We start from the raw sequence: 57,671 nt of genomic DNA on the forward strand, positions 1-57,671 counted from the left end.
TGATCATGCACTTGCGCACGCGCGCAAGTGCATGATCACGCCGGGGGATTTCCGCCGTACATCGGAGGGGAGGGCGTGTCACGCTCTGGATCCGCATGGCGCCAGGTCCGGGGACACGCATGGCGCCAGGTCCCGACGCATGGCGGCGGGTTTCCGGATATGCCTGGCGGCGGGTCTCGTGCCGCTGACGCGACCTCGTGACGATCAAGGATCTGTGTCGCTCCGGGTGCCCGGATGCTTGATCCACTCGTGCGCGGATGCCGGCCGCCTCGTGCAACCACAGGACCCTCAGGTTCAGTCGTCGCCGTCCGGAAGGCCGGCCGGAAGGCCGTGTGATCGAGCGATCCCGTCGAGCAGCCACTCCAGGCCCTGGTCGAAGGTCTCCCCCACCTGGGGCATGCCCGCGTCGAGCAGCGGGGCGAGGCGCGGGAACTCTCCGCTGCGGGCCATCCGCTGAAGGTACGGAAGCGTCGACGAACGAGCGGCCTCCGCGGCCCCTCGATCCGCGCCGCCGCCCGTCATGACCTCGCGGATCACGTGACCGAGCAGGTAGTCGTCCACCGCGGCGCAGATCAGAGCCCCCGCCGGGGGGTCGAGCCGCAGGGGGTCGAGGGCGGCAAGTGACTGTTCGACGTGCCGCAGCCCGTTGGGCCCGACCTGGGGGCGGCGGCCGGCCACCTCGACCATCCACGGGTGGCGCAGCAGGACGGCGCGCGTCCGCTGGGCGATCAAAATGATCGCCGCGCGCCAGTCCCCCGGGAGGCCGTCCTCGATCAGAACCTCGCGGTTGGCCTCGTCGAACATGAGGTCGAGGAGGTCCTCCTTGCTCTCGATGTACGAGTAGAGGCTCATCGTCCGCGCGCCGAGTTCGGCCGCCACCCGGCGGATGGACACCGCGGCGAGTCCCTCGCGGTCGGCGAGGGTGATGGCCGCCGCGACGACGGCCTCCTGAGTCAACGCGCTGCGGCGCCGATCCCCCGTCGGTCTCGCCCACACCGGACCGCGCTCCCGCGCGCCGGACGAGTCCTGATCGGGCCGCTCGGGCCCGGAAGTACGTGGCACCCGTCGAGTCTATCCGTACGCCGTATCGCATTGCCGATACAGCGTACGGACTAGTGTTACGGTGTACGAGAAAGCGCTACGGTGTACGGAATCGTGCGTGAAGGGACCCATACCATGACGAGAACCCATGCCGACGCGCCTCCCACGGAGGATGCCTTCGACCCGGCGCTGCTCCGGCTGGCGGTCGCGGTGCTCATGGGAGCGATCATGACCATCCTCGACAGCACCATCGTGAACGTCGCGATCAACACCCTCGGGCGCGACTTCAACACATCGCTGTCGACGATCCAGTGGGTGCTGACCGGTTACCTGCTGGCACTGTCGATGACCATCCCGCTGACCGGATGGGTGATCGAGCGCTTCGGCGCCAAGAGGATGTGGATCACGTCGCTGGCCCTGTTCATCATCGGTTCCGCTCTGTGCGGCGCGGCCTGGAACACCACCAGCCTGATCGTGTTCCGGGTCCTGCAGGGCGTGGGCGGCGGGCTGCTCATGCCCATCGGGCAGACCATGCTGGCGAGCGCCGCCGGGCCACGGCGCCTGGGCCGGGTGATGAGCCTGATCAGCATTCCGGCGATGCTCGCGCCGGTGCTGGGCCCGGTCTTCGGCGGGCTGATCGTCGACCACCTCTCCTGGCGGTGGATGTTCTACGTCAACGTCCCCTTCTGCGCCGCCGCCCTGCTGCTCGCGCTGCGCTGGATCCCCGCCGACCCGGAGCGGCGTGCCGGCGGCCGCCTCGACGCGATCGGGCTGACCCTGCTCTCCCCCGGCCTGGCCGCCCTGGTGTACGGGCTGTCCGAGGCCGGCAACGGATCCCCGCTGACGGGCGCGAAGGTGCTCGGTACCGTCGGCGCGGGGGTCGTGCTGCTCGGCCTGTTCTGCGCGCACGCCCTCCGCAAGGCCAAGGGTCCGCTGCTCGATCTGCGGATGTTCCGGAACCGGGGCTTCACCACGGCCGTGACCGCGCTCTTCGTCTACTCCGGCGCGATCTTCGGCCTCACCGTGCTGCTCCCGCTGTACGTCCAGATCGCCCAGGGCGAGAGCCCGCTGCGCGCCGGACTGCTGGTCGCCCCGTTCGGCCTCGGCGCGATCGTCACGATGGCGTTCGCCGGCCGCCTGGCCGACCGCCGAGGTTCACGAGGCCTCGGCATCATCGGCATCGCCGTGGCGGCGGCGGCCTGCCTCGCCTACACCCGGATCGACGTCACGACGCCACAGCCGTTCCTCGTGGCCGTGACGTTCGTCGCCGGGCTGGGACACGGGCTCATCGTGGCGCCGCTCATGGCGACCCTCTACCGCACCCTGCCCCGGGCGGCCGTGCCGGCGGCGACCACGACGGCCAACATCCTGGTCCGGGTCGGCAGTTCCCTCGGCACCGCCGTGCTCGCGGTTGTTCTGCAGATCTACATCAGGGCCGAGATCCCGGGTGCGAGCGGCAGCCTCGCCGACGCAGCGGCCGACCGCGGCCCGGGCGCCGTCGACGCCCTCGTCCGGGCGTTCGCCCACAGCTTCTGGTGGACCGCCGGACTCGCCGCGCTCGCGCTCGTCCCCGCCCTGATGCTCCCGCGCCCCGCGCCCGACGCCGAGGAGCGGCCCACAAGCAAGTGAGACGGACCGGCGCTGGTGACGTACTCAACAGGCGAGGTCTTCGTTGCGCTCAATTAGGGTCGACGCCATGACCGACTACCTTCAGGTGTCGACTACGGCGGACAGCCGAGACGTCGCGATGAACCTGCTCAAAACCGCTGTGCAAGCTCGGCTGGCAGCTTCAGGACAGGTCTTCGGTCCGGCCGCTTCGGTGTTCTGGCACGAGGGTCAACTCGGGGAGGGAGAGGAATGGCAGGTCTTCCTGCGAACCACTGCGGATCGGTATCCGGAGTTGGAGAAGCACCTCAAATCCCGGCACCCGTGGGACAACCCCGAGGTCTCCTTCACCGTGATCGACGGGGGAGCGCTTTCCTACCTTGAATGGCTGGCCCGGGCAACAAGGTAGCCGCACGCTCCAGGAGCCCGTTCACCGCGGGAAGCGCCGCGTCACGTCTCATTCTGTGCAGAACCTCGTGGATGCGCCGATGCGGACGGACCGAAGCCACGTCTGCTGACAGAGCGATGGCGCCACTCAGGGTGTCGGCGCCCTGTTCGACCTCTCCGGCGTCGAGGTAAGCCTCTGCGAGCCAGGTCAGGTACAGGGCCTTGTCCCTGGCGTGCGTGTCGTCATAGTTCGCGAGCGCACCTTCAAGCGCCGGAATAGCCCGCAGCGGCCGACCCAATGCGGTCCAACAGCGGCCGGTCATGATGTCGAGTTCGGTTCGATCTACCCAGGTCGCCCAATGAGGATCAGGACGTTCCCCTCCATCCACGAGCGCCTCGGCGCCGCTCGTCAGGGCAGCCTGCACCACATTCTCGTCAGAACGCGAAAGGGCGTGCGCCCAGGCGGCACGTTCGAACAGGAGTGCCCGCACAGCCGAAGGAGTCTCGCGTCCTGCCACTCGACAGGAGGCTTCGGCTTCCTCGGCCCCTGGATTCCCCATGCTGACCTTCTGGTAGGCAAGGAATGCCAAGGCATTCCCCATGAGAGAGGTATCCGAGGCGTCCGTGGCGGCGGAAAGACTGGTCTTGAACAACCGCCGCGCATCGTCATGCCAGCCCGCGTCGAACGCCGCCCAGCCGGCCTGCTGCTTGCTCCGCGATGAGCCCCAGCAGCGCGCGGCCTGTGGGCTCCGTGTAACTGGCCTCGCTTACCAGCTTGCTCGTCGACGCCAGCTCGGCCGCGTAGATCCGATAGGTGTCAGCACCTCCAAGAAAGTCGTCGAGGCGACGCAGCCGGGCTGTGCGTTGGCGTAGCCGCTCCACGACCTCCTTTCCGACTTGCCGTCCGGCGACCTCACAGTTCGGAACGGATGTCAGGGCCAGCCCAGTGGCTAGCGAAGCGCCGAGGAACTCCCTGCGGAGCACGTCTTCCTCCCGTGAGGTGATCGACGGCGAACTGAAAAGTTCGCCCTCGTCCACACCGAACGCTGCGGCATACGCGGTTCGCCAGTCGCGGGGATAGTGGTCGCCATTCTCCCAGCCGCGGATCTGCCGGACCAGCGACTTCAGAGGCGGGTATTCCTGCCCCATCGCCTTGTGGAGCCGGCGGGCCATTTCATGCTTGTTCCAGCCTCGCCGTTCACGCTCAGCGCGTAGGTGTACAGCCCACCACGGAGGAGCTTCCTCGGTCATCGCGCGCCTTCGCCTTGACCGGACAACTTCCCGGTCGCCTGAGTGTCCGCGTCCTTGTCCGCCCATTGTCCGCCTACCACTGCAGAGTGCGCAGGGTTTCACTGGCTGTGACCAAAAGCCACACCCTGGAGGAGTCAGTCACGGTGCACGCACAACGATCTAGTGATCCACCACGGATGTATTCGTGGTCGATCGTCGGTGAAGACGGCGCCGGCGCCTGCGGCGTGACCGACCATTACGAGCTCGCCTTGGACGAGGTCATGGATGCGCTCGCGGGCGCTCTGAGCGGTTCGCGTGGCCTCGTGCACCGAGTCTGCCTGAGTTTCATCCGCACCGCGTACGTGTACGAAGGGTTGATAGCGCGCTGCCGGCTCGACCCGACCGGCGATCCTGTGTGGGACGACATACCCCCACCGTCCACTTGGACCAGCCTCCGGCCGGCCTTCACCGATCCCGGCGAGGCCCTCGGTGACGCGATCCCGCCCGAGGCCATCACAACGGGCCTCGTCGACATCCAGGCCCACAGGCAACGCATCGAGGAGACCACGGCCTCCACCTCCACGGATCGGCGGTGACCCGTGGGGATCTCGTGGATCTGAAGACGTGGACGAGCCGGTGCGCGCCCGGCTAGTCCGCACAAACCCGGGCGGAGCGCACCCGGGAAGGTGCAGGAACGGCCGAGCCCCCGCGGCCGTCCTGCGCACGTGCGGCCCGGCGCCGCCTGGGACCTCCTCGGCGTCGGGCCGTACGACCGACCTCACCGTCCGCCGCTATCCGCTGGTGGGACGCGCTTCCTTGCTGGGCTGCACCCGCTTGGGCTCGCCGGGCATCTTGGGGTAGTTCGGCGGGTACGGCATGTCGCCGAGGCCCCGGTCGGCCTCGTCGCGTTCGACCATCTCGAGCAGCGGCTCGAGCGAGAACGCCCGGTCATCGATCGTGGCGTGCACGTCGCCGAGCGCGGCGAACCGCGCGGGCATGGTCTCGACGGTGAAGTCCTCGGGGTCGACGTCGGGCAGTTCCTCCCACGTCACCGGGGCCGACACCGGGGCGTGCGGCCGGGGCCGGATGCTGTAGGCCGAGGCGATGGTGCGGTCGCGGGCGTTCTGGTTGAAATCGATGAAGATCTCCTCGCCGCGCTCTTCCTTCCACCACTTCGTGGTGACCAGGTCGGGCATCCGGCGTTCGACCTCGCGGGCGAAGGCCAGGGCGGCGGCGCGTACCTCCGTGAAGGTCCACCGGGGCTCGATCCGCACGTAGATGTGGACACCGCGGCTGCCGGAGGTCTTGGGGTAGCCGACATAGCCGAGGTCGTCGAGCAGCTCGCGCACGGCGCTCAGCGCGACCTTCTTCGCGTCGTCGAAGTCGGTGCCCGGTTGCGGGTCGAGGTCGATTCTGAGCTCGTCCGGGTGGTCGACGTCATCGCTCCGGACCGGCCACGGGTGGAAGGTCAGCGTGCCGAGGTTGGCGGCCCAGGCCACCGTGGCCAACTCGACCGGGCAGACCTCGTCGGCGGACCGGCCGCTCGGGAAGTCGATGCGCGCCGTCGTGATCCAGTCGGGCGCGTTCTTGGGCACCCGCTTCTGGTAGAAGGCGTCGCCCTTGTTGTCGACGCGGGTGGACAGCTTGGCCCCCTCGAAGACCCCACCCGGCCAGCGCTCCAGCGTGGTCGGCCGGGACCGCAGCGCCCGCAGGATGCCGTCGCCCACGGCGAGGTAGTACTCCACCACCTGCCGCTTGGTCAGCCCGCGTTCTGGGAAGTAGACCTTGTCCGGGTTCGTGATCTTGACGATTCGCTCGCCGACCTGGATCTCGATGAAGGGCGATGCCATACCGGCACCGTAACCCACCCCACCGACAGCCGCCCGGGCCGCCCACGAGGACACCGCGATCAGCGGGTACGGTCGGGGACATGGAGAAGGTGCGCAAGAGCGAGGCCGAGTGGCGTGCCGAGCTGTCCCCCGAGGAGTACCACGTGCTCCGCGAGGCGGGTACGGAACGGCCGTTCACCGGTGAGTACAACGACACCAAGACGGTCGGGGTCTACCGTTGCCGCGCGTGCGGCACGGAGCTGTTCCGGTCGGAGACCAAGTTCGAGTCGCACTGCGGATGGCCCAGCTTCTATGCGCCGTCCGATTCCGACGCGGTCACGCTGATCGAGGACCGCTCCCTCGGGGTGACGCGCACGGAGGTCCGCTGCGCGACCTGCGACTCCCACCTCGGCCATGTGTTCCACGGCGAGGGTTACGGGACGCCGACCGACGACCGGTTCTGCATCAACAGCGTGTCGCTCACCCTCGAGCCCGCGGAGTAGCCGCGGGACCGGGGACCACGGGTCAGCGGGTCACGCCGACCTCGCAGTCGTCCTTCTCCCCCTGCTTGTTGGCGAGGACGACGTTGCCGTTGCCGCTGGTCTTGGCGTGGACGAAGACGACGGGGGCCCGCTCACCGCGCTTGTCCTTCAGATACTCGGTGGTCCACTCGCACAGCGAGATGGCCGGCTCGGAGTTCTCGTCACCCTCCGACAGGTCGGTGTAGACCCGGAGGAAGTCGCCGCTCTGGACGACCTCCCTGACATGTCCGGTGATCTTCTCGTCCGGGTCCTTCTCCTTCAGGAACGACAGCGCCTGGGGCGCCACATCGGAGCTCGTCTCGGTGCCGGTGCCCACGGGTTCCACCGGACCGTGCGCGGCCGGGGTGACGCCGCCCGCCGCGGCGGGCGGCGTGGCCGGCGGCGCGGACCGGGCCGGGGGTCGCGCGGAGGCCGCCGCGCCCGCGGTGGCGGCCGTCGGCGACTCGGCCGAACCCGCCATGGACATCCCCACGACCGCGGCCACCCCGAGCGCCACCGAGGCGGTGCCGCTCCACGCCACGACGATCTTGCGGCGGTTCCGCTCGGCCATGACGGTGCGCAGCGTCCGGTCGCACGCCCGGCTGAACTCGGACGGGGGCTTGGCATGCCGACCCCGGGCATGCCGTGGCGCGTCAGTCACGATCCCTCCCCTTCGGGTTCCCCGGGTCCCGGGCGAACCACCAACGGGCACACCGCCTCATGTGGGCGCGTCCCGACAGCGCACTCTACTTTGGTCGGCACCGTGACTTACCGGATACCGGCCGAAATGGTCTCTGTGAGTTAGTGCTCCGTTACGGAAGCCCGGCGACGAGCTCGGCGACCGGCTTACGCGCGCCCGTGTAGAAGGGGATCTCCTCACGAACGTGCAGCCGGGCCCTGGAGCCGCGCAGGTGGCGCATCAGGTCCACGATGCGGTGCATCTCGTCGGCCTCGAAGGCGAGCATCCACTCGTAGTCGCTCAGGGCGAAGGAGGCGACCGTGTTGGCCCGGACGTCGGGGTAGTCGCGCGCCATCATGCCGTGCTCGGCCAGCAGCGCCCGCCGCTCCTCGTCCGGCAGCAGATACCACTCGTACGACCGGACGAACGGATAGACGCAGACGTAGGGCCGGGGCTCCTCGTCGGCGAGGAACGCGGGGATGTGGCTCCGGTTGAACTCGGCCGGGCGGTGCAGCGCCATCGCCGACCAGACCGGCTCGGAGGCGCGACCCAGCGCCGTACGGCGGAACCGGCCGTAGATCTCCTGCAGGTCGTCGGAACTCGGCGCGTGCCACCAGAACATGTAGTCGGCGTCGGCGCGGAACCCCGCGACGTCGTACAGGCCCCGGGTCGTCACGTCCTTCTCGGCGGCCTGCCCCAGCAGGTCGCTGACCTCACCGGCGACCGTGTCGCCGACCAGATCCCCCAGAGTCCTCACCCGGAACACCGACCACATCGTGTACCGGATCGTCTGGTTGAGGTCGCGTGCCTTGGGCCTGTCCGTCGCTGCCATGTCTCGATTCTCCACGACTGTTCAGATGTTCGAGCACCCGCCCCGCCGCCGCCCGCGCGGTGGCGACGCAGGCCGGGATGCCCAGCCCGTCATAGGCCGCGCCCGCCACCGCCAGCCCGGGCACCTCCGCGACGGCGGAGCGGATCCGGGCCACCCGGTCGGCGTGACCCACCGTGTACTGCGGCAGGGCGCCGCCCCAGCGGGTGACGCGGCTGTCGATGGGCAGCTCGCCGACCCCGCAGGTCACCGCCAGTTCGGTCATGGCGGCGGCCTTCAGATCCTCGTCCGGGCGCTGGAGCGTGTGTTCCTCACCGTGCCGCCCGATGGAACACCGTACGACCACGAGGTTCGGATCCCGCTCGCGCAGGTGGGGCCACTTGACCGTGCTGAACGTCACGGCCTTGACCGTCCTGCCCTCCACGGCCGGCACCAGGTAGCCGCTGCCGCTCGGGAGCTGCGGGAACGCCGTCGACGCGTAGCCCAGGGTGACGATGGCCATGCTCGCGTACTCGAATCGAGCGAGCTCCCGGGCCGCCATCGGAGCGACATCGGCCAGCAGGCGCGCCGCCGGGGCCGCGGGCACCGCGACCACGACGCCGTCGGCCGTCAGGGCCTCCGGCGCCCGCGTCGGCCCGATCGTCAGCCGCCAGCCGCCGTCGGCCGTGGGGGCGAGCTCACGTACCACCGCCCCGGTCCGGACCGTGCCGCCCTCGGCCTCGACCAGGTCGGCAAGGATGCGCGGAAGCGAACCGAGCCCGCCGGGCAGCGTGGTGAACACCGGGCCCGCGTCCTTCGGGGCGGCGTCCCGTACGGCCCGGGCCGCGGCGATGAGCGACCGGTGCGCGCGAGCGGCGTCCGCGAGGCCCCCCAGCGTCGCGTCGAACGACAGTTCCTCGGTCCGCCCGGCGTAGACGCCGCCGAGCAGCGGTTCGACGATGCGGTCCACGACCTCGGCACCGACCCGGGCACCCACGTAGTCGGCGACCGACACGTCCGCTCCGAGCGGGCTCCTCGGCAGCATCAGGTCGAGCGGCGCGCGGGCGAGCCCCGCGGGCGACAGGATGCCCGAGGCGGCGAGCGCCCGCAGATCGCCCGGCACACCCATGACATGGCCGGCCGGCAGGGGCCGGAGCTCGCCGCGGCTGAGAATCGCCGCCGAGGTCGTCCCCGGATAGACGAGTTCCTCGGACCGGCCGAGGTCGCGGACGAGGTCGAGCCCCTCGGGCCGGCGGGCCAGCATCGCCTCGGCGCCCTCGTCGACCGGCACCCCGGCGATCTCGCTCACCCTCAGCTTGCCGCCGACCTCGGGCGACCCTTCCAGCACGGTCACCCGCGCACCGCCGCGCAAGAGGAACCGCGCGGCCGCCAGGCCCGCGATGCCACCGCCGATCACTACGACATGGGACATAGATTCCACGATCGCAGATAATCGGCGGTGTCCTGACCAGGGCACGACGGGTGAGCCGGAGGACCCCGGCCAGATCGGGCCCTAAATCTCACGGAATTCGCGAATCTCGCCGAACGGCGGAACTATGGCGTGGATCACATCGTCGAATCTCCGTGCATACAGTCAGAGCGGGGTTCGCGCTCGTCCCGGTGGTGGTGGCAGTGCTGCTGACCGGCTGCGCGGGCGGCGGGTCGAACAGCTCTTCCGGGGTGTCCAACGCGGCGGGCTCCGCGGCAGACGCGAAGCGGGAGGGGACCGCGCCGAAGGCGATGGAGCCGGGCGCCCCAGGCTCAGCGCCGCAGCAGATCAAGCTCTCCGCGCCGGCCGCACGTGCCGTCGTCTACACCGCGAGCATGGAAGTGGAGACCTCGGACGTCGAGGCCGCCGTGACCCGGGCCAAGGCACTGGTGACGCAGGCGGGCGGGCACGTCGCGAACGAGAACGCCACCACCGATCCGGTGGGGGCGAGCATCACCTTCAAGATTCCCGCTGAGCGGTACGGCACCGTCCTCGACGGGCTCTCCCACCGGCTCGGGACCCGTCGCGCGCTGCGGCAAGAGGCCGAGGACGTCACCGAGGCGGTCGCCGACGTCGAGAGCAGGGTGCGGTCGGCCGAGGCGGCGCTGAAGTCGTTCCGCAAGCTGCTCGACCGGGCCGGCACGGTCGCCGAGGTCATCAACGTCGAGCGCGAGATCTCACAGCGCCAGGCCGACCTGGAGGCGCTCCAGGCCAAACGGAGGGCGCTCGCCGAGCAGACCGGCTTCGCCACCGTGACCGTGCGCATCGAGCCCACGCCCAAGGCCGCGGCCAGGCCCGGCGGCGGCTTCACCGGCGGGCTGAGATCCGGTTGGGCGGCGTTCGTCGGCGCCCTCTCCGCACTCGCCGTCGCCCTCGGCTGGCTGCTGCCGTTCCTCGGAGCGCTCGCGCTCATCGGTGTCCCGGTCTGGCGGCTGAGCCGTCTTCGGAGGTGGCCGCGCCGGCCGCGCACCGAGACGCGAGACCTCAGCGACCGAGAACCCGCCGGTCAAGACCCCCGGTAGCCACCGGCAGTCGAGACCACCAGTAGTCGATACCACAGGAAGCCGACGTCCCGGCCGTCAGCCGCGCCCCCGCGTGACCGCCCCTGGCCGGGTGCCGAAGGCGGCCGGGTCAGGACTTCGCCGGCGCGCGCTCGCGGTCGGCGCCGACGGCCCGCGCCCTGGCCGGGCGGAGGAACAGGTACATGACTGGAACGACGTAGGCCACCCACATGGTGAGCTGCAGCCAGGTGATCTTCGGAGTGACGTTCAGCACACCTTGGAAGATCGTCTGAGCCCACTGGCCGGCCCTGCCGAACTCGGCGAAGAACGTGGCGGGCTCCAGCACCACCGCGTTCAGGCCGGGCAGCACGCCGGCCTCCTGCAGGTCGTGGAACCCGTAGCCGAAGACGCCCGCCGCGACCACGATCAGCGCTCCCCCGGTCCAGGTGAAGAACGCCTTGAGGTTCAGCTTCAGCCCGCCGCGGTAGAGGAGGTAGCCGAGCACGATCGCGGTGACCAGGCCGAGGACGGCGCCGATGATCGGCTGTGTGGAGTCCTCCGTGGAGTTGCTGATGTTCGTCCACAGGAACAGGGCCGTCTCGAGGCCCTCGCGGCCGACCGCCATGAACGCCACCACGGCCAGCGCGAACGGGCCCACGTCGAGGGCCCCCTCCAGCCTGCCCTCGAGCTCGGCCTTGATGCCACGGGCCGCCTTGCGCATCCAGAAGACCATCCAGGTGACCAGGCCCACGGCAACGATCGACAGGGTCCCGCCGAACAGCTCCTGGGTCTTGAACTGCATGTCCGAGGAGGCTGCGCTCAGCGCGATGCCGAACCCTGCGCTGAGAGCGACCGCCAGACCGATCCCCGCCCAGACCGGAGCGAGCGCGCCCCGGTTGCCCGTCCTGACGAGATAGGCGATGAGAATGCTCACCACCAGAGCGGCTTCCAGCCCCTCGCGCAGACCGATGAGGTAATTGCCGAGCAGCACCGTTGCGCTCCTCACGATCAAGCCGCGATCCATCCGGCGGCGGGGATTCTTACTTAGGAGAAGCTAACCTAAGCCTGGCCCGCCGGTAAACATCGCCCCCGGGTGAGCGGGGCCCAGGGCGTGCGCGCCTACAGGTCGCCCTTGGACTCCAGCCGCTGGAGCGCCTTCGCCAGCGGCACCGAGGCCAGCCCGATCTGCCAGCTCCTGGCCCCGAGGGCGAGTAGCACCGCGCTGAGCGCCTCCGCGCTGATCTCGTCGGGCGGTGACCACGCGAGCCGGCGAACGGCGTCGGGCTGAAGCAGGTTCTCGGTGGGCATGTGGTGCTCGTCGGCCAGGGCGGCGATCACGGCACGGGTCGCGGTGAGCCGCTTGGCCGCCTCGGGGTCGCGCTCCGCCCAGCGGTGGGCGGGCGGCGGGCCGTCGCCGCCCTGCCCCTGCTCGGGGTACTCGCTCTCCGGCAATGCGCGGGCCTTCGACACCGCACGCAGCCATACCGACAGGTGGCGGCGCGCGTTGCGCGTCCGCAGTGCCGGCATCGCCTGCAGATCGGCGAGCGTGTGCGGCACGGTCAGGGCGAGCTCGACGATCGCGGCGTCCGGCAGCACCCGCCCCGGTGACAGGTCACGGTCGCGCGCGATCCGGTCCCGGGCCTCCCATACCGCCCGTACGACCGCGAGGCCGCGCCGGTTGCGCACGCGATGGATCCCGGACGTACGCCGCCACGGCTCGGCGCGCGGCGGCTTGGGCGGGGCGGCCAGGATCGCCTCGAACTCCTCGGCGGCCCACTCCAGCTTGCCGGTGTCGGTGAGCTCGGCGTGCAGCGCCTCGCGAAGCTCCACGAGCAGCTCGACGTCGAGCGCCGCGTAGCGCAGCCATTCCTCCGGCAGCGGCCGGGTGGACCAGTCGGCCGCCGAGTGGCCCTTCTCGAGCGAGTAACCGAGCACGTTCTCGATCATCGAGCCGAGCCCGACCCTGGGATGCCCGAGCAGCCGTCCGGCGAGCTCGGTGTCGAACAGCCTGCGCGGGACCAGTCCGAGCTCGGCGAGGCACGGCAGGTCCTGGTTGGCGGCGTGCAGCACCATCTCGGCGTCGGCGAGGGCGCTGTCGAGTGCCGACAGGTCCGGGCAGCCGATCGGGTCGATGAGCGTGGTGCCCGCGCCCTCCCGGCGCAGCTGGACGAGGTAGGCCCGCTGCCCGTAGCGATAGCCCGAGGCCCGTTCGGCGTCCACCGCCACGGGCCCGGTGCCCGCCGCGAACGCCGCGACGACCTGGTTCAGCGCTTCGGCGGTCTGCACCACCGGGGGGATTCCCTCGCTCGGCTCGAGGAGAGGCGTGACGATCCCGCCGGAGTCCTGCGGAGCGGTCTCCCCCGATTGGGCCGATTGACTGGTTTCCGACACTCCCACGCGCCTACCGTACGCCGCTCAGGTGCCCGAACCGGTCAGCGAGGTGATTCCGGCCGGGGGCAACCCGGCCGCCATGCACATCACCTCGCACCACGCCGCCACGTGACCGGCCAGATCCTCGCCCGCCGGCGACCACGACGCGCGCATCTCCAGCTCGGTCGTGGAGGGATCGTCCTGTTTGTCGCCGAAGCTCTCCGAGACCGCTCGGGTGATGGTGCCGGACACGCCGGCGTAGCCGACGATGTCGAGCGCCTCGGTCAGCCAGCTCCAGGCGACCGAGCCGATGAGCGGATCGGCGGCGATCTCGGGCTCGAGATCGGCCCGGATATAGGCGACGATCCGGAAGCTCCCCACCCAGCCGCTGTGCCCGTCCGGGTCGTACAGCACGATCAGCCGGCCCATGGCGATCTCGGTGTCGTCACGGTAGACCGACGCCGAGAGGGCCGCCGCATAGGGCGCCAGCCGCTGCGGCGCGGGCATGCTCTCGAGTTCGAGCTCGGAACGGATCTCATCGCCCTCGACCGCGAGGCGCAGCGTGTCCAGGGCCCGCTGGAAGGGCGCCGGTACCTCACTTGCCTGGGTCGGGGGCGGCGTCATGCGCGGGGCGCCCATGGGCTGAGCGTAGATCGTTTTGCTTGAAGAACCCGGGACTGCCACGCCGGGCGAGGCGCCGGAAGCCGGATTCGCGGGGAATCCGGGCTGGTCATGGTCACGAAGAGTCTGGGCACTTTGCACGGTCTCGGGGGTGTCGGGGGTCGCTCAGGCGGCCCGGGAGGATACGTCCGGCTGTTCCGCCGATCCGGGCTGCAACGGCTCTAGCAGTGCCGCGATGAGCAGGGCCGCGCCGCAGTCGACGCAGGACAGCTCAGGACAAAGATCACCATGCCCGTCGGCGCAGGGCGGCCGCTCGAACGGGCGCTCGTCGCCGCAGGTGGAGCAGTGACGGATGGTCACGGCCATCATCGGATGCCTCCCTCGGCTCGCGGCTTAAGGGGTGAGAACCGCACGGTTGCACGCCGGAGCGGTGGATTGCGGGACTTCGCTCGGCGTGTCCGAAGTTCATGGCCCCGTGGTCCACCCCCGCGCCCGGCCGCCCGCGGGCGCGCCGCGACGGGCCACACCGCCCACGCCGGACCAGCGGCGGAGCACTCCGGCCACCGTGTTGGCGACTCGGTGCGAATCGCCGGCGGATCCGTGGGACGATCCTAGGGTGCCTGTTGACAATGATGCCGTCTTCCTGCGGGCCTGCCGCCGCGAGCCGGTGCCGCACACCCCGGTGTGGTTCATGCGCCAGGCCGGCCGCTCGTTGCCCGAGTACCTGCGCGTACGGGCCGGCGTGCCGATGCTGGAGGCCTGCACAAGGCCCGACATGATCACCGAGATCACGCTCCAGCCCGTACGGCGCTACGCGGTCGACGCCGCGATCTTCTTCAGCGACATCATGGTGCCGCTCAAGGCGATCGGGGTGGATCTCGACATCAAGCCGGGCGTAGGCCCCGTGATCGCCGACCCGATCCGCGACGCCGCCGGGCTCGCGAGGCTGCGGCCGCTGACGCCCGATGACGTGACCTACGTCACCGAGGCGGTCGCCGGGCTGGTGGGCGAGCTCGGCGACACCCCGCTCATCGGGTTCGCAGGCGGACCGTTCACGCTCGCCTCCTACCTCATCGAGGGCGGGCCGTCGAAGTCCCACGACCTCACCAAGGCGATGATGTACGGCGCGCCCGAGCTCTGGGGCGAACTGCTCGGCCGGCTGGCCGACATCACGACCGAGTTCCTCAAGATCCAGGTGGCCGCCGGCGCGAGCGCCGTCCAGGTGTTCGACTCCTGGGTCGGCGCGGTGAGCGCGGAGGACTACCGGCGTTCGGTGCTCCCGCACACCAGCAAGATCTTCTCGGCGGTCGAGGGCCTCGGCGTGCCGCGGATCCACTTCGGCGTGGGCACTGGTGAGCTGCTCGGGATCATGGGCGAGGCCGGCGCCGACGTGGTCGGGGTCGACTGGCGGGTGCCGCTCGACGCGGCGGTGAGCCGGGTCGAGCCGGGCAAGGCGCTGCAGGGCAACCTCGACCCCGCGGTGCTGTTCGCACCGTGGGAGGTCATCGAGCAGCGGACCCGCGACGTCCTGGCCCGGGGCCGCACGGCGGAGGGCCACGTGTTCAATCTCGGCCACGGCGTGCTGCCCTCCACCGACCCGGACAAGCTCGCCCGCCTCGCCGACTTCGTCCACGAGGCCTCGGCCGCCGACGCGGTGACCCCCCTGCGCTGACCGCTCCCGTGCCGGTTGTCGCGCGCTGGCTATCGTGTGCGCTCGCCGAGTGTCGGAGAACGCACGACCCGAGGGCCTTGGGTGGTGCGTTCTCCGACACCGAACGTCGCTCGGCAGCGATTTCGGGTGTACGCGTGGCCACGGAGTGTCACCGTGGCCCTCATGCCGGCCGCCCGAGATATCCCGCCCGCCCTCACGAAGGGCCCTTTTCGCTGTGAGATCGCTTTCGGCCTGGGCGTCACGCGCCGACAGCTCACCGGAAGCCGGTTCCGGCGGATCTTCCACCGCGTCTACGTGAGCGTCGATCTGCCGGACTCCGTCGAGCTGCGGTGCCGTGCCGCGCTGCTCGCCGTCCCGACCGGCGCGGTGTTCTGCGGGGTCACCGCGGCCCGGCTGTACCGGGTCCCCGTGCCCGACACGGCCGACGACCGCGTTCATCTGGCCCTGCCGGCCGGTACTTCGACGATCCCGCAGGTCCGGGGGATCGTCACGCATCGGTACGGCCTCACGCTCGGCCAAATGCGCAAAGTCCACGACCTTTACGTTGTACGTCCGGAACGTCTGTTTGCAGAGCTCGCCGTCGATCTCGTCCGGCTCGATCTGATCATCGCCGGGGACCACCTGCTGGGAAAGGGCTGGATCGAGCCGGACGATCTGCGCCGCTCGATCGAGGCGAGCACGCCGAGACCCGGTCTGCGACTCGCCCGTGCGGTGCTCCCCCACCTGGAGCCGAAGACCGACTCGCCGATGGAGACCCGGCTTCGGATGATCCTCGTCGACGCCGGGCTGCCAAGGCCGGTGGCCAACGCCGACGTCTTCGACCCCGGCGGCGTGTGGATCGGCCGCCCGGACCTCTCGTACCCTGCGCTGAAGATCGCGTTGGACTACGAGGGCGGCCATCACCGGACCGACGCACGCCAATATCGCAACGACCTCACCCGCGACGACCAGTTCGCCGTCAACGGGTGGATCCATCTCAAGTACGACGCCGCGACGGTCTTCCAGGTGAGGCACCGGATCGTCGCGGACGTGCGCGAGGCCATCGCGCTCCGCCGTCAGCAGGACGGCACTGGATCCCGCGCCCTCTGACACCTCGAACGCCACTCGGTGTCGGCGAACGCACCACTCAAGAACGGTCTGGTGGTGCGTTCGCCGACACTGAACGGGCTTCGGGTCAGGTGACCGTCAGCGCCACCGTGGGCGACATGCGGGCCGCCCGCATCGCCGGATAGATGCCGGCGATCGTGCCGATGGCCAGGGTGGCGGCCACTCCCCCGCCGAGAGCCCACAGCGGCACGACCGGCGGCCAGTCGCGGTAGGCGGCGAACGCCACCGTCGCCAGGGCCCCCACGACGGCGCCCGCCACCCCGCCGAGGATCGACAGCAGCAGGGACTCCGACAGGAACTGCACCCGCACCTGCCCCCGCGTGGCTCCGAGCGACCGGCGCAACCCGATCTCGCGGCGCCGCTCCAGCACCGAGATGACCATGGTGTTCGCCACCCCGACCCCGCCGACGAGCAGCGCGACGGCGCCTAGCCCGAGCAGGAGGTTGGTGAACGCTCCCGCCGCAGCGGCCTTCGCCTCCAGCGCGTCGGAGGGCCGGCTGACGTCGATCTCCTCGGGGTTCTCCGGATTCACCGTACGGGCCAGCACGTCGCCCACCGACTCGACCGAGGCGTCGGCCGAGCGTTCGTAGAGCATGGTGGGGTGGCCGTCGAAGCCGAGGTAGCGCTCGGCCGCGGGCCAGCCGACGAGCGCCGACCGGTCGATCTCCGGAGCGAGCGCCAGCGGTTCCAGGATGCCGACCACCGTGAACCACCGGCCGCCCATCCACACCTGCGCCCCCGTGCCGTCCAGCCCCAGCCGTTCGGCCGCCGCGGAGCCGAGCACGACCGCGGGGTGGCGCTCGGTGGCGGCGTTGAGCCAGCTTCCGGTGCGCACCCGGCCGTCGAGCGTGGCCAGCAGCTCGCCCGTCGCCGCCTGTACGGTGATGCCGCCGGTGACCGCCTCGGGGATGCGATCGGTGCGGCGCACGGTGGCGTCCGCCGCCCCGGTCGCGCCGACGGTCCGCACCGGGCCGATGCGCCGGACCATGTCGACGGCGGTCTCCGGCATCTTGGCGTCCTCACCGAACACCGTGTTGCCGGGCTTGACCGTGAGCAGGTTTGTCCCGAGCGTGTCGAGCTGCCGCAGCAACTGCTCCTTGCTCGAAGCCGAGATCCCGATCACGGCGATCATGGTGGCGATGCCGATGGCGATGCCCAGGGCCGACAGCAGCACCCGAGTGGGCCGGGCGCGCAGCCCCGTGACGCCCACGCGCACCACGTCGCGGCCGCCGAGCCGGGCCGGGCTCAGCCGCTCCGGCGCGGACCGGCGCGATCTTCTGATCATCGGACCGGCTCCCCGGTCTCGAGCACGCGCTCACTCGCCACGACCTGGCCGTCGCGCATCCGCACCTGGCGAGGCGCCCACTCGGCGATCTCCATGTCGTGCGTGATGATCGCGATGGTCGTGCCCGCGCCGTGCAGTTCGCCGAGCAGGCGCAGCACCTCGGCGCCGGCCGCGGAGTCGAGGTTGCCGGTCGGCTCGTCGGCGAGAAGCAGATCGGGATCGCCCACCACCGCGCGGGCCACTGCGACGCGCTGCTGCTCGCCGCCGGAGAGCTGGTTCGGCCGGTGCCCCGTGCGGTGCCCGAGACCCACCCGTTCGAGCGCCCGCCCGGCCCGCTCCCGGCGTTCCCGCAGGGGCACGCCGTGGTAGAGCAGGCCGTCGGCGACGTTGTCGAGTGCGCTGACCCCGGCGGCCAGGTGGAACTGCTGGAAGACGAAGCCGATGTGCCGCGCCCGAAGGGCCGACAGCTCCCGGTCCGAGAGCGCCGCGACATCGTGCCCGGCGATGCGCACCGACCCGTCGGTCGGCAGGTCCAGGGTGCCGATCATGTGCAGGAGCGTGGACTTGCCCGACCCGGAGGGGCCCACGATGGCGGTGAGCTCCCCCTCCTCGATGAGCAGGTCGACACCGCGCAGCGCGGCGACGCCCCCCGGGTAGTGCTTGGTCACGCCGGAGAGTTCGACGACGGTCATTGCGCGGGCACCCCGACCTTCATGCCCTCTCGGATCGCGCCTCCCGAGACCTCGACCCGCCCGCCGCCGAAGCTGCCGGTGGTGACCGGCACCACCCGCTTCGCCGCGCCTTCGACCACCTCGACGCCGAAGCCGCCCTCACGCAGCGCCAGCAGGGCCTCGATCGGCACCGACAGCACGTTCTTCCGGCGCTCGCTCTCGAGCTCGACCGTCACGGGCGCCTCGTCGAGCCGCCCCGTTCCGGTCTTGCCGAGCGAGATGTCGACGCTCACGGTGGTCTTCTGGTCCTGCCCGGCGCCGGTCTGCTCGGCCACCGTGCCGACCTCGGTGATCTTGCCTTTGACGGTCCGGCCGCCGGGCAGCTCGATGCTCACGGTCGCGCCCTTGCGCGCCAGGTCCTGCTTGTCGGCGTCGAGGTCCACGTGCACGTTCCGCCTGGTGCCGGTCGCGGTGAGCGGGGGCTGGCCCGGGGTGGTCCGAGCCCCGACCGTCGCGTTGACCTTCTTGATCCGGACGGCCCCTGGGAGGAACACGACCTGGCCGGCGTCGACGGAACCCGTCTCGGCCAGGCCCCGGTCGTCCTGCCAGTCCCGGACGGCCTGCGCGGTCGCGGAGGTGAACTCGTCGTCCACGGTCAGGTCGTCGCCGTGACCGAGTGCCTTGAGGTTGCTCTCGAGCTGGCGTACGTCCGCACCGTCGGACACCCCCACGCTCAGCGGCCGGTAGAGCGGCGTGACGCCGTACATGAGCGACACCGGTTCACCGTCCACCCGGAGCAGTGATCCGCCCCGTCTCACCGTGGCGCCCTCGGCCGGCGCCCAGGTGACGGTCCCGGAGGCCCCCGTCCGCACCTCGCTCTCGTCGGCGTACCCGAGGATGCCGTCGACGCTCGCGGTGTCGACGAGGTCCCCTCTGGTCACGTCCGCGGTCGCCGTGGCGGTGGGGGGTGCCTGCCCGCTCGCCTCGTCGCCGCCGCCGGCCAGCACGACCGCGGTACCGCCCGCGGCCACGACCGCGGCGGCCGCCCCGGTGACGAGAATCCGCCTCACCGCTGACCTCCGCCGGGCCGGAGCGACGCGCACGCCTTCTGGGCCTTCTCCAGCTTGTCGCGGCCCCCTTCGCCGGGATTCCCCTTGATCATCAGACCGCCGTCAGGTCCGGGGTCGGGCATGTCGACGCCGTTCTCGCGCATGCACTGCGCGAACTTCACGAACTGGTCGCGGACCTTCGGGTCCTGCATGTTCGGCATCTTGCCGCCGGCCTCGAGGTAGGGCCGGCACTTCTTCATCGCCGCCTGCATCTTGCCCTGGTCGCCGGCCTTCCCGGTGGCCTGGATCCGGACCCGGCCGTCCGATCCCGGATCCTGCATCTCCACACCGTTCTCGCGCATGCACTGCGCGAACTTCAGCTGGGCGTCCTCGGGACTGAGTGACTGCGACGGGGAGGCCGCCGCGTTCTTCGCGCCGCCGCCGCCGGCGCTCGCGATGCCGTCGCCCTCTTCGCCGCCGCCACCGCACGCCGTCAGCGCCAGCACGGCAGGCAGCACCACGGCCACCGCCAATCTGCGCATCCTCATGTCGACCTCCACACCGGCGGTCGTTCGCCACCGGCGGGGCCATTGCAGCGGGATCGGCATTAAACCTGCATTAGTCACCACGGGTCCAAGCGAATCTGATCAAGTCTGGTCAAGTCGATCAAAGAGCCTCTCACCTGCAAGGACGCCGGGTGCTGGCCCACGACTAAGATCTCAGCCTCACGAAGGAGTCCGATGAGCGAGCTTTACCCCGGGGAGGCCTGGCGACGACACGTCCGTGATCAAGGTGACTTGACGAGGAGGGCCTTCGGCCGGTGGTGAGGCTGCCTTGGCGGCGGAGGGAGGCGCGGGCAGGGCAAGTAGCGAAGCCGCCACCCCCACCGCGATGAGACGCGCAGACCAGCCCATATTCGGTAACGACCTTCCGTGATCGACACTTGCTGATCAGGAGGGTGGCCGACGCCTGGCTCGTTCGTCACGAGCGAGGCACTGACAAGATCACGACATGTCGCGTAAATGACATGGGTCCGTCACGTGTCCGGGCCGTCGCGCCCGGCGCCATCGCGAGGGGTCGCTCCCAAGCGCGAGCACGGCGGCTTATCCACGTTTAACCCCCGGTAGGACAGGCTCTGAGCCGGGTGATTTCACGCACTGGGGAGGCCGTCATGCGCGTGCTCGTCGTGGAGGATGAGGGGCTGCTCGCGGACACCATCGCGGCCGGGTTGCGCGAGGAGGCGATCGCCGTGGACGTCAGCTACGACGGCGCCTCGGCTCTGGAGCGCACCTCGTATGTCGACTACGACGTGGTGATCCTCGACCGCGATCTGCCGGAGGTGCATGGCGACGAGGTGTGCAGACGGCTCGTCGCCGATCGCAACGGCGGCCGCATCCTCATGCTCACCGCCGCCGGGGACGTGGACGAGCGGGTCGACGGGCTGTCACTGGGCGCCGACGACTACCTGGCCAAGCCGTTCGTGTTCACCGAACTGGTGGCCCGGGTGCGCGCGCTGGGGCGCAGGTCCACACCGCCGCTGCCGCCCGTCCTCGAACGGGCGGGCATCCGGCTGGACCCGCGCCGCCGTGCGGTCAGCCGCGACGGCCGGGAGGTGACGCTCACCAAGAAGGAGTTCATCGTGCTCGAGGAACTGCTGCGCGCCGACGGCGGCGTCGTCAGCGCCGAGCATCTGCTCGACAAGGCCTGGGACGAGAACATCGACCCGTTCAGCAACATCGTGCGGGTCACGATGGCGACGCTGCGCAGAAAACTCGGTGCCCCGCCGGTCATCGAGACGGTGACGGGAGTGGGGTACCGCCTGTGAGGCTCACGTTGAAGACCCGGCTGACGCTGGTCTACGGGTCGTTGTTCCTGGTGACCGGCGCGGCCCTCGTCGGTGTGACGTACGCGCTGACCGCCAGCACGATGAACAAAAAGATCACCGTCAAGTTCCTCATGCCCAACGAGGGCTCGCCCTCGCCGGCGAACGCCCTGGGAGTGACAGGGCAGGCACAGCTCGGTTCGCTGCCCCAGGCGCCGGACCCCGACAAGCTGCTCGTGGCACGGCGCCTGGTCGCCGATCAGGTCGCCCAGCAGAAGAGCGACGTCCTGGAACTCCTCCTGCAGGGCTCGGTCCTGACGCTGCTCGCGGTCGGGCTGCTCGCCGTCGGCGTGGGCTATGCCGTCGCGGGACGGGCCCTGGCTCCGTTGCAGCACGTCACGGCGACCGCGCGGCGGCTGTCGGAGAGCACTCTGCACGAGCGCATCGCCCTCAAAGGACCCAGCGACGAGATCAAGGAGCTGGCCGACACCTTCGACGCCATGCTCGACCGGCTGCATCGCGCCTTCGACGCCCAACGCCGGTTCGTCGCGAACGCCTCGCACGAGCTCCGCACGCCGCTGACCGTCAACCGCACCGTCCTGGAGGTCGCGGTGGCGAGCCGCCGGTCGCCGGAGGAGACGCGCGTGCTGGCCCGTTCCCTGCTGGGCAACACGGCACGGCACGAACGGCTGATCGAGGGCCTCTTGCTGCTGGCCCGGTCCGAGCGTGGGCTCGACGCCCGTACGCCGGTGCCGCTGCACGACGCCGCCCGCGCCGCACTGGAACAGCTCGCCGACCGGGCCGAGGAGGCCGACGTGATGATCACCGCGGAGCTGGCTCCGGCGGTGGCGTCGGGCGACGCGGTGCTGCTGGAACGCTGCGCGGTCAATCTGGTCGAGAACGCGATCAAGTACAACGCGCCTGACGGCCGGATCCGGGTGCGTACGTGCGGTGAGGGAGGCGCGGCAGTGCTGCGGGTGGAGAACACCGGGCAGCCGGTCGACCCGCACGATGTCCCCACGATGTTCGAGCCGTTCCGCCGGTTGCGCACCGACCGGACCGGCTCGGCCCACGGGGCCGGTCTCGGCCTGTCGATCGTCCGCGCCGTCGTCCGGGCGCACGACGGGCTGGTGGAGGCGATCCCCCGCCCGGGCGGCGGCCTGGTCATCACCGTCCGGCTTCCGGCCGCCCGGGCTGCCGCGCCGACGCTATCCGGTCACGCACATGACCGCACCTCCGCCGCCGGTCGGGCCGCGAACGGCGAGACGTACGCGACGGCGCCCGGCCGACCCCCGTACTGGAAGGCGAGACCGCCCGGCGGCCCGTACGCGCCGGGGCAGAGATAGCGGACGAGTTCCCTGAGCGGCTGCGGCAGCGCGCAGGAATGAGCCGATCGTGGAGGTGTCAGGCCAGCACGTCCGCGCCCGGTAGCAGCGGCGTGCGCCGGGCCAGGCTGACACACGCCGCGTCCAGCCGGGAGGTGGATCGGTGGGTCAATCGGTGGGACGACCGTTGACCAGCAGGTTCCGCAGTTTGGTGGTCGCGGTCGTGTCTCCCACGGCCACGACCGCGTCGCCTTGCCGGAAGTGGAAGCCGGGGGGCAATGAGGTGATCGTCCGGCCGTCGCGTAGGACCGCCACGATGGACGCGCCGGTGCGGTCCTGGGCACGGGTATCGCCCAGCGTCCGGCCGCAGTAGGGCGACGCCGCCGCCAACGGGATCCGCACCGCCTGCAGTCCCGCCGCTTGTGTTCTGGTCAGCCCTTGGATCAGGTGCGGTACATGGTCGATGACCACCGGCAGTCCCAGCAGTTCGGCTAGCGTGCGGGGTTCGGCACCGGTCAGCACCACTGTGCACCGCACCCGGTCGGGGTTGAGCGGGTCGTACAGCACCAGGTCACGACGGCCGCTGCGGTGTGCCACCACACCGGCGCGCCGGCCATCGGCGGTGGTGAACACGTACAAGAAACCGACCTTGGGCAGGTTCGTTCTGTCCAACAGCATCGGCATTCCCCTCCCTGGAGTATGTGACTACGTCCATGACCGCCCGTGACCCCGTGACCTCCTGACGCATCGAGGTGGAGGGCCGGGCTTCTCCGGCACCGCGCCGTCCGGCGTGCTGCCCGGTCAGTGCACCTGCGGCGCGACCGTGGTCCGCACGGCCGCGGGGGTGAGGCAGACGCGGGCGAGGCCGCGGATGGTGGCGCGGGCCGGGTCGGGGGCGACGTGAATGGTCACGGCCAACTGGGCGGTGAGCCACCCGTGCAGGGACGGCAGCCGGGCGCCGCCTCCGGTCAGCAGCAGCCCTTGGGTGCGGGTCTGGACGCGCAGCCGGGTCGGCAGGTCGTCGAGTATCCGTTGCAGCTCACCTGCCCGCCGGGCGTTGCACGTACAAGGACACACTGAGCAGCATGCAGATCACCTCAATGAAGAATCCGGCACGATCGATCCCGGCGGCGAGAGCTGCCCTGAAGGGTCGGGCCGTCTGGACTGCAGACCGGCCGGCCGAGCACGTCGACGACCCGGCCCAACACGGGAGGCGTGTCCCGGCCCTACACGGGAGGCGTGGCCTGAGGAACGGCGCCGGACCGGTGCCGCCCGTAGGGGACGGCTTTGAGCAGCGTGACCGGTAGGACGGCGCCGCTGGGTACGCGGTAGGTGCGTTGTTGGCCCTGGCGTGCTCCGGCCAGCGCGGTGCCCAGGGGGGAGTCCGGGGAATAGACGTCGATGTCGCCGTCCTCGGCTCCGCGCACGCCGAGCAGGAATGTCTCGATGTCACCGGTGTCGTCGTACCGGACGGTGAGCACCATTCCTGGCTCGGCCACCCCATCGTCCGGCGGGTCCTGGCCGATCACGGCATCGTCCAGCAGGTCCCGGATCTGCTGGATGCGTGCCTTACGCTCGTGGTCGCCCAGGTCGTGCTCGCCGGAGTCGTCGGACGCATCCGCGAGCGCGGCCAGTTCATTCCGTAGCCGGTCTGCCGCCTGCGGTGTCAGCCACACGGGCATGGTGCTCTCCCCTCGGGTAACGCGCGTACAGGAATGGCCATACGGACCGGTGCCCGTACGGCCAGGAGGACTGGTGTGAAGACCATTCAGCGGAGCGGGTCGAACTCGCTCAAGGCCGCGGGACACTTGCCGGTGATGATCTGCTCGGCGAGCAGGCGGCCGGTCTCGGGGCCCTGCGTCAGCCCCCACATGCCGTGCCCTCCCGCGGCATAGACGCCGGGCTGGGCCAGTGCCCCGATGAGGGGACGGCCGTCCGGTGTGACCGGCCGCGGTCCGACCCACACGTCGCGCCGCTCGTCCCACCGCACGCCGTCCAGCAGCGGGCGGGCCGAGGCGACGATAGCGTCGGCCCGCGCCTGGGCCGGTGGCGCGTCGGGACCGCGGAACTCCATCGTGCCCGCGACGCGCAACGCTCCCTGGTACGGGGTGCACGCCACCCGTTCGACCGGTAGGTACACCGGGCCGGGCACGGGGCGCTCGACCGGCACGGTGAACGAGTAGCCGCGTCCCGCCCGTACCGGAACGCGCACGCCCAGCCGCGCCAGCAGCCGGGAGATCCACGCCCCGGTCGCGATCACCGCGGTGTCGGCGCTCAGCACCGTGTCCTCGCGTGAGCGCACAGTGACCTCGGTGGCGTGACCGCGGACGTCCACGACCTCCATCTGCTCGATGGACCCGCCCCTGGCGATCACCGAGTCGGCGAGCGCGCGCACGAACGCGCCCGGATCGAGATAACGCTGTCCATCGATGCGCACGCCCACGGTCAGCGCCGATGAGGCAAGCGGCACGAACTCATGCATCTCTTCGGCCGAGAGTTCGGCGTGGGACACGGGCTGCCCGGCCCTCTCCATCCGGGCGAGCTCCCCCAGCAGGCCCCTGGCCTGCTGGGCGGTCCGGAAAGCCGCGGTGATCGGCGCCTCTGTGGTCGAGGCTTGCACGCCGTTCGCGGTGAGCGCGTCGAACGCCGCGACGCTGTCCTCGTTGAGCGGCAGGTTCGCTTGGACGGCCCGCGTCCAGGATGACCAGCGGCAATTCGCGGCGAACCGGGTCAGGAACGTCCACAGCCCTGGGTTCGCGGTCATGGGTATGTGCAGCGGCGCGGTCGGACGGAGCAGTGAGCGCAGCCCGTACATCAGCGTCGACGGCTCGTTGAGCGGGATGGCCAAGCCCGGCGAGAGCCAGCCCGCGTTGCCCCAGGACGCGCCCGCGGCCACGCCGGTGCGGTCCACCACCGTCACTTCGACCCCGTGTTCCTGCAGGAACCACGCGGTCGACAGGCCCACGACGCCCGCGCCGACCACAATCGCCGACCGCGGCGCGCCGCTGATCCGTTCGACGTCGACCATCCCGAAAACCTCCACAGCGAGCAATGACCTACTCAACGAGTGTGGTCCAGGCACTCCAGCATCTGGTTGTAGAACTCTCACAACCAGGGCCGCTGCTCTTGTGCGGTTTCTACTCCGCAGACGCCTCGTCCTCGTCGGCGACGGCAAGTTCGATCATCATGGCCAGCCGCTTCCGGGCGTCCCGCAGGTCGAGGGAGGTCACCGTCTCCATCTTGCGGAGCCGGTTGCGCACCGTGTTCTCGTGGACGCCGAGGTGCTCCGCCGCCCGCGCATGGTCGCCCTGAGCCTCCAGCCACGCCCGCAGCGTCGCCACGTACCGTGTGGCATGTTCCCGGTCGTACCGGCGCAGCTCGGCGACCGGCCCCCGCGCTGGGACGCGGCCCGTCTGGGCGGCGGTGCGCAGCCGCTGCAGCAGAATGTCGTTCCACGACTCGTCGTAGGCAGGAGGTGCCGCGCCAGGCGAACGGCGCTCGTGCAACGCCAGGCACTCGTCGGCCTCCTGCCGCGCCGCCAGCAGGTCCGGGGTCGCCGCCGGGGCGCTGATCCCGGCCGACACCGTCACCTCCGCGGGCAGCGCGGCCCGCAGCGCGGTCACCCAGCGCCGCGCCGCGTCGGCCCCCTCACCCGGCAGGATCGTGTACAGGGTGTTGCCTGCCAGGGCGCTCCGTCCTGGACGTGACCACCCGAAGCCCGTCGTCGCCCGCTCGAAGGCGAGCAGCAGCGCCGCGTGCCGATCGGCCGCTCTATGCGCGCGGACGGCGATCACGCAAACCGGCCCCGGCGGCAACCCAAGCCTGCTCACCACCGTCGCCGCGTCCGCGGTCCCTTCCAGCAGCCGGATCACCAGATCCGACTCGACCTGCCGCTCCAGGTCCGCGCTGGCCCGCGACCGCAGCAGATGCAGTGCCACCGTGCGCGCCCCGTCGACCAGCGCCCGCCGCCGCGGCCCGTCCAGCGGCTCGGCACAGGTCACCCACACCGATCCCAGCAACTCCCGGCCGGCCCGTACCGCAACCGCCATCCGCCCGGTCAACCCATGCTCGGCGTCCGCGGACACGAACAGCGGCGCGTCCGAAACCTCCAGGTGCTTGAACACCCCACGGCCCTCGAACACCGCACGCAGCCGCTCAGGTACCTGCCGCCCCAAGATCGTCTCCACCCGCGCCGGATCGGCATGCCGCTGCAGACTCGAATATGCCAGCACTCGCGACAGGCGGTCCTCGATGGTCACCGCACCACCGATCGCGTCCGCCAGGCTGTCGGCCAACGCGAACAGATCGGTCGGCCCCCGTCCCGACTCGGTCTCACGTCCCTCCAGCACCAGCCCGTACACGACCCCGGCCAGTTCGCTCCAGGACACCGCCGAGTCGACCACCATCACCGCGACCCCCTCCGCCGTCCCAGCGGCAGAGTCATCAACCGCACCCCGGGCCAACACCACAACGGCCCGGGCCGAGGCCGCCCACCGCACCGCCTCGTCCACAGACCCCGCACCCACCGCCAGCAGCACGTCCCCTACCGCAGCCTGGCCGGCCGGCCCCTCGGGTATCACGACTCCACGCAACTCGGTGGCCCGAGGCACCGGACAACCCACCAACCGAACCCCGTAGCCACCCAACACGTTGACCAGCCGATCCAACCTGACCACGCCACACCCTCCTCCGCCTATCCTGGCACCCGCCACGGGACGTCAGGACGCCCCTGGCGCCGCATCAGGCGAATCCACCGGCCGAGCCGCCGGAGGGCCGCACACGAATAGGACCTCGGCCTACCGGACCTCGCCCGAACGTGGTGTCACCGACATGCCACCGCGTACCTCCACAAGCACCCGCTGGACGCGCGCGCCGGGCGCCGCGCCCTCGAACCCCTTGTCAACCTTGCGCGGCTCCACATCAGAGACGGCAACGGCGACGCATCGCTCCAGCTCCTCAGTACCCTCTACCAGGCCGTCAGCTCGCGGAACGACACCGTCATCGAAGGTCTGCCGCTGCCGGCCGCGAACCTCACCACGACCGCAGGCGACCACCAAGAGCTGCGTCAGTGGCTATGGACCGTCCTCATCGCCGAACGGGCACCGAACTCCAGGTGCGCCGCCACCCCGGAATGCTCCCCTGAGGCGACCCCCGCGGTTGAGATCGGTTCAGGTGATCGGTGCACTGGAGCGGGCGCGGTCCCGCGTACCGATCCTGGCGGCGGCCAGCGCGGCGAGCGCTGTGAGGACCAGGACGTAGACCACGACCGCCGGCCAGCCGCCGCGCTCGAAGGCCAGGCCTCCGAACGAGCCGCCGACGCTGCCACCGAGGTAGTAGGCGAACAGGTAGAGCGAGGCGGCCTGTGCTCGGGCGGTGCGCGCGCGCAGCCCCACCCACCCGCTGGCCACCGAGTGCGCGGCGAAGAATCCGGTGGTGAAGACGAGCAGCCCGGCCCCGACGGCCGGCACCGAGCCTGGCAGGGTGAGCACGAGCCCGGCCGTCATGACGGCGAGCGAGCCGGCCAGCACCGCGCGCCGGCCGGTCCGGTCGGCGAGCCGGCCTGCGGCGGCCGAACTCCAGGTGCCGCCGAGGTACATCACGAACATCAGCCCGATCACCAGCTGGGGCAGCTCGAACGGCGCCGCGACGAGCCGGTAGCCGAGGAAGTTGTAGACGGTCGCGAAACCGGCCATCAGCAGCAGGGCGATGGCGTAGAGGCGGCGAAGGCCGGGGTCGGCGAGGTGCCCGCCCACCGTCCGGCGGCCGGCCCGGCCCCGGCTGAAGAGACGGGACCGGGGCAGCAGCGCCCAGAAGGCGAGAGTGCACGCGAGCGATGCCAGGGCGATGGCGCCGAGTCCCCAGCGCCAGCCGGCCAGATCGGCGACCAGGCCCGGTACCAGCCGGCCGAGCAGCCCGCCCACGGTGTTGCCCGCGATGTAGAGCCCCATCGCCCCGCCGAGGGCCTCGGCGTGCACCTCCTCCGCGAGGTAGGCCATCGCCACGGCCGGCACCCCGGCGAGCGCGATGCCCTGCGCCGCGCGGACCGCGGCCAGTACGGGGAAGGTCGGGGCGATCGGGACGATCAGGCCCAGCGCCGCGGCGATGAGGGCGCACACGATCATGACCCGGGTGCGGCCGTACCGCTCGGACAGTGAGCTCACCGGGATCACCGCCAGCGCCAGCGTGCCGGTGGAGAGCGAGACCAGCAGGCTGGCGGTGGAGGGCGGCACCGTGAAGGCGTGCGACAGCGCGGGCAGCAGGGCCTGGGTGCTGTAGAGCGCCATGAACGTCGTGAGCCCCGCGGCGAACAGGGCGAGATTGACCCTGCGCAGTCCGGATGATCCACCCCGGTGACCCTCGGGAGGGGGCTCCGGCACCGGACGCATCGGCGGCTCCTTTCCCGCACCAGCCTGCACGCGGGCACATCGATGCGTCCAATGAAAGTTCGTCCGGTAATCGATGCTGTGCGAGCATCGATTCATGGACCTCATCACGGTGCGCTGGTTCCTCGCCGTGGCCGAGCACGGGCACGTCACCCGGGCGGCGGCCGAGCTGCGCGTCTCCCAGCCGGGGGTGTCGCGGGCGATCGGGCGCCTCGAGCGCGAGCTCGGCACGGTGCTCTTCGACCGCGAGGGCCGGAGCGTCCGGCTCAGCCGGTACGGCGAGGTGTTCCGCGAGCACGCCCGGCGGCTGGTCGCCGAGGAGGAGTCGGCCCGGCGCGCGCTCGCGCTCGCCGCCGACCCCGGGCACGGCGAGCTCCGGCTCGGGTTCCTGCACACCCAGGGGGCGACGCTCGTGCCGGATCTGATCCGCCGTTACCGCCGCCGGTATCCGCACGTGACGTTCCGGCTGCTGCAGGACAGCAGTGCGCGCATGCAGGCGGCCGTCCGAGCGGGCGACGCCGACTTCGCCATCATCAGCCCGCGCCCGGACGACCCCGCCTTCTCCTGGTGGCCGCTCGTGACCGAGCGCCTGCTGCTCGCCGTACCGGCCGGCCACCGCCTGGCCCGGCGGTCGAGGGTCCGGCTCGCCGACGTGGCGGGTGAGCGGTTCATCGCGATGCGTCCCGGGTACGGCCTTCGTACGATCACCGACGAGCTGACCCGCCAGGCCGGGATCCGGCCCGAGATCGCCTTCGAGGGCGAGGAGATCTCCACCGTGCGCGGGCTGGTCGGCGCCGGTCTCGGCGTCGCCATCGTGCCCCCACCGGAACAGGGAGATGGCGTGCGCCATCTGCCGATCGGCGACCCGGGGGCAAGTCGTACCCTGGGTCTCATCTGGGTGACCGACCGCACCCGCACCCCGGTCGTCGAGAACTTCCGCGCCTTCGCGACCGGCGAGGACGGCGACCCGGGGTCGGCGCCCTGAGTCAGTGGTTACTGACGAGTACCATAGGTGTTACCAGCGAGTAGCAACCCGCTCGTGCGCGTCGGCTCGCGTCGAGCCCAGCATCGAGGGAGAACTGACCGTGCCTCGTATCGCACGTGATGTCGTGTTCGTCGACGGCGTACGCACGCCGTTCGGCAAGGCGGGCCCCAAGGGGGTGTACGCCGAGACCCGCGCCGACGACCTCGTCGTCCGCGCGATCCGGGAGCTCATGCGCCGCAACCCCGCTCTGCCTCCGGAGCGCGTCGACGAGGTGTCGGTCGCCGCGACCACGCAGTCCGGCGACCAGGGCCTGACCATCGGCCGCTCCGCCGCCGTGCTGGCCGGGCTGCCGAAGAGCGTGCCCGGGTTCGCCATCGACCGCATGTGCGCGGGAGCGATGACGGCGGTCACCACGACCGCCTCCGGCATCGCGTTCGGCGCCTACGACGTCGTCATCGCGGGCGGCGTCGAGCACATGGGCCGTCACCCGATGGGCGAGGGCGTCGACCCCAACCCGCGGTTCCTCGCCGAGAAGCTGGTCGATCCGTCCGCGCTCGTGATGGGCATGACGGCCGAGAACCTGCACGACCGCTTCCCGCAGATCACCAAGGAGCGCGCGGACGCCTACGCCGTCCGCAGCCAGGAGAAGTACGCCGCCGCCCGCGCGGCGGGCCGGATCTCGCCCGACCTGGTGCCGACCGCGGTGCGCTCGGCCGAGAAGGGCTACGGGCTCGCCACGGCCGACGAGCCACCGCGGCCCGGCACCACGCTGGAGGACCTCGCCCCGCTGAAGACGCCGTTCCGGGTGCACGGCAACGTCACGGCCGGCAACGCCGCCGGCCTGAACGACGGCGCCACCGCCTGCCTGCTCGCCGCCGAGGACGTCGCGGCCGAGCTGGGCCTGAACGCGCGGATGCGGCTGGTCGACTTCGCCTTCGCCGGGGTCGAGCCCGAGGTCATGGGCGTCGGGCCGGTGCCGGCCACCGAGAAACTGCTCGCCCGCAACTCGCTGACCATGGACGAGATCGGCCTCATCGAGATCAACGAGGCCTTCGCCGTACAGGTGCTCGCCTTCCTGGAGCACTTCAAGATCGCCGATACGGATCCCCGGGTCAACCCGTGGGGCGGCGCGATCGCCGTCGGCCACCCGCTGGCCTCGTCCGGCGTCCGCCTCATGAACCAGCTCTCCCGGCTGTTCGAGGAGCGCCCGGACGTCCGCTACGGCCTCACCACGATGTGCGTCGGCATGGGCATGGGCGGCACCGTGCTCTGGGAGAACACCACCTACGAGGGGGCGAAGTGAGCACGGTCGAGACCTGGCGCTCGCTGCTGGCGAGCGAGGACCTGAACGCCGACGAGGTCGTCACGCACGTGCGCGTGCGTGACGTCGAGCTGCCACTCGGCGCCGGCACCGCCGCGCTGATCACCCTGGACAACGGCTTCGACCACACCAAGCCGAACACGTTCGGGCCGCGCGGGCTGCTGAAGCTGAACGACGCGCTCGACCAGGTGGCGGCCCGCGGCGACCTCGCCGCCGTCGCCGTCACCGGCAAGCCGTTCATCTTCGCGGTCGGCGCCGACCTCAAGGGCGTACCGGCGATCACCGACCGGGAACAGGCGGCGCTCATAGGCCGGCTCGGCCACGAGGTGTTCCGGCGCCTCGGCGAGTTGCCCGTACCGTCGTTCGCGTTCGTCAACGGCGCGGCGATGGGCGGGGGCGTCGAGATCGCGCTGCACTGCGCGTACCGCACCGTCTCCTCGGGCGTGCCCGCGGTGGCGCTGCCGGAGTGCTTCCTCGGGCTGGTGCCCGGCTGGGGCGGGACCTACCTGCTGCCGAACCTGATCGGCGCCGAGAAGGCGCTCAAGGTCATCATCGACAACCCGCTCGCGCAGAACCGGATGCTCAAGGGCGCGCAGGCGTACGAGCTCGGCATCGCGGACGCCATGTTCGAGCCGGCCGACTTCCTGGAGGAGTCGCTGCTGTGGGCCGCGCGGGTGCTCACGGGCGAGGTGACCGTCGACCGGCCCGAGGCGGATCGGGGCGCTGCCTGGGACCAGGCCGTCGCGAACGCCCGGTTCGCGGTCGAGGGCAAGCTGCACGGCGGGGCGCCGGCGCCCTACCGCGCGCTCGACCTGGTGGCCGCCGCCAAGAGCGCGAGCCGCGACGAGGGCTTCGCCGCCGAGGACGACGCGCTCGCCGACCTGATCATGAGCGATGAGCTGCGCGCCGGCCTCTACGCCTTCGACCTCACCCAGAAGCGCGCCAAACGGCCCGCCGGCGCACCCGACAAGAGCCTGGCCCGGCCGGTCACCAAGGTCGGTGTCGTGGGCGCCGGGCTCATGGCCGGTCAGCTGGCGCTGCTGTTCGCGCGCCGGCTCGAGGTGCCGGTCGTCATGACCGACCTCGACCAGGGGCGGCTCGACAAGGGCGTCGCGTACGCCCACGGCGAGATCGGCAAGCTGCTGGCGAAGGGGCGCGTCTCCGCCGACAAGGCGGGCCGGCTGAAGTCGCTGATCTCCGGGTCGCTGAGCAAGGAGGCCTTCGCCGACGCCGACTTCGTGATCGAGGCGGTCTTCGAGGAGATGTCGGTCAAGCAGAAGGTGTTCGCCGAGGTCGAGGCGGTGGTCGGGCCGGAGTGCGTGCTGGCGACGAACACCTCGTCGCTGTCGGTCTCCGAGATGGCGTCGCGGCTCCGGCACCCCGAGCGGGTGGTGGGCTTCCACTTCTTCAACCCGGTCGCGGTTCTGCCGCTGCTGGAGGTCGTACGGGCGGAGCGGACCGACGACGCGACGCTGGCCACCGCGTTCGCGGTCGGCAAGCAGCTCAAGAAGTCGTGTGTGCTCGTCAGGGACGCGCCCGCGTTCGTGGTGAACCGACTGCTCACCCGCTTCCTCGGCGAGGTCCTCACCGCCGTGGACGAGGGCACGCCGCTGGAGGTCGCTGACCGCTCCGTGGCTTCGCTCGGTCTGCCGATGTCGCCGTTCCTGCTGCTGCAGCTGGTCGGCCCGGCCGTGGCGCTGCACGTCGCGGAGACGCTGCACGAGGCGTTCCCCGGCCGGTATCAGGTGTCCGCGCGGCTGCGTGACTTCGTCGCCTCCGGCCGGCCGGGTGTGTACGCGCCCGACCTCTCGATCGATCCCGCGGCCGCCGAGCTGTTCTCCGGCGGCGACCGGCCCTCGACAGAGGAGGAGGTCCGGCAGCGGGCCGTCGAGGCGGTGGCCCAGGAGATCCGCATCATGCTCGACGAGGGCGTGGTCACGGCACCGGAGGACATCGACCTCTGCATGATCCTCGGAGCCGGCTGGCCGTTCCACCTCGGCGGCGTCACGCCGTACCTCGACCGCACCGGCGTCGCCGAGAAGGTCACCGGCGGCCGCTTCCTCGACCCCGGCGTCGCGTCACTGCCATAACGCCGGAGCGCACCGTCGCGCGGGAGCGCACCGTCGCGCGGGAGCGCACCGTCGCGCGGGAGCGCACTGTCACGCGGGAGCGCACCTTCACGCCGCCGCGAGACCCCTTGACCTCGGGTCTCGCGGCGGCGTCGCGCACGGACCCCGTCCACCGCCTCCGCCCGCCGATTCGGCGAAAAGAAGGCCGCGCAGGTGACTTTCGCCGTGAATCGGGGAGCATGCGTATGCCAACCGACCGTACTGACGGCGACACACAACGCATGCCCTTGGCGAGGAGGCGCCCGATGAACCTGTTCCGGACGATGCCGGTCGAGCGATCCATCAGAGACACCGAGGAACCGGAGCATCGGCTTCGCAAGGACCTCTCGGCGCTCGACCTGACCGTCTTCGGAGTCGGCGTCATCATCGGCACCGGTATCTTCGTGCTCACCGGAGAGGTCGCGCGGGAGAAGGCCGGGCCCGCGGTCGCCATCTCGTTCGTCATCGCCGGAATCGTGTGCGGGCTCGCCGCACTCTGCTACGCCGAGTTCGCCTCCACCGTGCCGGTGGCCGGCTCCGCGTACACCTTCTCCTTCGCCACGCTCGGCGAGTTCCCGGCCTGGATCATCGGCTGGGACCTCATCCTGGAACTGGCGCTCGGCGCGGCCGTCGTCGCGGTGGGGTGGTCGGGCTACGCCAAGTCGCTGCTCGACAGCATGGGCGTCCATCTGCCCGACTCGATAGCGGGCGAACACGCCATCTTCAACGTCCCGGCCATGCTGATCGTCGCGGCGGTGACGGCGCTGCTCGTCATCGGGATCAAGGTGTCGTCCCGGCTCAACGCCATCGTGGTGACGATCAAGGTCGCCGTCATCCTGCTCGTGATCGTGGCCGGGGCGTTCTTCGTCAAGGGCGCCAACTACACGCCGTTCTTCCCCAAGCCGGAGTCGAGCCCGTCGGTCGAGGGCATCAGGGCCCCGCTCATCCAGGGGCTGTTCGGCATCACACCGGTGAGCTACGGGTGGTTCGGCGTCTTCGCAGCGGTGGCGATCGTGTTCTTCGCCTTCATCGGCTTCGACGTCGTCGCCACCGCGGCCGAGGAGGCCCGGCGGCCGCAACGCGACCTGCCCATCGCCATCATCGCCTCCTTGGTGATCTGCACCGTTCTCTACATCGCCGTGTCGCTCGTCGTCGTCGGCATCGTGAACTACAAGCAGCTGAACATCGAGGCGCCGCTGGCCGAGGCGTTCAAGGCGGTCGGGCACCCCGGCTTCGCCACGATCATCAGCGTCGGGGCACTGGCCGGGCTGACCACGGTGGTGCTGATCCTGCTGCTCGGCCAGAGCCGGGTGTTCTTCGCGATGAGCCGCGACGGCCTCCTGCCCTCGTGGCTGGCCGCGGTGCACCCGCGGTTCGGCACCCCCTACCGCTCGACCGTCATCCTGGGCGCCATCGTCGCGATCATGGCCGGACTGATTCCGCTCGCGGCGCTCGCGGAACTGGTCAACATCGGCACCCTGTTCGCCTTCGTGGTGGTGTCGATCGGGGTGGTGATCCTGCGGCGGACCCGTCCGGACCTGCCGCGCTCGTTCCGCACTCCGTTCGTGCCTGTGCTGCCCGCCCTCTCGGTGCTCGGGTGCCTGTTCGTGATGCTGAACCTGCCGGTGGAGACCTGGCTGCGGTTCGCCGCCTGGATGGTGCTCGGATCGGCGATCTACTTCGTGTACGGCCGCCACCACAGCCGGCTCGCCGCCCCGGCGACCAAGATCGACGCCTGATCACATGGCGCCGTGCCCGATTTCGCCCGCCTTTCCTTGTAGGTGATCGGCCGCCGTGTGGGCACAATGCGAGGTGTGGCGGATCCAACGGTTTTGCGTGTGGCGGTCATCGGCTCCGGGCCGGCCGGGATCTACACGGCCGAGGCCCTGGTCAAACAGGCGGCCGGGCAGGTGCGGGTCGATGTCTTCGACCGGCTCCCGACGCCGTACGGCCTGGTCAGGTACGGCGTCGCGCCCGATCACAAGTCCATCAAGTCGATCGCGCGCTACCTGCAGGGCGTGCTCGAGAACCCGGCGGTGCGCTTCTTCGGCTGTGTCGAGCTCGGCCGGGACCTCACCCGGGCCGACCTGCTCGCGTGCTACGACGCCGTCGTGTACTCGACCGGCGCGATGGTCGACCGGCACCTCGGCATTCCGGGCGAGGACCTTCCGGGCAGCGTCGCCGCCACCGACTTCGTCAACTGGTACTGCGGCCACCCCGACGCCGCCGACCACCGGTTCGACCTGACGGCCGGCGAGGTCGCGGTCATCGGGGTCGGCAACGTCGCCGTCGACGTCGTGCGGATCCTCGCCAAGACCGCCGAGGAACTGCGCGACACCGACGTCCCCCAGGAGGTACTCGACGCGCTCTCGGCCAGTGCGGTGCGGCGGATCCACATGATCGGGCGGCGCGGCCCGGCGCAGGCCAAGTTCACCACCAAGGAGGCGCGGGAGCTCGGCGAACTGCCGCACGCCGCCATCCACGTGCGCCCCGAGGATCTCGATCTTGCCGCGGCCGACCCCACCGGAGCCAGCACGGCGCTGGCCGAGTCGGACCGGATCGTACGCGGCAACATGAAGGCGATGCGGGCCTGGGTGGAGCCCCCGCCGGGCGACCGGCCGCGCCGCATCGACGTGCGCTTCTGGCGTGCGCCCGTGGAGATCCTCGGCACCGATCGGGTGGAGGGCCTGCGGCTGGAGCGGACCCGCCTCACCGAGGAGGGGCGGGTGACCGGCACCGGTGAGTACGAGACGCTGCCGGTGGGCATGGTGCTCCGGTCGGTCGGCTACCAGAGCGTGCCCCTCGACGGTGTGCCGTTCGACCAGCGCTCGCACGTCGTGCCGAACGAGGAGGGCCGGATCCTCGGCGCGGACGGCCGGGTGGTTCCGCGAGAGTACGTCGCCGGCTGGATCAAGCGGGGCCCGACCGGAGTGGTCGGCACGAACAAGTCCGACGCGGCCGAGACCGTGCGGGCACTGCTCGCCGACCTCGGTGATCTCACGCACGACCGGCCGCAGCAGCGCATCGAATCGCTGCTCGAGGCCCGCGGAGTTCCGGCGGTGACCTACGCGGACTGGCTGAACCTCGACGCCGCCGAGATCGCGCTGGCCCGGTCGCTCGAGCGCGGCGACCGCGTCAAGCTCGGACGGTGGGCGGCCATGCGCGCCGCCTGCCGCCCCTAGCGGAACCCCCGTTTCGAGGGTTCCGTCGGCAGAAGTCCGGGATGTTGCCTTTGCGGAGAAGATTCTCCGTCGATCTCGGGACGCGCTAAAGGTCGTGACGCTCTTTTCGTACGACCTGTCGGGCGAATGCCGCCAAAGGCATTGCCGAGCGGATTGGGCGACCTGGAAATGGTGACGCGGACATGATCCGGGCGCTACCGTGCGCATGTGCCCGACGTTCCCGAGGTACATGGATTTCCCACACCCAGGCAGCTGCCGCAGCTCAGGTGGCTCGGCCCGGACTACGTCGCCGTCCTCGTGCGCGACCTCACCCGGGGCCTGCGGCGCCAGGACGCCGGCACGTCCGTGATGGGCGTGCGCTGTGAGTCCGAGCCCGTGCTCAAGGCGTCGGTCGACTCGCGCGGGATGATCCGCGATCACGACGCCGGCTTCCTGCTGCACGTGTTCGTCCAGGACGGCGCGGGCCGCCCATGGCGGCTGCGCGGCCGCTGGACCTACGTCGGCCGTGACCTCGGCACCGCCACGGCGTCGGTCACCCACTACTGGGAGCTCTTCTCCGCCGACGGCGTCTAGCCGGGTTCAGTCGGTCACGAGCCGCTGCAGCTCGGTGACATGCGTCACCCGGGCCACGGCCGCGGTGATGTCACGGGCCAGGGCCTGCGGGGTGAGCCCGATATCGCTGAGGATCTCGGCGCGCTTGGCGTGGTCGAGGAACTCCTGGGGGATGCCGAACGTGCGCACCGGGACGTCCACCTCGGCGTCGCGGAGCAGCCGGGCGACCGCGTCGCCGACCGCGCCGACCCGGCCGTTGTCCTCGACGACGGCGACCAGGCTGTGTTCGCCCGCCGCGGCGACCAGCGCCGGGTCGAGCGGCTTGACCCACAGCGGGTCGACCACGGTGACCCCGATGCCGTGCGCGGACAGCCGCTCGGCCGCCTCGCAGGCCGCCCCCGCCATCGATCCGACGGCCACGACGAGGACGCTGGCACCGTTGGAGCCGGACTTGCGGGCCAGCACGTCCATCCCGCCGAGCGAGTCGATCGCGTCGACGTCGGCGGGGACGGCGCCCTTGGAAAAGCGCAGGGCGGTCGGGCCGCCGGTCACCGCGACGCACTCGCGCAGCAGCTCGCGCAGTCGGGTGCCGTCCCGCGGCACCGCGACGCGCATTCCCGGCACGAGCTGCAGGATGGACAGGTCCCACATGCCGTTGTGGCTCGCGCCGTCGTCGCCCGTGACCCCGGCCCGGTCGAGCACGAACGTCACCGCCTGCTCGTGCAGGGCGACGTCCATCAGCATCTGGTCGAAGGCCCGGTTGAGGAAGGTCGCGTAGACCGCCACCACCGGGTGCAGGCCGCCCATGGCGAGGCCCGCCGCCGAAGTCACCGCGTGCTGCTCGGCGATGCCGACGTCGAAGGTACGCTCCGGATAGGCCTCGGCGAACGCCGCGAGGCCCACCGGATGCAGCATTGCGGCGGTGATGGCCACCACGTCGGGCCGCTGGGCGCCGATCTCGACCATCTCGTCGCTGAACTCGTTCGTCCAGATGCGCGGCTTGGGCTTCTGCACCCCGGTCGCCAGGTCGTACGGTCCGGGCGAGTGGAACCGCTCTTCCTCGTCGTTCTCCGCGGGCGAGTAGCCGAAGCCCTTCCGCGTGATGCAGTGCACGATGACCGGGGCGCCGAACCGCCGCGCCTTGCGCAGCGCGCGCTCGAGGGCGTCCTCGTCGTGACCGTCGATCGGGCCGACGTACTTCAGGCCGAGGTCCTCGAACATCGCCTGCGGCTGCAGGACGTCCTTGAGGCCCTTCTTGATGCCGTGCAACGCCTCGTACGCGACGTTGCCCACCACCGGCGTACGGGGCACGGTCTTCTTGATCAGGTCGAGCGCGTGCTCGTATCCCGGGGTCACCCGCAGGTCGGCGAGATGGCTGGCCAGCCCGCCGATCGTCGGCGAGTAGGACCGGCCGTTGTCGTTGACGATGATGATCACAGGCCGGTCCGGCCCGGCCGCGATGTTGTTCAGCGCCTCCCAGCACATGCCGCCGGTGAGCGCGCCGTCGCCGACGACCGCGACGACCGCCCGGTCCTTCTCACCGCGCAGCTCGAAGGCCTTGGCGAACCCGTCGGCGTACGAGAGCGCGGTGGAGGCGTGGGAGTTCTCGATGATGTCGTGTTCGGACTCGGCCCTGCTCGGGTAGCCGGACAGCCCGCCACGCTGCTTCAGCAGGCTGAAGTCCTGCCGGCCGGTCAGCAGCTTGTGCACGTACGCCTGGTGGCCGGTGTCGAAAAGGATCTTGTCACGCGGGGAGTCGAACACCCGGTGGAGCGCGATGGTCAGCTCCACGGCCCCAAGGTTGGGCCCGAGGTGCCCGCCCGTCTTGGACACCGCGTCGACCAGGAAATCCCGGATCTCGCCGGCGAGCTGGGACAACTGCGCCTGGTCCAGCCGCTTAAGGTCTTCCGGCCTTCTCATCGACTTCAACAGGCTCACATGCGCTCCTCGGATCAGAGACGACCTCGGCTCTGACTATTCGACGTCCTGAGTTTAGTGTCGGTTGCCGGTAGGGCCGCGCCGGTCTTGGATCTGTAAGGATCTTCCCACGGATTCCGGACATCGCAGCGATGGGGTAGGACAGAGACATGGGTGATGAGGAGATCGTGCTCCTGGACGAAGCGGGCGCGGCGGTCGGCACGGCACCGAAGGCCTCCAGCCACCACCGCGCCACGCCGTACCACCTCGCGTTCTCCTGCTATCTGGTGGACGACGCCGGGCGGGTGCTGATCACTCAGCGCGCCCACGACAAGCCGACGTGGCCCTCGGTGTGGACCAACAGCTGCTGCGGGCACCCCGCACCCGGCGAGACGTTGCGCGGCGCCGTGCTCAGGCGGCTCGGCGACGAGCTCGGGGTCAGGGCGGGCGCGGGCGGGTTCACGCTGCTCCTGCCGGAGTTCTCCTACCGCGCCGAGATGGACAACGGCGTGACGGAGTTCGAGCGGTGCCCGGTCGTACGGGTCCGCGTCGCCCCGCCGGAGGCCGGCACGGTACGGCCCAACCCCGTCGAGGTGGCGGCCGCCGAGTGGCGGACCTGGGACGAGTGCCTGGAGCTCGCCGGCCGGCCCGAGGCCTCCCCCTGGTACCGCCTCCAGGTGGAACAGCTCGACCCGCTCGGCATTCCGGCGGACTGGCCGGCCGCGCCGACGTCGCTGCTCCCTCCCGCCCTCTCCTGGTAGCCCGTCCTCCCGGCGGCGCGCGGCAGCACTCTTAATGATCACGGGAGCGTAACGAGTCTTGCTTTGGACACTGTCCAAGCAGACGCTTGGTCGTGGACACGCGCCGGAAACATCCGGGCATCGGGGGACGGCCAGAAACCCGAAGGGACATGGCGATGCGAGGACGGTGGACGGCGGTCGCCGCGGTAGCGCTGAGCGGTCTCCTGCTCGCGACCGGCTGCGGCGGAGGCGACGACGGTGGCGGTGGCGGCGGCAAGGCCGATACCAGTGTGGAGGTCTTCTCCTGGTGGACCGGACCGGGTGAGGCCGACGGCCTCGCCGCGATGAAGGCCGACTTCGAGAAGAAGAACCCCGGCATCAAGTTCAACAACGCCGCCATCGCGGGCGGCTCGGGCACCCAGGCCAAGGCGGTGCTGGCCAGCCGGCTGCAGAACCGCCAGCCGCCCGACTCCTTCCAGGGGCACGCCGGCGCCGAGCTGCTCGACTACATCAAGGCCGGGCAGATCGAGCCGCTCGACTCCTTCTACGACGACAACGGGCTGCGCCAGGTCTACCCGCAGCAGTTGCTCGACCAGATCAGCTACCAGGGCCACATCTACTCGGTGCCGGTGAACATCCACCGCTCCAACGTGCTGTGGTACAGCCCCTCGGTGCTGAAGGAGGCGGGCGTCTCCGGGGCGCCGAAGACCATCGCCGAGTTCATCACCGCTCTCAAGGCGGTGAAGGACAAGACCGGCAAGGTGCCGCTGTCGCTGGGCGCCCAGTGGACCTCCGACCATCTGCTGGAGAACGTGCTGCTGGGCGACCTCGGCACCGACGGCTACAACGCGCTGTGGAAGCCGGGCGCCGACTGGAGCGGGCCGCAGGTCACCAAGGCGCTGCAGGACTTCGCCGAGATCCTCAAGTACACGACCTTCGAGGCCGCCTCCACGGACTGGCAGGGTGCCGCGAAGGCCGTCGTCGACGGCAAGGCCGCCTTCAACATCATGGGCGACTGGGCCTACGGCTACTTCGTCGGCGCCGCGCCGAACGGCCTCGGCAAGAAGGCCGACACCGACTTCAAGTGGGCCGCGTCGCCGGGCACCGAGGGCACCTACATGTGGCTGTCGGACAGCTTCACGCTGCCGAAGGGCGCCCCGCACCGCACCGCCGCCGTCGCGTGGCTGAAGACGGCCGCCAGCAAGGAGGGGCAGGACCTCTTCAACCCGAAGAAGGGCTCCATCCCGGCCCGCAAGGACGGCGACAAGTCGCTCTACACCGGCTACCTGTCCGACGCCCTGGAGCAGTGGCAGTCGCCCACCATCAAGCTGGCCGGCTCGTTCTGGCACGGCGTGACGGCCAACAACAAGCTGCACACCGACATCGACACCGCGGTGGGCCTGTTCCTCCAGGACAAGGACGTGGCCAAGCTGCAGAGCGCCCTGGTCACGGCGGCCAAGAACGACATCCAATGACGCTGCGCCCATCCCCCGTCCGCGCGGACGACCGCGAACCCACGACCGGAGGGGCGTGAGGTTGCGGTCGTCCGCGCCCGGACGGGTGCCGAGAGCGCGCCGGATGCCGCAGTGGCTGCCGGGGCTGCTGCTGGTCTCGCCGTCGATCGTGGCGATCGGCCTGTTCGTGTACGGGCTGATCTTCTGGAACACCAGGGTCGCGCTGAGCGGCCGGCACGACGAGATCTCCCCGTACCGGTTCGACAAGGGCGAGAACTTCGTCGACCTGTGGAGCCAGCCCAGCTGGCCCGGAGCGGTGCGGCACGCGCTGCTGTTCACCGCGGTCTTCGTCGGGGGCGCTCTGCTGCTCGGCTGGTTCCTCGCCTTCCTGATGGAGAAGGGGATCCGGTGGGAGGGCGGCTTCCGCGCGATCTACCTCTTCCCGATGGCGGTGTCGTTCATCGCGAGCGGCGTCGTCTGGCGCTGGCTGATGAACCCGGCTCCGCCCGAGCGCGCGGTGGGCCTCAACCAGCTGCTGGAGAAGCTTGGGCTCGGCTTCGCAGCCAACGACTGGTGGCAGAACCCGCGCTGGGGCATGGCCGCGATGGCGATCCCCGCCATCTGGCAGATGTCGGGCTATGTCATGGCGCTCTATCTCGCCGGTTTCCGCGGCGTCCCCGAGGACCTGCGCGAGGCGGCCCGGGTGGACGGCTGCTCGGAGTGGCAGGTCTACCGGTACATCGTCTTTCCCCAGCTCCGGCCGGTGACTCTCTCAGCCCTGATCATCCTCGGCCACATCTCGCTCAAGGTGTTCGACCTCATCATGGCGATCGCGGGCAAGCAGATCATCACCTATGTGCCCGCCATCGCCACGTACGTGGAGGTGTTCGACCGGCATGACCCCGCCAACGGCGCGACCATCGCGACCTACCTGCTGCTGGCGGTGGCCGTGCTGGTGATCCCCTACCTCGTCTGGTCCGTACGCGCGGACCGCCGGTGACCGCGATCTCCCCCGTGCGCCGGGGACGTGCGCTGCGGACGGCCCGGCTGGTGATCCTGCTGGCCGTCGCGATGGTCTTCCTGATGCCGGTGTACGTGCTGGTCGTCACGAGCTTCAAGTCGCTGAGCGAGGCCGACCCGAGCACGGCCTGGAGCCTGCCGCAGGCGTGGAGCACCGAGGGCTGGCAGGCCGCGTGGACGGCGCTGAAGCCGGGGCTGGCCAACAGCTTCAAGATCGCGGTGACCGGCTCGCTGATCTCCGCGGTGCTCGGGTCGCTCAACGGCTTCGTGCTCTCGAAGTGGCGGTTCCCCGGGGCGGACGCCGTCTTCACGCTGTTCCTGTTCGGGATGTTCATCCCGTACCAGGCGGTGATGATCCCGCTCGCCGGCCTGCTGACCCGCATGGAGCTGGTGGGCAGCATCAGCGGCCTGGTACTGGCGCACGTGGTTTACGGGATCCCGATCTGCACGCTCATCTTCCGGAACTACTACGTCACGATCCCGGATGAGCTGATCGAAGCGGCCCGGGTGGACGGGGCCGGCATGCTGCGGACCTACCGCTCGATCGTGTTCCCGGTGTCGGGGCCCGCCTTCGCCGTGACGCTGATCTGGCAGTTCACCTCGCTCTGGAACGACTTCCTCTTCGCGGTGTTCCTCGGCGCGCCGAAGAGCTGGCCGGTCACGGTGATGCTGAACAACACCGCCGGTTCGGGCGCGGTCGCGGTGCAGTACAGCCAGCAGATGGCGTCGGCGCTGCTGGCGTCGCTGCCCACGCTCGTCGTCTATCTTCTGCTCGGCCGGTTCTTCATGCGCGGGCTGCTGGCCGGCGCGCTCAAGGGATGACCGGAACGACCGCCTCAGGACAACCGGATGACGCCATCGCGCGTCCTTTCTCGGACCGGGAATCTCCATCCCGCCGCGGCCGGTGAACGAAGCCGCTGGTGAACGGAGCCGATCGGCAGCATGAACGGAATCTCATCGGCATCAAGCCATAAATCCTTCTAAATCGGGCACACAGCTCCTGTAAACCCGGTAAGGATAGGTGTCAGATGCGCACCGAAGAAGAGGACAGAGGAGGCACTGCGTGCAGGCGATCAGTGTTCGGCAGCCGTGGGCTTGGGCCATCGCGCGTGGCCACAAGACGCTCTACAACCAGAGCCTGCCCACCGGCTATCGGGGACCGCTCCTCGTCCACGCCTCCATGCGGGTCGACCTGAAGGCCGGCGACTCGGCGCTGATGCACTCCGCCGGCTGGGACCCCGCGGACCCGCTCGCCACACTCGGTGCCGTCATCGCGGTCGCCGAGCTCGACGACGTCTGCGCGGCCTCCGCCGGTGGCGCGGTCCACGGCGAAGACGACCGCCACTGCTCCTGCGGTGCCTGGGCCGAGCCGGGCGCGTACCACTGGCGGCTCACGAACGTGCGCACCCTGCACCGGCCGATCGTCTCACTCGGCCGGCCGGGGCTCTGGCAGCCGCCGCCCACCCTCGTCGCCGACGTCGACGCGATGCTGGGGACCGCCGAGCTCAACCGCTGATCGCGGCGCGCAGACGGGCGAACTCGGCGGCGATCCGGTCCAGTGGCCAGCTCGCGTTGAGCCCGCTCGGATTCGGCAGTACCCACACCCCGGCCGCTCCGATCGCCTCACGCTGCGGTCCGATGGCCGCGCGGGGCCGCCCGAACGCGGTGCGGTAGGCGGTCACCCCGGCGATCCCGACATAGGCCGGGTGGTACCGCCCGATGAGGGCGAGGAGCCGCTCCGCCCCCTCGCGCAGTTCCTCACCGCCGAGCTCGTCGGCCCGGGCGGTGGCCCGGTCGACCAGGTTGGTGATGCCGAGGCCGTACGACGGCAGCAGGTCCTGTTCGGCCGGCTCCAGGAGCCGGTCGGTGAATCCGGACCGGTGCAGCGCCGGCCAGAAGCGGTTACCGGGACGGGCGAAGTGATGCCCGGTCGCACCGGAGTACAGACCCGGATTGATGCCGCAGAACAGCACCCGCAACGGTGCCCCGGCAGGTGGCAGGACGTCACCGATCGCGCGGTCGCGGGCGTCCCTCACCTGGGCGGCGGTGGGTCCCGATGCTCGCCGCCGGGTCATGTCAGCCGAGGCTCCGCATGACGAGGACCAGGGCGGCGGCCGCCGTGACGAGCAGGACACCGGCGCGCATGCGGCCATTGTCCAGGATCCGCCGCAGCGGCCGGGAGAGCACGAAACCGGCCATGGCGAACGGGGTGAGCACCAGCCCCGCCGTGACCTGCCGCACCGGCAGCTGGTCCACGGCGGCCAGCGTCAGCAGCGAGATCAGCGCCCCGATGGTGAAGAAGACGGCGAGGGTCGCCCGGATCCTCGGGCCCTCCTCGCGCTGGTACAGAAGAGCGAGCGGAGGTCCGCCGATCGAGGTGGCGGTACCCGTGGCCCCGGAGAACACGCCCGCCACCATCAGCGTCCGGGGGCTGCGCGGCATCCCGCGGGGCAACGCGGTGAGGCCGACCGCGGCCAGCACCATGCCACCAACGACGATTCCGAGGAGGCGATGCGGCAGCGCCACCACGACCCAGACGCCGAGCGGGGTGCCGGCCAGCCGCCCGCCGAACGCCCACCGCAGCCCGCGCCAGTCCGCGAACTGGACCTCGCGGACCAGTGTGAACAACGGCAGAACGGTCGCCGCGACGAGCACCGACCCGGGCATGAGCGACGGGAACAGCATCGTCACGACCGGCGCGGCGACCAGCCCGAGGCCGAGACCGACGCTGCCCTGGACGATCGCGCCGATGACGGCGGCGAGCCCCGCCACCGCGATGAAGCTCAGATCAGGCATGTCAGCCGTTACGTTAGTGACCGCGCGATCGAGGTGCATCCCCACCCCCGCCCGGTTCGGCCGGATGAAGCTGGAAAACGGATGACCTGACCGCCATACTTGAAGCGGCACGGGTTCGGGGCGACTCGCCGACCCGGACAGTTGGCGGCACGTGCCCACTGGAAGACGCGCCGGTCCGATGGCGGCACCCATCCGACTCGCCACTCGAGTGGCGTAGCGTCCTCCAGATTCCAGAACCTCCGGCGGACGAGCAGCGTACCCGTGACCGAGCATGCCGTGAAGCACCGGACCTCCGGTACTTCACCGCCATGGCAGGAGCCGCCCCCATGTCAGCGATGAAAGGCGATCAATCGGTCGCCCGTCTCATTACCGGCTACCACTCGCTGTCGGTGAGCCATCGGAACCAGGGCGCAGTCATCTATCACGCTCTGCGGGACGGCACCGACGCGCCCGCGGCGCTGAAGGTGCTGCGGCTCGAAGAGCCCGTCGCGACACCGGCCGGCGACGAGGAACTGTCCACCATGCTGCGCCTCTCGGAGCATCCGAACATCGTGAGCATCCTGGCGACGGCGGTCACCACGACCGGGCGTCCCTGCGTGGCGATGCAGTACTGCCAGGGCGGGTCCTACTCCGACATCCTGGCCGCCCGTGGCCCGCTGCCGGTGGAACGGGTCGTCGAAACCGGCGTCGCGATCGCCACGGCACTGGCCGCGGCGCACGCCGAGGGCGTGCTGCACGGAGCCGTGACGCCGAGCAACATACTCCAGGCGCAGTCCGGTCCCGCCTTGACCGACTTCCCCATCTCCCGCCCGCCGGAGGACCTCTCCGGCACGCTGGGAACGTCGACGCCGTACCACGCGGCGCCGGAGGTGCTCCAAGGGCTGGGGCACTCCCCCGCGTCCGATGTCTACAGCCTCGCCTCGACACTGTGGACGTTGCTCGCGGGGTACCCGCCGTTCGCCACGCCGGGTGACGCCGAACCCGACTTCTTCGCCTACCGCGACCGTGCGCTCACCGAACCCGCGCCTCCGGTGGCCGCCGACGACGTGCCGGCGCGTCTCCAGGACGTCCTCGCCAAGGCCCTGTCCAAGGACCCGGCCCATCGCCACGGCGGCGCCGAGGAGTTCGCCGCCGACCTGGCCTCGGCCGATACGCGCACCTCGCCCGCGTCGGCGCCGGCCACGGCGGAGCCGCGACCGGCGCCCGTGGCCCATCCGGAGAAGAGCCGCGGCTGGGGGTTCTTCGACGCCCAGCCCGACCTGGACCCGCCCACCATGGCCGCGACGCCTCCCGGTGCGCTGGAGCGGGCGGCCGAAGCCGGCTCGTTCGATCCCCCCGACGAGCACTGGACCGGCCCGGAGTGGGACGCGGAGGCGGAGTCGACCGCGAGCCCCCACTACATGGCGCCATCGGGTCCGCTGCCACAGGTGGACTACGTGTTCGACGCCGAGACGCCCGAGCCCCCGGCCGTCCCCGCACCCGACCCCGCACCCGACCCCGCCGCCGAACCGGACCCCGCGGCGGACCAACTGCCCGAACCGGACTACCTCGATCTCGATCTCGAACCGGACCACCTCGATTCCGAGCCTGATCACCTGCTCGAACCTGACTACCTCGATCCCGGTCCGGAGCCGGTCGCGCCCGAGCCGGGGCCGGTGGGGCTCGAGCCGGGGCCGGTGGGGCTCGAGCCGGGGCCGGTGGGGCTCGAGCCGGACGTCTCCGTCCCGCGGTCCGGCCACGAGCCGGTCCCGCCGGTGCACTGGGACCCGATGGCCGACTACGAACCGATCACTCCGACCACCTGGGCTGCGCCGGCCAAGCCGGCGTACTCGCGCGGCCGCCGCCCGGCGTTCGTCAAGGCCGGGGTGGGCGGGGTCGCGCTGGGCGTCATCGCGGTCATCGCCCTGTCGCTGGGCGGCAACTCGCCGGACGACGGTCCCACCGCCACGGCGCCGTCGCCGAGCGCGCCCGCTCCGGCCCCGTCCGGCCCGCTCGTCACGCCACGCGGCGACCTGCGCCACACACCGGGGCAGGTCCGCATCGCCGACCGGCAGATCGTCGTGGGGTTGTCGTGGCGCGACCGCAGTGACGGGAAGGCCGCCTACTACGTGGTGGGCGGGCCGTTGGGCCGGACGCCCACGACGCTGGCCGAGGTGCCCGCCGGCGGCACGAAAACCGAGATCAGCGGGGTGAACCCCGCGGCGAACTACTGCTTCACGGTGCTGGCGATCCTTGACGTCGATCAGGTCGCGGCGGCCGACCCCGTCTGCACCAAGCGCACGACGTGACCGCTCACCAGAAGAGCGGACGGGGATCGAGCCACCACAGCAGCCGGCGCAGGCGTGAGCGAGACCGCCTCAGCGTGCGCACGTGGCCGCTCGCGATGTCGGCCGCGGCCATCGCCTCGTCCGGCCCGACATCGTCGGCGAGCCCGAAGCCGACCGCGTTCGCCTGGACCGCCAGCCACTCCAGCCGGGGGTGATGGGCGGCGATGTCCCGGGCGGTGTGCGCGGCCGGTACCGGCCGGCCGGCCAGCCGCAGCCCGTCGAGCAGTTCCGCCCAGGCACCCAGGACCCGGTCGGCGGGCGTCCCCTCCCACAGCCGCCGCCGGGTCCGGCGGCGCCGCAGAACGGGCACCGCGACGAGCGGCGTCAGGAGGACCACCGCGATGACGAACGGCAGTACCGCCCTCAGGCCGGGGCCGCCGTCGGCCGCCTCGTTCCGCTCGGGTGGGGCGGCGGGAGCGGCCGATCGCCCGCCTCCGGGCGGCCGGGACGCCGCTCCGCTCGGCACCGGGCTCGGCACCGCGCCCTGAGGGGCCGCTCGGGAACCGGCGCTGGTCCGGCTGCCGGGGATCACGTCGAAGGGCACCCAGCCCACCCGGTCGAAGTAGATCTCGCCCCAGGCGACCGCGTCGCCGGTGCTGATCCGGTGACCGCCGGTGCCGTCCGGCCGGCCCGGACCGAATCCGACGGCGACCCTGCTGGGCAGCCCGGCCGCGCGCGCCAGTACGGCGAAGGCGCTCGCGAACTGGTCGGCGGTGCCCGCGCCGCGTCGCTGTCCGGGCATGACGAGGAACGAGGTGAGACTGACGTACCCGTGGCCGCCCCGGCCCTTGGGGTCGAGGACGTAGTTGCGGCGCAGGTACTCGGCCAGCCGCACCGCCTGCCGGTACGGGCTGTCGGTGCCGGCGACGAGCGCGGCCACGTCCCTGATGCGGGCGGCCGACCCTGGCGGCAGTTCCCGATAGCGGTCGAGCTCCGGGTCGGTCGGCACGAGTGCTCTCGCGGCGTCGGCGGGCCGCCAGCCGGGCACGTCGCCGGTGACCGTGTAGTGGTGCCCGGTGCCGTGCCCGTCCCGCGCCACCACCGTGCCCGACGCCTGGTCGTAGGCCACCGGCACGCCCTCGACCCGGCGCGGGTGTCCCACCGACGGCAGCCACGGGCCCGGCAGGCCCGCCACGGCCACGGTCGCCTGGCGCGAGGTGAGGCGCGGTGGCGGCGGGTCGGCCGGCGGCAGCGTCACACCCGCCGGGCTGTACCCCTTCTCCGGCAGCCAGGTGTGGCCGGTGAACTCCGACAGCGTCACCCAGCGCAGTTCCACGGGACGGTCGGCGCGCACCATGATGAGCGGATCGCCCGGCCGGGCGCCCCACGCCGGCAGGTAGCTGAGCGGGTTGACGGCCTCCTCGCGGGTGACGGGCGGATCCGCGTCATCGCCCGGGTCGGGTGGTCGCCGTGACCAGTCGGCCAGCACCGGCGGCCCGGCGAACGCGGCGAGCCCGGCGAGCAGTACGGCCATGGCGAGAGCGCGCAGGACCGCCCGTCCGTCCTGGTGAGCGCCCGGAGCCCGTGCGGTGGCGGTGCCGAGCAGGAGCGCCCCGCCGGCCACGAGCACGGCCACCGCGAGGTAGCCGGGCGTGCCGTCCGGCCCGGCCAGCACGAGCGCACCGGTCAGCAGCACCACCGGGGGTAGCAGGGCGAGCAGCGGGCGCCCGGCCCGCAGCGCGAGCACGGCGGTCGCGGCGGCCAGCCAGGTGCCCGCCAGCGGCAGGGCGAGCGTGTCCGCGGTCGCCGATACGGGCGGCGTCGGCGTCAGGATGCGGGCACCGGAGTTCAGCATCGCGTCGGCCGCGCCGGACAGCGCACCCGTGACCTCGCCGGGCCGCCACGCGGCGAGCACGACCACGGCCCCCGCCGGTACGGGCAGCCCGGACAGCAGCGCGGCGGTCGCCGAGAGCCCGCGGGCCAGCATCGCGGTGACCGCCACGGACACGACGGCCGTGCCGCCGAGCAGCACGCGCACCAGCGCGGCGTCGCCGTACAAGGGCGCGATGACCAGCGCGGAGGCCCACACCGCCACGGCCAGGCCCGCGTGGGTGACCGAGGCCGGGTCGCGGCTCCAGCTCATTCTCCGGCTCATCGCCACGTCGTCACCTCATCCCATCGGGCGGCCAACTCCTCGGCGCTCGCGGCCGTCAGCACGAGCAGGCCGGGCACCCCGGCGCGGATCGTGTCGCCGATCAGGCCGGCGACCAGGCCGGCATAGCAGTCGCGCAGTTCGCCGAAGACGGTCAGGTCCGCGGTGCTCGCGGCCGCGCTGATCAGGATGACCACGTCCCCGATCGGCCGCAGCCGCAGCAGCCGGCAGGAGCGGACCAGGTCGGGATGGGCGGGCGGGTCGGCGGCGCCTTCTTCGGTCACCTGCCCCGGGTCCGTGGGGGTCATCTCGGCGAGCAGGTCGAGCATGGCCGACGACCCCGACCGGCCGTCGCCGCTTCGGCCGCCGGTGAGGTGCAGTTCGCAGCCGAGCCCGGAACGGACCGCCACCGCCAGCACGGACGCGGCGGCGGACGCCACGTGGTCGAGCTCGTCACGTCCGGCCGCGCGCTGATCCACGAGCACGACGACCCGTGGCCGTGAGGTGTCGACGTACTCGCGCACCATGAGCCGTCCGTGCCGCGCCGAGCTGCGCCAGTGGATCTGCCGCAGATCGTCGCCGAGCACGTGCTCGCGCAGCCCGTGGAAGGTCAGCCCGCCCGCCTGGACGGCCTCCCGGTGCCCGTCGGGGTCGGAGATCGCCCCGCCGGGAACGCCTCGCAGCCGGTGGACGGGCGGATGCACCCACACCCGGTCCGTGGCGCCGTGGCGGCGGATCGTCGCGGCCAGGCCGAGCGAGTCGACACGGCCCGCTTCGAGCGGCCCGATGTCGAGCACTCCACGGCGCTGCGCGACGAGCTCGTACACCGCCTGGGCGGGCGCGGCCCGCAGCGCCAGGGGCAGCCGCGACCGGCCATCGGGATCGCTGATCCATTCGGCCGCGACCAGCCGGCGGCGCGCCGTGCGACCCGCCGTCTCGGCGCCGAGCTCCACGGTCACCGTGACCGTGTCGCCCTCGGCGACCCGGTCGACCGGGATCCGCCGCCGCACCTCGAACCTGGCCGGCCGCCCGACCATCGCGATCGCGATCACGACGGCGACCAGCGCCAGCGCGCCGAGCAGCGCCAGCTCGCGGTAGCCGAAGAGGAAACCCGCGCCGAGCAGGGCCGCCCCCGCCGCCGCGACCAGCAGTCCCCGCCGGGTCGGCACGGTCTCAGACGGCTTCCGGGGCCGCGTAGCGCACCCCGGGACGCGGCGCCGGCGTCGCCTCGAGAATCTGGTGGAGCAGCGCGGCACCGGTCAGGTCGCGCAGCGCGGCGTCGGGGGTCAGCACCAGGCGGTGCGCCCACACCGGCCCGACCAGCGCCTTGACGTCCTCGGGGGTCACGAACGGCCGGCCGTCGGCCATCGCGTGCGTGCGCGCCGCGCGGATCAGCGCGGACGTGGCGCGCGGCGAGACCCCGAGCCGCAGGGCGGGATGTTCGCGGGTCTGCCGCGCCAGCCTGAGCACGTACTCGTAGAGGGCGTCGTGGATGTGCACCCGCCGGGAGAGCTCGCCCATCAGGGTGATCTCCCTGGCGGTCGTCATCGACTCGACATCGTCCGGCGAGCGCAGCGCCGCGCCGCGCATCAGCGCCAGCTCGGCGGCCGGGTCGGGATAGCCCAGCGACAGGCGCATCAGGAACCGGTCGAGCTGTGCCTCGGGCAGCCGGTAGGTGCCGTCCATCTCCACCGGGTTCTGTGTCGCCACGACCAGGAACGGGCGGGGCACCCCGTGGCGTGTGCCGTCCACGGTGACGTACCGCTCCTCCATGACCTCGAGCAGGGCCGACTGGGTCTTCGGAGAGGCACGGTTGATCTCGTCGGCGATCAGCACGTTCGCGAACACCGGCCCCGGGTGGAACTCGAACTGCCGGGTCGCCTGGTCGAAGATCGTGACACCGGTGACGTCGGCGGGCAGCAGGTCGGGGGTGAACTGGATGCGCCGCCACCCGCCGCCGAGCACCGCGGCGATCCCGCGTGCCAGGGTCGTCTTACCGACCCCGGGCACGTCCTCGAACAGCAGGTGGCCCTCCGTGAACAGCGCGGTGAGCGCCAGCCGCACGATGGCGGCCTTGCCGAGCAGTACCGACTCGATGCTCGTGGCCAGCCGGTCCGCCTGGTCGGCGGCGATGGCCGCCTCGTTGACGGTCAGCGGTTTCTCCGCGTAGTTCACTGAGGTCGTCCCAAATCCTTGCCTGCCGCACTGCACTGGTCCGCATCAGGGGTTGCCATCCGCCGGCGGATGCCCGGGGATCATTCCCGGCTCGGTATCGATCGGGTCGGGCCCCTCGTTCGGGTCGACCGGGATGACCTCCAGACCGTCGCCCGGGTCCGGCGGCCCGATGGTCTTCTCCGGCGGCGGGGGGCCGGTGTCCGGCGGGGGGTTCGGCGTCGTGTCCGGCGGGGGATTCGTGTCGGGCGGCGGCGGCGGAGCGGTCACCCGGACGGTGTTGCTGGGCGCGCTGGCCCCGCTGCTGCCGCCGGTGGCGTTACGGGCGACCACGGTGAAGCTCCACCGTCCGGCGGGCATGCCGGTGATCCGCATCTCCACCTTGCCGTTGACGACGGGCTGGTCGCCCCAGGTGCGCGGCGCGTAGTCGGCGCCGCCGGCGTGGTTCGTCGCGGTGATGACGTACTCTTCGGCGTCGCTCACCTGGTTCCACCGCACCGTGACGTTGTCGCCCTGCGCGGCCGCGGTGACCCCGGTGGGTGCGGCGGGGCGCGCGGCGGTCGGCGTGACCTCCTCGGACTGCGCGGAGGGACCGGTGCCGAAGCGGTTGGTCGCGGTCACCCGGAAGCGGTACGTGCGGCCGTCGGTGAGCCCGGTCACCACGGTGCTCAGCCGGTCGCCGGGCACCGTGCGCGAACCGCCGTTCCACGTGACGTTGTAGCGGTCGACCGGCGCGTCGGGCGAGTGCGCCCGTGCCCACGACAGCCTGACCTGTTTGTCGCCCGCGAGCGCGGTCACCGGGACCGGTGCCCCCGGCGGGCCGCCGACGGGTGCCGTCGAGTCGGTGGGCGTGGTGCTCGGGACCGGGATCGGCGGGATGGACCGCGAGGCCGGCGGCGAGGTGGTCGGGGCCGGTGGGGCCGACCGCGACGGCGAGCCCGTCGGAGGCGCCGGCGGAGCGGAGTCGCTCGGCCGCGGGTCGCCCGAGGGCTGCCGACTCGGCTCGCGGCTGCGGTCGCCGCCGATGGTGGACGGGCCCTCCTTCTTGTCGACCACCTTCACATCGCCGTCCCGCGTGACGACGGCCGCCTTCTGGCCACCCGGGTCGTTGATGAACAGGCTGTCCTCGTGGACCTCGAGCTCCAGCCCGCCCCTGCCGCCGGGGATGCTGATGACCTCGGCTTGCTCGCCGCCCGGCGTGTACACGCGCACGCGGCGGCCGTCGCGATCCGGCGCGTACAGCTTGCCGCCGAAGGGCACCACCGTGCCGGCGCTCGCGTCGCCGAGCGGCGTCGCCCGCGCCTGTTCGCCGCCGCCGAGGACATCGGCGATCGTCACGATCGTCTTGGCGGGCGGCACGGTGACCGCGGCCAGCGATCCGTTGGTGCGGTCGGGCACGGTGGCCCCGGCGAGCGCCACCGGCGAGCCGACCTTACGGGACTTTCCGCCGGCGACCTTCACCAGGTCGCGACCGCTGCGGTCGACCGCCAGGGCCCCCTTGTCGAGCACGGTGAGCGCCAGGTCGCGGCCCGGCTTCGCGACCGACACCGTGTGCGCGACGACCGGCCGGCCGTCGCCCATCCGGACGCCGATGGCCGTGCCCTGGCCGGGCGAGGCGACCCAGAGTTCCCCTTCGTCGTCGAACTCCCCTCCGACGAGCGGGCCGGGCAGTCGCAGCGCCGGACCGGTCGGCTGCAGGGTGGCCGGGTTCACCACCCGCACTTCGCCGGTCCTGCGGTCGATGATGAAGGCGTCCTTGTCGTTCAGCACGAACCGGAAGTCGCCACGTGCGCCCACGTCCAGCCGGCCGGAGAAGCCCAGCGACTTCAGGTCCACCGAGGTGACCCGGCCGGTCACATGATCGTGCAGGATCAGGTACCGGTCGTTCTGGGTGACGCGCACGCGGTGCCCGCGCGCGTCCGACACCGGCTGGCGCAGGTCCACCCGCGCGGACTGCGCGTTGACCCGGCTCACCTGCGCCTCTCTGCTGCTCCACAGCCAGGTGTTGCCGTCGTAGACCTTGGTGACGCGGCCGAGCGCGCCGACACCGAACACCGTCGCCACCAGGGCCAGCGCCAGTGTCACCGCCGTGCCGGCCGATACACCGCCCCGGAGCCGGGGCCCTACGACGGCGAGCCGATCCCTCATGGAAGTCCTTCCGATGTCACCGGATCCGCGGCATGAGCGGAGCATTCGGCACAATCCTTGAAGGAACGTATCGACCGAGGCGGGCCGTACCCAGGGCCCTAGGACCCAATGTCGAGCGGACGGCGAACGGGCCGCCGCCCCGGATGGGGTGGCGGCCCGTTCGCGGCCGTTGGCGTGTTACCGCGCGATGAGCTGGCGCAGCACGTACTGCATGATGCCGCCGTTGCGGTAGTAGGCCGCCTCGCCCGGAGTGTCGATCCGGACCACCGCGGTGAACTCCCGGCCGTTGGCGGTGACGGTGACCTCACGCGGGATGCCGCCCTCGTTCAGCACCTCGACGCCGGTGATGTCGAACGTCTCGGTGCCGTCGAGGCCGAGGGACCCGGCGGAGTCTCCGTCCTTGAACTGCAGCGGCAGGACGCCCATGCCGATGAGGTTGGAGCGGTGGATTCGCTCGTACGACTCGGCGATCACGGCGCGGACGCCGAGCAGCGCGGTGCCCTTCGCCGCCCAGTCCCGCGACGACCCGGAGCCGTACTCCTTGCCGGCCAGCACGACCAGCGGCGTGCCCTGCGCGGCGTAGGCGGCGGAGGCGTCGAAGATGGTGGTCTGCGGCGCGTCGTCCTGGGTGAAGTCGCGGGTGAAGCCGCCCTCGACGCCGTCCAGTAGCTGGTTGCGCAGCCGGATGTTGGCGAAGGTGCCACGGATCATGACCTCGTGGTTGCCCCGGCGCGAGCCGTACGAGTTGAAGTCCTTGATCGCGACGCCGTTCTCCTGCAGGTAGCGGCCCGCCGGAGAGTCGGCCTTGATCGAGCCGGCCGGGGAGATGTGGTCGGTGGTGACCGAGTCGCCGAGCTTCGCGAGCACGCGGGCGCCGTGGATGTCGGTGACCGGTGCCGGCTCCGGCCGCATCCCCTCGAAGTACGGCGCCTTGCGGACGTAGGTCGAGTCCGGGTCCCATTCGAAGGTGTCGCCGGTCGGGATGTCCAGCCCCTTCCAGCGGGCGTCACCGGTGAAGACGTCGGCGTAGTCCTTCGCGAACATCTCCTTGCCGATGGAGGACTCGACGACCTCGGCGACCTCGTCCGTGGCCGGCCAGATGTCCCTGAGAAAGACCGGCTGCCCGTCGGAACCCTCGCCGAGCGGCTCGTTGAGGATGTCGATGTCCATCGTGCCCGCGAGCGCGTAGGCGACCACCAGCGGCGGCGAGGCCAGGTAGTTCATCTTCACGTCCGGGCTGATACGGCCTTCGAAGTTGCGGTTCCCGGAGAGCACCGCGGTGACCGTGAGGTCGTGGTCGTTGACCGCGGCGGAGATCTCCGTGGGCAGCGGCCCGGTGTTGCCGATGCAGGTCGTGCAGCCGTAGCCGACCAGGTTGAAGCCGAGCTTGTCGAGGTACGGGGTGAGCCCCGCACGCTCGTAGTAGCCGGTCACGACCTGGGAGCCGGGGGCCAGCGAGGTCTTCACCCAGGGCTTGCTGGTGAGGCCCTTCTCGACCGCCTTCTTCGCCAGCAGCGCCGCGCCGATCATCACGTACGGGTTGGACGTGTTGGTGCAGGAGGTGATCGCGGCGACGACCACGGCGCCGTGGTCGAGCTCGAACGACGTGCCGCCGGGAAGGGTCACCGGGATCGGCTTGCTCGGCCGGTCGCCCATGGAGCCGGCCTGCTCGCGCGGACGGTCGCCGTTGACCTGCTCCTGGGAGTTGGCCGGCGAGTCTGAGGCCGGGAACGACTCGTCCGACGCCTCGTCCACCGGGCCCTGGACGCTCGGCACGTAGTTCAGGACGTCGCGCCGCCAGGTCTCCTTGGCCACCGAGACCTGGATCCGGTCCTGCGGGCGCTTCGGCCCGGCGATGGAGGGGACGACCGTCGACAGGTCGAGTTCGAGGTACTCGGAGAACTCCGGCTCGACCGCCGGGTCCAGCCACATCCCCTGCTCCTTGGCGTAGGCCTCCACCAGAGCGACCTGCTCCTCGGAGCGGCCGGTGAGCCTGAGGTAGGAGAGGGTCTCGCCGTCGATCGGGAAGATCGCGCAGGTGGAGCCGAACTCGGGGCTCATGTTGCCGATCGTGGCGCGGTTGGCCAGCGGCACGGCGGCCACGCCCTCACCGTAGAACTCGACGAACTTGCCGACGACGCCGTGCTTGCGGAGCATCTCGGTGATCGTCAGCACCAGGTCGGTGGCCGTGGTGCCGGCCGGAAGCTCGCCGGTCAGCTTGAAGCCGACGACCCGCGGGATCAGCATGGAGATCGGCTGGCCGAGCATGGCCGCCTCGGCCTCGATGCCGCCGACGCCCCAGCCGAGCACGCCGATGCCATTCTCCATCGTGGTGTGCGAGTCGGTGCCGACGCAGGTGTCGGGGTATGCCACGCCATCCCGGTCGAAGACCACGCGGGCGAGGTGCTCGATGTTGACCTGGTGCACGATGCCGGTGCCCGGCGGAACGACCTTGAACTGGTCGAAGGCGGTCTGGCCCCAGCGCAGGAACTGGTAGCGCTCGCCGTTGCGCTCGTACTCCCGCTCGACGTTGCGCTCGAAGGCGTCCGGGGAGCCGAAGTAGTCGACGATGACGGAGTGGTCGATGACCATCTCGGCCGGCGCGAGCGGGTTGATCTTGCTCGGGTCGCCGCCGAGGTCGCGTACGGCCTCGCGCATCGTGGCGAGGTCGACCACGCAGGGCACGCCGGTGAAGTCCTGCATGATCACGCGGGCGGGGGTGAACTGGATCTCGTGGCTGGGCTGCGCGGTGGGGTCCCAGGCGGCCAGCGTGCGGACGTGGTCGGCGGTGATGTCAGCGCCGTCCTCCGTGCGCAGGAGATTCTCGAGCAGCACCTTGAGGCTGTACGGGAGACGCGCCGCGCCTTCGACGGCGTCCAGCCGATAGATCTCGTACGACTTGTCGCCTACCCGCAGCGTGTTACGGCTGCCGAAGCTGTTCGCGGACACGACTCCTCCTCCATCACGCCATGGCTCGGGCGCGACACGACTTCTTTCATGGGGGCATCTCACGCACCGGCACGGTCTTCGTGACGTGCCCTCGGCACTGCTCCGAGCCTTGCCGGCGCGGTGGTCTCCACCACTGAATCCTGCCTTAACCCATGGGTGCGCCTCGTACTGAGGCTCGCCTAACTTCCGCAGGATTTCTCTCGACGTCAAGCTACTGCAGATTTATCTCGACATCAAGTTACCTGGCGGGCGAGGGCGGCCGGTCAGGCCGAACGCCGGGCCGTCCGGTAGGCGTGCGGGGTGTCGCCGATCGCCTTCCGGAACACCGTGGTGAGGTGACTCTGGCTGGACAGCCCCACCTGATAGGCGACGTCGGCGATGGGCAGATCCGTGCGGGCGAGCAGTTCGGCCGCCCTTTCGACACGCCTGGCGACGACATAGCGATGCGGAGAATGGCCGGTGGCCTTCTTGAACGCGCGGCTGAAATGGTAACGATCCATGCCGGCCACCTCGGACAGGCGCGACAGGCGCAGATCGCTGGAGAGATGTTCCCGGATATGGTCGAGAACCCGTCCGAGACGCGGGCCCGTCAGCCTCGGCTGGCCACTGGGCCGCGGCGCGGCGAGGGTGGAGAACCGGCGGATGAGATGCCATGAGAGGGCCGTCGCCACGCTGTCGGCGAACAATTGCCCACCGGGGTCGGCGGTGCGCGCCTCGGCTCTGAGGGCGAGCGCCATCTGGTGAACGAACGGATCCGGCCGGTTGGTGAACCCCCGGAACTCCACGTCGCCGTTCCCGGCCTCGGCGTTCAGAAGGGCGACGCGGCCGGGGTCCAGCTTGATCGTCGCGTAGTCGATGGTGCCGCCCTCGTGCCAGGCGTGCCGCATCTGGTTCGCCGGAATGAAGGTCACCGCTCCGGGAAAGTCGGCGCCCTCGTATCGGGGGCCGTCCTCGATCGTGGCCTCGGTCCGCTTCGTGTTGCCGGCGAAAGTGACGAACAGCAAATGGTCGTT

Annotated in this window: 51 protein-coding genes (1 of these 51 running past the window's edge); 21 read left to right on the forward strand and 30 right to left on the reverse strand. The window is 71.2% G+C overall.

Translation table 11 applies throughout. From position 1 onward, the window contains the following. Nucleotides 1-294 precede the first annotated feature (294 nt). Nucleotides 295-1,062: a TetR/AcrR family transcriptional regulator gene (locus HKK74_RS31245; protein WP_222722948.1), complete on the reverse strand. Its 768-nt coding sequence runs from the start codon at nt 1,060-1,062 to the stop codon at nt 295-297. A 114-nt stretch (nt 1,063-1,176) separates the two neighbouring features. Here HKK74_RS31245 and HKK74_RS31250 point away from each other — a divergent pair, with 114 nt between their 5' ends. After that, on the forward strand, nt 1,177-2,670 hold the full coding sequence (locus tag HKK74_RS31250) for an MDR family MFS transporter (RefSeq protein ID WP_187246989.1): 1,494 nt from the start codon (nt 1,177-1,179) through the stop codon (nt 2,668-2,670). Nucleotides 2,671-2,737: 67 nt separating this feature from the next. After that, nucleotides 2,738-3,055: a divalent-cation tolerance protein CutA gene (gene cutA, locus HKK74_RS31255; protein ID WP_187246990.1), complete on the forward strand. Its 318-nt coding sequence runs from the start codon at nt 2,738-2,740 to the stop codon at nt 3,053-3,055. Here cutA and HKK74_RS31260 read toward each other — a convergent pair. Both HKK74_RS31260 and HKK74_RS31265 read right to left on the reverse strand, forming a co-directional pair. Further along, nucleotides 2,994-3,686: an NsdA family TPR-like regulatory protein gene (locus HKK74_RS31260; protein WP_187246991.1), complete on the reverse strand. Its 693-nt coding sequence runs from the start codon at nt 3,684-3,686 to the stop codon at nt 2,994-2,996. The two genes, cutA and HKK74_RS31260, sit on opposite strands and share 62 nt — an antisense overlap. A 13-nt stretch (nt 3,687-3,699) precedes the next feature. Then, nucleotides 3,700-4,284 carry a helix-turn-helix domain-containing protein gene (locus HKK74_RS31265; protein WP_187246992.1) on the reverse strand — a complete coding sequence of 195 codons (585 nt, stop codon included), beginning with the start codon at nt 4,282-4,284 and terminating at the stop codon, nt 3,700-3,702. A gap of 176 nt (nt 4,285-4,460) precedes the next feature. Between HKK74_RS31265 and HKK74_RS31270 the strand changes: the two genes are divergently transcribed. Beyond that, nucleotides 4,461-4,859 (forward strand): hypothetical protein, encoded by a 399-nt coding sequence (locus HKK74_RS31270; protein ID WP_187246993.1) that lies wholly within the window; start codon nt 4,461-4,463, stop codon nt 4,857-4,859. Nucleotides 4,860-5,054: 195 nt separating this feature from the next. Here HKK74_RS31270 and ligD read toward each other — a convergent pair whose 3' ends face one another. Further along, nucleotides 5,055-6,113, reverse strand: coding sequence for a non-homologous end-joining DNA ligase (gene ligD / locus HKK74_RS31275; RefSeq protein ID WP_187246994.1), 1,059 nt, complete (start codon nt 6,111-6,113; stop codon nt 5,055-5,057). A gap of 80 nt (nt 6,114-6,193) precedes the next feature. Here ligD and msrB point away from each other — a divergent pair, with 80 nt between their 5' ends. Then, entirely contained in the window at nt 6,194-6,595 is a 402-nt protein-coding gene (gene msrB, locus HKK74_RS31280) for a peptide-methionine (R)-S-oxide reductase MsrB (RefSeq protein ID WP_187246995.1), read from the forward strand. Between the two features lie 22 nt (nt 6,596-6,617). Here the strand turns inward: msrB and HKK74_RS31285 are convergent, their stop codons facing one another. The 3 genes from HKK74_RS31285 to hemG all read right to left on the reverse strand — a co-directional run bounded on the left by HKK74_RS31285 (nt 6,618) and on the right by hemG (nt 9,532). Continuing rightward, on the reverse strand, nt 6,618-7,274 hold the full coding sequence (locus HKK74_RS31285) for a hypothetical protein (RefSeq protein WP_187246996.1): 657 nt from the start codon (nt 7,272-7,274) through the stop codon (nt 6,618-6,620). A 151-nt stretch (nt 7,275-7,425) separates the two neighbouring features. Next, nucleotides 7,426-8,124, reverse strand: coding sequence for a hydrogen peroxide-dependent heme synthase (gene hemQ / locus HKK74_RS31290; RefSeq protein WP_187246997.1), 699 nt, complete (start codon nt 8,122-8,124; stop codon nt 7,426-7,428). Then, entirely contained in the window at nt 8,006-9,532 is a 1,527-nt protein-coding gene (gene hemG, locus HKK74_RS31295) for a protoporphyrinogen oxidase (protein WP_187246998.1), read from the reverse strand. The genes hemQ and hemG overlap by 119 nt, the downstream gene beginning before the upstream one ends. Nucleotides 9,533-9,684: 152 nt before the next feature. On the opposite strand from hemG, the gene HKK74_RS31300 reads away from it, so the two are divergent. After that, nucleotides 9,685-10,611 carry a DUF4349 domain-containing protein gene (locus tag HKK74_RS31300; RefSeq protein ID WP_187246999.1) on the forward strand — a complete coding sequence of 309 codons (927 nt, stop codon included), beginning with the start codon at nt 9,685-9,687 and terminating at the stop codon, nt 10,609-10,611. Between the two features lie 109 nt (nt 10,612-10,720). Here HKK74_RS31300 and efeU read toward each other — a convergent pair whose 3' ends face one another. The 4 genes from efeU to HKK74_RS31320 form a co-directional block, all read right to left on the reverse strand. Then, the gene (efeU, locus tag HKK74_RS31305; protein ID WP_312881970.1) at nt 10,721-11,596 is read right to left on the reverse strand and encodes an iron uptake transporter permease EfeU; all 876 of its coding nucleotides are present in this window, start codon (nt 11,594-11,596) and stop codon (nt 10,721-10,723) included. 113 nt (nt 11,597-11,709) lie between these two features. Further along, nucleotides 11,710-12,987 (reverse strand): ribonuclease D, encoded by a 1,278-nt coding sequence (locus tag HKK74_RS31310; RefSeq protein WP_376771571.1) that lies wholly within the window; start codon nt 12,985-12,987, stop codon nt 11,710-11,712. Between the two features lie 18 nt (nt 12,988-13,005). Then, nucleotides 13,006-13,599, reverse strand: a complete 594-nt coding sequence (locus HKK74_RS31315) for a DUF3000 domain-containing protein (RefSeq protein WP_246492162.1) — start codon at nt 13,597-13,599, stop codon at nt 13,006-13,008. A 147-nt stretch (nt 13,600-13,746) separates the two neighbouring features. Beyond that, the gene (locus HKK74_RS31320; protein WP_222722949.1) at nt 13,747-13,950 is read right to left on the reverse strand and encodes a hypothetical protein; all 204 of its coding nucleotides are present in this window, start codon (nt 13,948-13,950) and stop codon (nt 13,747-13,749) included. A 247-nt stretch (nt 13,951-14,197) separates the two neighbouring features. On the opposite strand from HKK74_RS31320, the gene hemE reads away from it, so the two are divergent. Then, on the forward strand, nt 14,198-15,253 hold the full coding sequence (gene hemE, locus HKK74_RS31325) for a uroporphyrinogen decarboxylase (RefSeq protein ID WP_187247000.1): 1,056 nt from the start codon (nt 14,198-14,200) through the stop codon (nt 15,251-15,253). Nucleotides 15,254-15,415: 162 nt separating this feature from the next. Beyond that, entirely contained in the window at nt 15,416-16,342 is a 927-nt protein-coding gene (locus HKK74_RS31330; protein ID WP_187247001.1) for a hypothetical protein, read from the forward strand. Nucleotides 16,343-16,427: 85 nt separating this feature from the next. Here HKK74_RS31330 and HKK74_RS31335 read toward each other — a convergent pair whose 3' ends face one another. Genes HKK74_RS31335 through HKK74_RS31350 form a run of 4 tightly spaced genes read right to left on the reverse strand, consistent with a single transcriptional unit; the run spans nt 16,428 to nt 19,913 of the window. After that, nucleotides 16,428-17,645, reverse strand: coding sequence for an ABC transporter permease (locus HKK74_RS31335; protein WP_187247002.1), 1,218 nt, complete (start codon nt 17,643-17,645; stop codon nt 16,428-16,430). Beyond that, nucleotides 17,642-18,337, reverse strand: a complete 696-nt coding sequence (locus HKK74_RS31340; protein WP_187247003.1) for an ABC transporter ATP-binding protein — start codon at nt 18,335-18,337, stop codon at nt 17,642-17,644. The genes HKK74_RS31335 and HKK74_RS31340 overlap by 4 nt, the downstream gene beginning before the upstream one ends. Then, nucleotides 18,334-19,386 (reverse strand): peptidoglycan-binding protein, encoded by a 1,053-nt coding sequence (locus HKK74_RS31345; RefSeq protein ID WP_187247004.1) that lies wholly within the window; start codon nt 19,384-19,386, stop codon nt 18,334-18,336. Before HKK74_RS31345 ends, HKK74_RS31340 begins: the two co-directional genes overlap by 4 nt. After that, on the reverse strand, nt 19,383-19,913 hold the full coding sequence (locus HKK74_RS31350; RefSeq protein WP_187247005.1) for a hypothetical protein: 531 nt from the start codon (nt 19,911-19,913) through the stop codon (nt 19,383-19,385). Before HKK74_RS31350 ends, HKK74_RS31345 begins: the two co-directional genes overlap by 4 nt. A gap of 623 nt (nt 19,914-20,536) precedes the next feature. On the opposite strand from HKK74_RS31350, the gene HKK74_RS31355 reads away from it, so the two are divergent. Then, nucleotides 20,537-21,190 carry a response regulator transcription factor gene (locus tag HKK74_RS31355; protein ID WP_187247006.1) on the forward strand — a complete coding sequence of 218 codons (654 nt, stop codon included), beginning with the start codon at nt 20,537-20,539 and terminating at the stop codon, nt 21,188-21,190. Then, nucleotides 21,187-22,533 carry a sensor histidine kinase gene (locus tag HKK74_RS31360; protein WP_312881973.1) on the forward strand — a complete coding sequence of 449 codons (1,347 nt, stop codon included), beginning with the start codon at nt 21,187-21,189 and terminating at the stop codon, nt 22,531-22,533. The genes HKK74_RS31355 and HKK74_RS31360 overlap by 4 nt, the downstream gene beginning before the upstream one ends. A gap of 147 nt (nt 22,534-22,680) precedes the next feature. Here the strand turns inward: HKK74_RS31360 and HKK74_RS31365 are convergent, their stop codons facing one another. The 6 genes from HKK74_RS31365 to HKK74_RS31390 form a co-directional block, all read right to left on the reverse strand. After that, complete coding sequence (locus HKK74_RS31365) at nt 22,681-23,190, reverse strand: cation:proton antiporter regulatory subunit (protein ID WP_187247007.1); 510 nt, start codon at nt 23,188-23,190, stop codon at nt 22,681-22,683. 123 nt (nt 23,191-23,313) lie between these two features. Next, nucleotides 23,314-23,589, reverse strand: a complete 276-nt coding sequence (locus tag HKK74_RS40440; RefSeq protein ID WP_187247008.1) for a rod shape-determining protein — start codon at nt 23,587-23,589, stop codon at nt 23,314-23,316. 149 nt (nt 23,590-23,738) lie between these two features. Next, the gene (locus HKK74_RS31375; RefSeq protein ID WP_187247009.1) at nt 23,739-24,194 is read right to left on the reverse strand and encodes a GreA/GreB family elongation factor; all 456 of its coding nucleotides are present in this window, start codon (nt 24,192-24,194) and stop codon (nt 23,739-23,741) included. An 86-nt stretch (nt 24,195-24,280) separates the two neighbouring features. Continuing rightward, nucleotides 24,281-25,540, reverse strand: a complete 1,260-nt coding sequence (locus HKK74_RS31380) for an NAD(P)/FAD-dependent oxidoreductase (protein WP_187247010.1) — start codon at nt 25,538-25,540, stop codon at nt 24,281-24,283. A gap of 109 nt (nt 25,541-25,649) precedes the next feature. Then, complete coding sequence (locus HKK74_RS31385; protein ID WP_187247011.1) at nt 25,650-27,188, reverse strand: PucR family transcriptional regulator; 1,539 nt, start codon at nt 27,186-27,188, stop codon at nt 25,650-25,652. A gap of 492 nt (nt 27,189-27,680) precedes the next feature. Further along, a complete protein-coding gene (locus HKK74_RS31390; protein WP_187247012.1) occupies nt 27,681-28,898 on the reverse strand; it encodes an MFS transporter in 1,218 nt (405 codons plus the stop codon). Nucleotides 28,899-28,992: 94 nt separating this feature from the next. On the opposite strand from HKK74_RS31390, the gene HKK74_RS31395 reads away from it, so the two are divergent. The 6 genes from HKK74_RS31395 (at nt 28,993) to HKK74_RS31420 (ending at nt 37,064) form a co-directional block, all read left to right on the forward strand. Then, the gene (locus HKK74_RS31395; protein WP_187247013.1) at nt 28,993-29,880 is read left to right on the forward strand and encodes a LysR family transcriptional regulator; all 888 of its coding nucleotides are present in this window, start codon (nt 28,993-28,995) and stop codon (nt 29,878-29,880) included. A 100-nt stretch (nt 29,881-29,980) separates the two neighbouring features. Next, nucleotides 29,981-31,183, forward strand: a complete 1,203-nt coding sequence (locus HKK74_RS31400; protein ID WP_187247014.1) for a thiolase family protein — start codon at nt 29,981-29,983, stop codon at nt 31,181-31,183. Then, a complete protein-coding gene (locus HKK74_RS31405; protein ID WP_187247015.1) occupies nt 31,180-33,291 on the forward strand; it encodes a 3-hydroxyacyl-CoA dehydrogenase NAD-binding domain-containing protein in 2,112 nt (703 codons plus the stop codon). Before HKK74_RS31400 ends, HKK74_RS31405 begins: the two co-directional genes overlap by 4 nt. Nucleotides 33,292-33,575: 284 nt before the next feature. Next, entirely contained in the window at nt 33,576-35,048 is a 1,473-nt protein-coding gene (locus tag HKK74_RS31410; RefSeq protein WP_187247016.1) for an amino acid permease, read from the forward strand. A gap of 75 nt (nt 35,049-35,123) precedes the next feature. After that, complete coding sequence (locus HKK74_RS31415) at nt 35,124-36,491, forward strand: FAD-dependent oxidoreductase (protein ID WP_376771573.1); 1,368 nt, start codon at nt 35,124-35,126, stop codon at nt 36,489-36,491. A 207-nt stretch (nt 36,492-36,698) separates the two neighbouring features. Then, a complete protein-coding gene (locus tag HKK74_RS31420; RefSeq protein ID WP_187247017.1) occupies nt 36,699-37,064 on the forward strand; it encodes a hypothetical protein in 366 nt (121 codons plus the stop codon). 6 nt (nt 37,065-37,070) lie between these two features. Here HKK74_RS31420 and dxs read toward each other — a convergent pair whose 3' ends face one another. Next, complete coding sequence (dxs, locus tag HKK74_RS31425) at nt 37,071-38,981, reverse strand: 1-deoxy-D-xylulose-5-phosphate synthase (protein WP_187247018.1); 1,911 nt, start codon at nt 38,979-38,981, stop codon at nt 37,071-37,073. A 149-nt stretch (nt 38,982-39,130) separates the two neighbouring features. Here dxs and idi point away from each other — a divergent pair, with 149 nt between their 5' ends. From idi to HKK74_RS31450, 5 genes are all read left to right on the forward strand, one after another. After that, nucleotides 39,131-39,721, forward strand: a complete 591-nt coding sequence (idi, locus tag HKK74_RS31430) for an isopentenyl-diphosphate Delta-isomerase (RefSeq protein ID WP_187247019.1) — start codon at nt 39,131-39,133, stop codon at nt 39,719-39,721. Nucleotides 39,722-39,876: 155 nt separating this feature from the next. Next, nucleotides 39,877-41,175, forward strand: coding sequence for an ABC transporter substrate-binding protein (locus HKK74_RS31435; RefSeq protein ID WP_187247020.1), 1,299 nt, complete (start codon nt 39,877-39,879; stop codon nt 41,173-41,175). A 103-nt stretch (nt 41,176-41,278) separates the two neighbouring features. Next, the gene (locus HKK74_RS31440) at nt 41,279-42,154 is read left to right on the forward strand and encodes a carbohydrate ABC transporter permease (protein WP_187247052.1); all 876 of its coding nucleotides are present in this window, start codon (nt 41,279-41,281) and stop codon (nt 42,152-42,154) included. Further along, nucleotides 42,151-42,996, forward strand: coding sequence for a carbohydrate ABC transporter permease (locus HKK74_RS31445; RefSeq protein WP_425544364.1), 846 nt, complete (start codon nt 42,151-42,153; stop codon nt 42,994-42,996). The genes HKK74_RS31440 and HKK74_RS31445 overlap by 4 nt, the downstream gene beginning before the upstream one ends. 241 nt (nt 42,997-43,237) lie before the next feature. Beyond that, the gene (locus tag HKK74_RS31450; protein ID WP_187247021.1) at nt 43,238-43,690 is read left to right on the forward strand and encodes an ASCH domain-containing protein; all 453 of its coding nucleotides are present in this window, start codon (nt 43,238-43,240) and stop codon (nt 43,688-43,690) included. On the opposite strand, the gene mug is transcribed toward HKK74_RS31450, so the two are convergent. Continuing rightward, the gene (gene mug / locus HKK74_RS31455; RefSeq protein ID WP_187247022.1) at nt 43,680-44,249 is read right to left on the reverse strand and encodes a G/U mismatch-specific DNA glycosylase; all 570 of its coding nucleotides are present in this window, start codon (nt 44,247-44,249) and stop codon (nt 43,680-43,682) included. The two genes, HKK74_RS31450 and mug, sit on opposite strands and share 11 nt — an antisense overlap. Nucleotide 44,250: 1 nt before the next feature. Beyond that, nucleotides 44,251-44,970 (reverse strand): sulfite exporter TauE/SafE family protein, encoded by a 720-nt coding sequence (locus HKK74_RS31460; protein ID WP_187247023.1) that lies wholly within the window; start codon nt 44,968-44,970, stop codon nt 44,251-44,253. A 326-nt stretch (nt 44,971-45,296) separates the two neighbouring features. Between HKK74_RS31460 and HKK74_RS31465 the strand changes: the two genes are divergently transcribed. After that, a complete protein-coding gene (locus HKK74_RS31465) occupies nt 45,297-47,258 on the forward strand; it encodes a serine/threonine protein kinase (RefSeq protein WP_187247024.1) in 1,962 nt (653 codons plus the stop codon). Nucleotides 47,259-47,262: 4 nt separating this feature from the next. Here the strand turns inward: HKK74_RS31465 and HKK74_RS31470 are convergent, their stop codons facing one another. From HKK74_RS31470 to HKK74_RS31495, 6 genes are all read right to left on the reverse strand, one after another. After that, complete coding sequence (locus tag HKK74_RS31470; protein ID WP_187247025.1) at nt 47,263-49,380, reverse strand: transglutaminase TgpA family protein; 2,118 nt, start codon at nt 49,378-49,380, stop codon at nt 47,263-47,265. 8 nt (nt 49,381-49,388) lie between these two features. Then, on the reverse strand, nt 49,389-50,558 hold the full coding sequence (locus HKK74_RS31475; protein WP_187247026.1) for a DUF58 domain-containing protein: 1,170 nt from the start codon (nt 50,556-50,558) through the stop codon (nt 49,389-49,391). A 4-nt stretch (nt 50,559-50,562) separates the two neighbouring features. Beyond that, a complete protein-coding gene (locus HKK74_RS31480; RefSeq protein ID WP_312881975.1) occupies nt 50,563-51,564 on the reverse strand; it encodes an AAA family ATPase in 1,002 nt (333 codons plus the stop codon). A gap of 45 nt (nt 51,565-51,609) precedes the next feature. Then, nucleotides 51,610-53,709, reverse strand: coding sequence for a fibronectin type III domain-containing protein (locus HKK74_RS31485; RefSeq protein ID WP_187247027.1), 2,100 nt, complete (start codon nt 53,707-53,709; stop codon nt 51,610-51,612). A gap of 177 nt (nt 53,710-53,886) precedes the next feature. Next, the gene (gene acnA, locus HKK74_RS31490) at nt 53,887-56,658 is read right to left on the reverse strand and encodes an aconitate hydratase AcnA (RefSeq protein WP_187247028.1); all 2,772 of its coding nucleotides are present in this window, start codon (nt 56,656-56,658) and stop codon (nt 53,887-53,889) included. Between the two features lie 263 nt (nt 56,659-56,921). Continuing rightward, nucleotides 56,922-57,671, reverse strand: partial view of a helix-turn-helix domain-containing protein gene (locus tag HKK74_RS31495; protein WP_187247029.1) — the 3' portion only. It continues 162 nt past the right edge of the window; only the last 750 of its 912 coding nucleotides appear in the window; its start codon lies off the right edge, out of view — the gene reads right to left on this strand; the stop codon is at nt 56,922-56,924.

It is taken from the genome of Actinomadura alba, assembly GCF_014323705.1.
In the GTDB taxonomy this organism is placed as follows: domain Bacteria; phylum Actinomycetota; class Actinomycetes; order Streptosporangiales; family Streptosporangiaceae; genus Actinomadura_C; species Actinomadura_C alba.

Excerpts from the sequence above, each read along its gene's own strand:
- HKK74_RS31250 (WP_187246989.1), top strand. The coding sequence starts at position 1,177 with ATGACGAGAACCCATGCCGACGCGCCTCCCACGGAGGATGCCTTCGAC.
- cutA (WP_187246990.1), top strand. The coding sequence starts at position 2,738 with ATGACCGACTACCTTCAGGTGTCGACTACGGCGGACAGCCGAGACGTC.
- HKK74_RS31265 (WP_187246992.1), bottom strand. The coding sequence starts at position 4,284 with ATGACCGAGGAAGCTCCTCCGTGGTGGGCTGTACACCTACGCGCTGAG.
- HKK74_RS31270 (WP_187246993.1), top strand. The coding sequence starts at position 4,461 with ATGTATTCGTGGTCGATCGTCGGTGAAGACGGCGCCGGCGCCTGCGGC.
- ligD (WP_187246994.1), bottom strand. The coding sequence starts at position 6,113 with ATGGCATCGCCCTTCATCGAGATCCAGGTCGGCGAGCGAATCGTCAAG.
- msrB (WP_187246995.1), top strand. The coding sequence starts at position 6,194 with ATGGAGAAGGTGCGCAAGAGCGAGGCCGAGTGGCGTGCCGAGCTGTCC.
- hemQ (WP_187246997.1), bottom strand. The coding sequence starts at position 8,124 with ATGGCAGCGACGGACAGGCCCAAGGCACGCGACCTCAACCAGACGATC.
- hemG (WP_187246998.1), bottom strand. The coding sequence starts at position 9,532 with ATGTCCCATGTCGTAGTGATCGGCGGTGGCATCGCGGGCCTGGCGGCC.
- HKK74_RS31315 (WP_246492162.1), bottom strand. The coding sequence starts at position 13,599 with ATGGGCGCCCCGCGCATGACGCCGCCCCCGACCCAGGCAAGTGAGGTA.
- HKK74_RS31320 (WP_222722949.1), bottom strand. The coding sequence starts at position 13,950 with ATGATGGCCGTGACCATCCGTCACTGCTCCACCTGCGGCGACGAGCGC.
- HKK74_RS31330 (WP_187247001.1), top strand. The coding sequence starts at position 15,416 with ATGCCGGCCGCCCGAGATATCCCGCCCGCCCTCACGAAGGGCCCTTTT.
- HKK74_RS31335 (WP_187247002.1), bottom strand. The coding sequence starts at position 17,645 with ATGATCAGAAGATCGCGCCGGTCCGCGCCGGAGCGGCTGAGCCCGGCC.
- HKK74_RS31340 (WP_187247003.1), bottom strand. The coding sequence starts at position 18,337 with ATGACCGTCGTCGAACTCTCCGGCGTGACCAAGCACTACCCGGGGGGC.
- HKK74_RS31350 (WP_187247005.1), bottom strand. The coding sequence starts at position 19,913 with ATGAGGATGCGCAGATTGGCGGTGGCCGTGGTGCTGCCTGCCGTGCTG.
- HKK74_RS31355 (WP_187247006.1), top strand. The coding sequence starts at position 20,537 with ATGCGCGTGCTCGTCGTGGAGGATGAGGGGCTGCTCGCGGACACCATC.
- HKK74_RS31365 (WP_187247007.1), bottom strand. The coding sequence starts at position 23,190 with ATGCTGTTGGACAGAACGAACCTGCCCAAGGTCGGTTTCTTGTACGTG.
- HKK74_RS31375 (WP_187247009.1), bottom strand. The coding sequence starts at position 24,194 with ATGCCCGTGTGGCTGACACCGCAGGCGGCAGACCGGCTACGGAATGAA.
- HKK74_RS31380 (WP_187247010.1), bottom strand. The coding sequence starts at position 25,540 with ATGGTCGACGTCGAACGGATCAGCGGCGCGCCGCGGTCGGCGATTGTG.
- HKK74_RS31390 (WP_187247012.1), bottom strand. The coding sequence starts at position 28,898 with ATGCGTCCGGTGCCGGAGCCCCCTCCCGAGGGTCACCGGGGTGGATCA.
- HKK74_RS31395 (WP_187247013.1), top strand. The coding sequence starts at position 28,993 with ATGGACCTCATCACGGTGCGCTGGTTCCTCGCCGTGGCCGAGCACGGG.
- HKK74_RS31410 (WP_187247016.1), top strand. The coding sequence starts at position 33,576 with ATGAACCTGTTCCGGACGATGCCGGTCGAGCGATCCATCAGAGACACC.
- idi (WP_187247019.1), top strand. The coding sequence starts at position 39,131 with ATGGGTGATGAGGAGATCGTGCTCCTGGACGAAGCGGGCGCGGCGGTC.
- HKK74_RS31435 (WP_187247020.1), top strand. The coding sequence starts at position 39,877 with ATGCGAGGACGGTGGACGGCGGTCGCCGCGGTAGCGCTGAGCGGTCTC.
- HKK74_RS31440 (WP_187247052.1), top strand. The coding sequence starts at position 41,279 with ATGCCGCAGTGGCTGCCGGGGCTGCTGCTGGTCTCGCCGTCGATCGTG.
- mug (WP_187247022.1), bottom strand. The coding sequence starts at position 44,249 with ATGACCCGGCGGCGAGCATCGGGACCCACCGCCGCCCAGGTGAGGGAC.
- HKK74_RS31460 (WP_187247023.1), bottom strand. The coding sequence starts at position 44,970 with ATGCCTGATCTGAGCTTCATCGCGGTGGCGGGGCTCGCCGCCGTCATC.
- HKK74_RS31465 (WP_187247024.1), top strand. The coding sequence starts at position 45,297 with ATGTCAGCGATGAAAGGCGATCAATCGGTCGCCCGTCTCATTACCGGC.
- HKK74_RS31470 (WP_187247025.1), bottom strand. The coding sequence starts at position 49,380 with ATGAGCTGGAGCCGCGACCCGGCCTCGGTCACCCACGCGGGCCTGGCC.
- HKK74_RS31485 (WP_187247027.1), bottom strand. The coding sequence starts at position 53,709 with ATGAGGGATCGGCTCGCCGTCGTAGGGCCCCGGCTCCGGGGCGGTGTA.